The organism is Bradyrhizobium ivorense, from assembly GCF_900696085.1.
GTDB classification, from domain to species: Bacteria; Pseudomonadota; Alphaproteobacteria; order Rhizobiales; family Xanthobacteraceae; genus Bradyrhizobium; species Bradyrhizobium ivorense.
Genome location: NZ_CAADFC020000024.1, coordinates 1 through 55210 on the forward strand (window position 1 = coordinate 1; position 55210 = coordinate 55210).

The following is a 55210-nucleotide window of genomic DNA, read 5'->3' on the forward strand; positions in this document are numbered from 1 at the left end:
CGACACCCTGGCTCGTGGCAAACAACCACAACGCCAGTTGCAGGCGTGGGCTGACCGGCGCTTGACCCGGACCATGGGCACGCGCCCGAACGGTCCCTTCAAGCGCGCTCAGATCGAGCCTCTCGACATAGGCCCAGATCACGCGTGCCGGATGCTCAGCCGGCAGCAACGCCTCAAGATCGACCGCCCGCAGCTCAACTTGATCGCGGACAGGCTCGCGAAGCCGGGCGCTTCCCGGCCAGTCCCGCGCAACCGCCTCTGCTTCAGGTAGATCACCAAACAGTGTTTCGCGTGACATCCGTGCCTCCATCGACCTTGAAAGCAGGGAATCATCCGACTCACGCTTACGCAAACAGAAACCCGCCAAATCACATAGATTCACAGCCTCTGAGGTGCGAGCTCTTGCGAGCCTCGAAGGATGCACGGCCCGGCTGGTGGGCCGTCGACCCTTCGAGGGCCGCTGAAGAAGCGGCCACCTCAGGGTGACGGGTTGAATAGCGGTGCGACCTCTCGATGTCGTCCCGGCCGTCGCTAGGACGACATTGAATATTCAGTGCCGCTCGTGAGTCCCGCGACGCGCACTCCACCACATCGTTCGCTCGCCATCGTCGCGCATCGTGCAACCGATGCTAGAAGCTCGGCGCACCTAATCGTCTTCGCGCAACTTTTGTCGATTGCACAAGACTGACACGGACCTGTCATTCGCTGCGGCTAATGATCCGAGTGCTAATGTGTCGCAGGTCAAAGTCATAAATCTGTAAAGAACAGGGGCGCTACGGTGAAAACCAAGTTTCTCTCAACGGTCGGAATCTGTCTGGTTGCTGGCGCGGTCGCGTGCAGCACATGGGTGTTTGCCGCCCAGGATAATCAAGGCAATCAGGGTAACAGTGGCCAGGGTAACGGTCATCATCCGCACGAGCTGCACACGGCGACGCCGATCAAGCATCTCGTGGTCATCTTCAACGAGAACCGCTCGTTCGATCATTATTTTGCGACTTACCCCAATGCGGCGAACCCGTCGGGCTCGATCGCCTTCGTTGCCAGGCCGCATACGCCGAAGGTCAACAACCTCGCCAACGCCGACCTGTTGACCAATAACCCGAACCTCAATCCGGCCAACGGCACCGGCGCGACCAATCCGTTCCGCCTCGACCGCACCCAGGCCAACACCAAATCGCAGAACCATGCCTATACGCCCGAACAGCAGGCGGTCGACAACGGCAAGGAAGATCTGTTTCCGAAATTCACCGGTCGCGGCACCGCCGGCGGCGTCGGCGCCTTCGGCACCAACGGGCAGGTGATGGGCTATTTCGACGGCAACACCGTCACCGCGTTCTGGAACTACGCCCAGAACTTCGCGATGAGCGACAATCACTGGACCGACACCTTCGGTCCGTCGACGCAAGGCGCGCTCGCGGTGATCTCCGGCCAGACCAATGGCGCGCAGAACATCGTCGGTACCTCGTCCTCGATCGCCGACGGTCAGGGCGGCCTGACCCTGATCGGCGACACCGATCCCGGCTTCGACCAGTGCTCGAGCAAGACGAGCACGGTGCTGATGACCGGCAAGAACATCGGTGACCTGCTCAACGACGAGCGCATCAGCTGGGGCAGCTTCATGGGCGGCTTCGATCTCACGCTCAAGAACGCCAACGGCACCACCGGCTGCGCGCGCAGCACCTTCTCCAGCAACGTCGCCAGCACCGTCACGGACTACATCCCGCACCACGCCTGGTTCCAGTACTACACGTCGACCGCCAACCCGACCCATGCGCGGCCGAGCTCGGTGCAGGCGGTCGGCCACACCTATGCGGCTGACGGCAAGACGGTCGATCCGGCCAATCACGGCTACGATCTCGAGGATTTCTACGCCGTGGTGAAGGCCGGCAATTTGCCGGCCGTCTCCTACATCAAGATGCCGGCCTATCAGGACGGTCATCCCGGCAACTCCGATCCGCTCGACGAGCAGGCCGGCAATGTCGAGCTGATCAACTTCCTGCAGAAGCAGAAGGAGTGGGGCGAGACCGCTGTCATCATCACCTATGACGACTCCGACGGCTGGTACGACCACCAGTACCTTGCGCCGATCAGCGCCTCGTATGATCCGGCCGCCGATCAGGTCAACGGTCCCGGCCAGTGCGGCCGCGGCGTCAACAAGCAGAAGCAGCCGAACGGTCTCAACGGCCAGCCGGTCAACGGCCGCTGCGGTCCGGGCACCCGCGTGCCGTTCATCGTGATCTCGCCCTTCGCCAAGCGGAATTTCGTCAGCCACGTCAGGATCTCGCAGGCGTCGGTGGTGCGCTTCATCGAGGACAACTGGCTGCACGGCAAGCGCATTGGCGGCGGCTCGTTCGACGACGACGTCGGATCGATCAACGACCTGTTCGACTTCGATCGCGGCCACGGCCAGGATCACGAGTACCGGCAGGATACGCTGTTCCTCGATCCGACCGCCGGCACGGTCATCGTCAGCCCGCCTGACGATCACCACCATCACTAAAGTGTTGCCCGTCCGATGAACGGCCGCACTTCGTGGCTCCTTGGCGCCGGCCTGCTCTGCATGGCCGGCGCCGTCGCAGCCGTCGAGACGCAAACGCTGCCGGGGACCAACCCGAACCCGGTGCAGCTCAGGCGGGCGCCGGTCGCCCCGCTGTCCGCGATGGCGCAGCTTGGCCAAAAGATCTTCTTCGACGCTTCGCTGTCCTCGTCGGGCGCGCGCTCATGCGCGTCCTGTCACAGCCCCGACCACGCCTACGGCCCGCCCAATGACGGGCCGGTCATGCTCGGCGGGCCGGCGCTGAACCGGCAAGGCGCGCGCGCCGTGCCGGGACTGACCTATCTTGACCGCCTGCCGAGCTTCAGCATCGGCCCCGAGAAGGACGACGACGACAATGTCGTCAGCCTTGCGCAGATGGCCACGATCGGCCAGCAGGCCGCGCGCGCCAAGAAGGTCGCCACCGCGACCTCGGCGTCGGCGGTCAACATCGTGCCGCAGGGCGGGCTGTTCTGGGACGGCCGCGCCGATACGCTGCAGGACCAGGCGATCTTCCCGCTGCTCGATCCCAACGAGATGGACGGCGGCAGCATCGATGTGGTGGCGGAGAAGCTGCAGCGGGCGTCCTACGCGCAGCGCTTCGCCGAGCTGTTCGGTGCCGGCATCTTCCAGAACCGGGGGCTGCTGGTCGCGGAGGCGATGTTCGCCGTCGCGCGCTACCAAATCGAGGAGCCGAGCTTCCATCCCTACACCAGCAAGTACGACTACTGGCTGGAGGGCAAGGCGCGGCTGAGCGAGGCCGAACTGCGCGGCCTGCAATTGTTCAACGATCCGGAAAAGGCCAATTGCGGCGGCTGCCATACCTCGGCGCCGACGCGGGACAATCTGCCGCCGCTGTTCACCGACCATCAGTATGAGGCGCTCGGCGCGCCACGCAACGCCGCGCTCGAACGCAACCGCGATCGCGATTATTTCGATCTCGGGGTCTGCGGCCCGCATCGCGCCGATATCGCCGAGCAGACGCAATATTGCGGCATGTTCGCGACGCCGACCTTGCGCAACACCGCGACCCGCCACGCGTTCTTCCACAACGGCGTGTTTCACAGCCTCGAGCAGGTGCTGGATTTCTACAATTTCCGCGACACCAATCCGGAGAAGGTTTTTCCGCGCGGCGCTGACGGCAAGGTCCGGAAATACGACGACCTGCCGGAGAAGTATCACGCCAATGTCGATGTCAGCGATCCGCCGTTCGAGCGCCACCTCGGCGACATCCCCGCGATGACGTCGCAGGACGAGGCCGACATCATCGCCTTCCTGAAGACGCTGACCGACGGCTACCAGGTGGAACCCTGAGGCGGGCAGGCGAACCCACATCCGCGTGAGTTGGCAGGTGCAATTCATGCGCGCATAATGGGCGCATGAACCTCGTCGAAGGCAACGGCGCCAGAATCCCCGCGATCGGGCTCGGCACCTGGGAATTGCGCGGGCGGACCTGTGCGCGGATCGTCGAGCAGGCGCTGCGGCTCGGCTATCGCCACCTCGACACCGCCCAGATCTACGACAATGAGCGCGAGGTGGGCGAGGGGCTGCGCGCCTCCGGCGTCAAGCGCGATGACGTCTTCATCACGACCAAGGTCTGGACCACGCATTTCTGGCCGAACGATCTCGAGCGCTCGGCCAAGGAGAGCCTGGTGAAGCTGCGGCTGACCGAGGTCGACCTGCTGCTGCTGCACTGGCCCAATCCGCAGGTGCCGCTCGCCGAGACGCTGGGCGCGCTGGCCAAGGTCAAGCAGGCCGGGCTGGCGCGCCATATCGGCGTCTCCAACTTTGGCGTGGCGCTGATCGAGGAGGCGGTGGCGGCCTGTCCCGAACCGCTCGCCTGCGACCAGGTCGAGTACCATCCCTATCGCGACCAAAGCAGCGTGATCGAGGCCTGCGCCCGCCAGGAGATGGTGTTCGTCGCCTACAGCCCGATTGCCAAGGGCCGCGTCAAGAACGACCGTGCGCTGGCGCGGATCGGCGACCGCTATCGCAAGACCGCCGCCCAGGTCTGTCTGCGCTGGCTGGTGCAGCAAAATGTCTCGGCGATCCCGCGCACCTCGAAGCTCGAGCGGCTGCAGGAGAATATCAACATCTTTGATTTCGAGCTCTCCGACGAGGATATGCAGGAGATTTTCGCGATGGGTGGCGCCAGGGAGCATTGATTCGCAGCGTTGATTTCCGGCGATGACCCGCCGCCGGCCGCTCCGTCTTCGCTCCACAGCTTTCCGGATCGTGCTAATGGCCGCCTGACCGGTTTCGGGTTTGGGCCGAAACGGGATTGAGGCAGGCACGCCCCGACCGCTATTGTAGCCGGCGGGGAGACATCACGACGTGATCGAGTGGGATGAAGTTTCGGCCAAACGCGGACATGATGGCGTCGGTGCTCGTGCACCTGCTGCTGCTCGCGCTGATATTCCTCTATTCGGAAGTCCATCAGTTCGACCCGGTCGCCGCTGACACGGTGCCGGTCGAGGTGGTGACGCCGCAGGAGGTCGCCGAGATCAAGCCCGATCCGACGCCGAGCCCGTCGCCGACCCCGGAATTCCAGCTGCCGTCGCTCGACAAGCAGGCCGAGGCCGCCAAGCCGGAGCCGGCCGCGCAGCCGACTGCGCCGCAACCCCAGCAGCCCGAGCAGAAGCAGGCGACGCCGCCTCCGGCACCAAAGCCCAGCCCGACGCCGCAGCGGTCAGCCGCGGCCGAGCCGCCTCCCGCGCCGCCGCAACCCCAGATGCCGCAAGCAGCCCAGCCTCAGCAACCGCCGCCGCCGTCACCACCAGCCTACAAGCCGCCGGAGCCGGACCTCTCGGTCAAATACCATGTCATGCTCGGCCTGCCGCCCGATCTCTCGGTGCCGAAGCCATCAGCCGCGGCGCCGTCGAACAATGACGGCGGCAAGGATAGTTTCGATGCGCCGGCCACCGAGAAGGCCGATATCGGCTCCAGCGTGGTCGCCGAATTCCGCCGCCATCTGAAGAGCTGCATGAAGCTGCCGCCGCAGCTCACGACCGGCGACGACGTCAGGGTCAAGCTCAGGGTGTTCATGAAGCCGGACGGCAAGCTCGCCGCCGCGCCCCAACTGATCGAGGCCTCGGCGTCGGCCAAGGGCCCGCTGCTGCTGCAGAGTGCAACCAACGCGCTGCAGGCGTGCCAGCCCTATGCCATGCTGCCGAAGGATCGCTACGGCGAATGGAAAGTGCTCGACCTCGATTTCGCCCCGCGCGATTTCGCGTCGTAAGCAGAAGGCTCGGCTTCGCCTCTCCCCGCCTGCGGGGAGAGGCATAGGCCGCCCCTGGCGGCCGTCCTCTGAGAACGCCGAGGCGAAGCCTCGGCTATGTCGCATCGAAGATGCGATTCGGGTGAGGGGAGTCTCCGCGCCACGGACATCTGAGACTTAGACAAATTAGACAGTTGAGCTTTTCTGCGAGCGTTCCTGCCCGGAACAAAAGATAGTGCTCGCATTCGGTCAAATCCGGGCGCACATCCCGGCATCACCGAGCGGCCCGTGGCGATCATCGGTGACCGAGAGACCAATTGCGCTCCCGCCAATGCGACAGGGAGAGCATCATGATCCACCAGCCCTACCTCGAGCCCTATTCGGTCCCGGCGCGCATCTGTCTTGGCGTCGCCGTCCTCAGTGCGGCGGTCCTCGTCGCGGCGGTGAGCGCCTGCGTCTTGGCCTAAGCCCGCGTGAGGCCCCCCATCATGGCAGAACTGCTCTATCGGGCCAGTCTCGTGGCGCTCTGTCTGTCGCCTGTCGCAATCGCCGTCATTGTTTTTTTCATGTAGCTGGAGACGCCCCTCAACTGCCCATCGCCTGCCAGGCATTCGAGGCAAACTGCCGCCGCCAGATCACGATCACGACCGCGGCTGTCGTGACGAACAGCACCCAGGGGCTGATGAACCAGCCGAGATAGCCGAGCGCGAAGAAGAACGCGCGCTGGCCGCGGTTGAAGTGCTGGCCGGCGCTCTCGAACAGCCGGCTGGTGCGGATCACATGCGCCTCCGCCGCCGCCGTGTCGCGCTCGGTCGCCGGCGGCATCGCGCCGAACAGGATTGCGACATAGTTGAACAGACGGTAGGCCCAGGCGAACTTGAAGAAGGTGTAGATGAAGATCAGCACCAGCCCGAGGCACTTGATCTCCCACAGCGCCGGCGAGGGGTTGAGGCTGATCGGCAGCGTGCCGAGCACCGCGATCGCGTCGTTGGTGGCGCGCAGCAACGTCAGCGCGCCGCCGATCGCGAGCAGGCTGGTGGAGGCGAAGAACGCGGTGCCGTTCTGCAGGCTCGCCATGATCTGCATGTCGACCATCCGTGCGTCACGGTTGAGCAGGTTGCGCACCCAGATCTCGCGATAGACATGCATGCGCGCCGACAGGCTGTCGCGTCCGTAGGCGGTGTGCTCCAGCGTGATGGCATAGACCAGCCATTCCAGCGCGAAGAAGCCGACTGCGGCGATATCGACCCAATAGCCAGTCATGGTGCTGAACCTCTCACGCGTGCTGCCGCGCCGTTTCGCGCCATGTACAAATTGGACGCGTGCGGTGCACTATGGCAAGCTGCAACTCACAACAGGATTCTTTCGGCATGCTCAAGCTCGTCATCGGCAACAAGAACTATTCGTCGTGGTCGATGCGGCCCTGGCTCGCGCTGCGCGCCAACGACATCCCGTTCTCGGAGATATTCATTCCGCTCTACACCAACGACCAGGCCGACAAGGACCGCATCCTGAGCGTCAGCGCTTCGGGCAAGGTGCCGGCGCTGATCGACGGCGACGTCACGGTGTGGGATTCGCTGGCGATCATCGAATATCTCGCCGAGAAGTTTCCGGAAACCAAGCTCTGGCCGGCCGACCGCGCTGCGCGCGCCCATGCCCGCGCGATTTCGGCCGAGATGCATTCCGGCTTCGTGCCGCTGCGCATCGAGTGCGGCATGAACCTGCACCGGCCGATCCGTGCCGTGGCGCTGTCCGACGATGCCAAGGCCAATGTCGCGCGCATCCAGGAGATCTGGGCCGATTGCCACGCGCGTTACGGCAAGCAGGGGCCGTTTTTGTTCGGCGCCTTCTCCGGCGCCGATGCGATGTACGCGCCGGTGGTGCACCGCTTCCGCACCTATGCGATCCCGGTCGAGGGTGATGCACGGCACTATTACGATGCGATGCAGGCCCATCCGGCATTTCAGGAGTGGACCCGCGACGGGCTCGCCGAGACGCTGCTGATCGATAAGTTCGAGGACGCCTGAGACGGCGCGCTCATTCAGGATTGTGAACGGTGGCCGCGACAATCGCGGCTTGACGCCGTCACGGCAACGGGTCTGAATCCAGAACCAGTCCTTGCAATCAGCGCGAAAGGTTTTGAGCATGGGCATTCTGGATTCCTTGGAGAACTCGCCGGAGCTGAAGGGGATGCTTGGCCAGCTTGGCGCGGCGGTGATCCCCGCGGTGCTGGGCGAGGTGCTCGGCAATGGCGGGCAGGGCGGGCTGTCGGCGATCGTCGCCAAGCTCGAGCAGGCCGGCCTCGGCGAGCAGGTCAAATCCTGGATCGGCACCGGCCAGAACCTGCCGATCACCGCCGACCAGCTGCAGCAGGTGCTCGGCAGCGACACCGCCAAGCAGCTGGCGGCCAAGTTCGGCATCCCGATCGACCAGCTCTCCCAGGTGCTGGCCCAGCAGCTTCCCGCCGCCGTCGATCACGCGAGCCCGGACGGCAAACTGCCGCGCAGCGCCTGATTGGCGATGGAACCCGGCCCGGGCGACGCGCACCGGGCCGATTCCCGTCTGGCACGCAAATTGCTGCCTATCGCCCTGAAAAACCTGCAAAAACTGCACAATCGCCATGTTCCGATCTTGCTGGATTTTGGGCGTCGCGATGTGCTAGTTTGGCGCGGGGTTCTCAAGAAGCTGGCTTCCAGCCACCGGGACTGTGCGCTCGGCCAGCGATCTCTAAAAAAATGGAGAGGGCGTTGAAGCATAAGTACTCGATTGGCGAGACTGTCTATTTCACTGCCAGCAACGTGGCGCGCCCCGCCGCGAGCGGGACCTACCAGGTGATCCGCCTGTTGCCGACCGACGGCGATGACTGCCAGTATCGCATCAAGAGCTCGACCGAAGCTTTCGAACGGGTGGCCAAGGAGAGTCAGCTCGCGCTGTCCTGACGGACCTTTGCGCAAGCCTGCGGCTGGGGCTAATCCGCCCCGCCGCCGTGAAAAGGCCCTGTTCGCAGACATTCTGCTGAGGGTTGAGCGCCGGGGTGGCGGCGTTCGCCGTCACCGTTTGTGCTCACGCTGCGTTGAGGGACACCGCGCATGAATTGGTCTTGGGCTTCCTCGCTGGATCAGATCTGGCGCTCGCCGACCTTCCCGATGTGGCTGACGCTGGCCGCTGCAGGGTTTTTCGGAATTGTCGTTCTGGTCACGCTGTTGCGCGCGGAAAAGTCCGTCGCCAACGGCGCGCTGACCGTGATCACGCTGCTGTCGATCGCGGTCGCGGTCGCAGCCACGATCCGCGGCTTCGCGCCGGGCGGACCGGCGGCGCAGACCGAGGCGCGCAGCGGGCCGGCGACCGGTCAGACAGTGGCGGCGCTGGCCTGCGTCGACGACCTTGCCGGCGACGCCGTTCTCAATGCCTGCGAGAAGGTGCTGTTCGGCTCGGCTGATAACGCCGCGGCGGCGGTCAGCTATGCCGCCGCCCAGCTCTCGCGCCTGACCTCGTTCGGCGACCTCGCCGCGGCCGAGCGCAATGCGAATACCGAGGTGCAGGCGCTGCGCCGCGCGATCGAGCACGACCGCTACGGCCTGATGGCCTACGTGCTGATGACGCGCGACCGCTGCACGCCGACCGCGTGCCCCGCGTTCCGTTCGCTCGGCGACAACCACCAGGTCATCGCCAACATGAACGAGCGGACCTACGAAAACCTGATCACCCGCTACACCGCATCATGGAACGCGCCGCCCGCCCAGGCCGCCGCCGCGGGCCTCGTCGCGGCGCTGCCGCCGTCAATGCCGACCGGCAGGCCGACCAATGCCGAGTTTCCGAGCGCGGCCTCGACGCCGCCGGTCAGCATCATGTCGCCTGAGCCGGGCAGCAAGCCGCCGGCCGCGGCGCCGCCACCGGCCGCGCGCGCTCCGGCCCCGCCCGCGCCGGTCGCCGCCGCGAAGCGGCCACCAGCGCCGAAGCGCCCGGTCCAGATCACGCCGCAGCAGGCTGCGCCAGCACCAGCCGCGCCGGCAGCCGCCGCACCGGCCGCTGCGAGCGAGGAATAGCCGCGACGCCGGTCTGATCGCCTCGCCGCGCGATTTCGCGCACAAGTCCCGATATCCACTGTTGTGGATTGCGCTCCCTTTTCAAAGCCGGCGCCGGTCGCTAAATCCGGCGCATGCCGCTTCATCTCATCAAGCTCGCCGTCGGTTGCGACTCGGTCAAGGAACTCAAGGGCTGGGTCGCCGAACGGATGGCGACCGCGAAGAAAAAGGGCCTGCCGCTCCGTCACGTCCACGTCACCCGCATGACGCCGAAGCGCGACGAGGAGCTCCTCGCCGGCGGCTCGCTCTATTGGGTGATCCGCGGCGAGATCGCCGCGCGCGAAAAGATCATCGCGATCGAGCCGTTCCGCGACAAGGACGGCATCGGACGCTGCCGCATCGTCATGCAGCCCAAGGTGATCGCGGTCTCGCCGCGGCCGATGCGGCCGTTCCAGGGCTGGCGCTATCTGACCGCAGACTCCGCGCCGGCCGATCTCACCAAGTCGAGCGCCGCCAGCGTCGCCTCGATGCCCGAGCCGATGCGCCGCGAACTGCGCGATCTCGGATTGCTCTAGCTAGCGATCGATCACAGCGAGATGTCGGTGATGATCCGGAATCGAAGCCACTGGGACGACGGGATTCGGATCCATTGCCCCGAATTTCCCCCAAGGTCGAGCAACTGGGGATCGACACCCATGTCGCTCAGATACTTGTGATGTTTCTCGCTGAAGATGGTCCCCAGGCTCTTGCGCTGTTCCTCGGAGACGTTGGGCGCGAAGCGGTTGTAGATCCGCAGGCTGCCGTTCACGGCAACCTTGGTCTCGGGCGGCAGATTGCGATGAACGCCGCCGGCGAGGATGAAGATGCAGGCAAGATCGCACGTCGCGCGCGACGTTACGATCTTGGCTTCGAGTGACTCGCCCTTGCGCTTGAGGTCGAGACATTCTTCCCTGGATTTGCCATTGCAGGCTGCTGCTTCAGTCGGTCCTGCCGTCGTGTCGATGCCACGGTCGCGCAGAATTCGCCCAAGGCTGGCCGCGACGTTGACGTCGGCGAAACCCCAGGCGTTGATGACGAGCGGCAGCTTGCGGCGGCCCTGGCGGTCGAGGATCGCGATCAGCCGCTTGTAGGTATCCCATTGCACGCTGCCTTCGGCGGCAATCCATTCCGCGCAGGTTGGGCCGCACGCGCCCGTCGGACCGTGCGCGACATAAAAGATCATCGGGGTGGGGGGCGCGCTGGTGCCGTCTGCCGATTCCGCCTCACCCGGCGAACCGGGCCCACCACCAACCGGCGGACGTTGCGGCGACTGCGCGTGTGCCAGACCCGCCATCGCCAAGATCAGATTGCCGAGAACAATTGCTCGCTTGAAACGCCCGCTCATCGCATCAACTCCACCCCCGCGACGATTAATCACGGGCGGGTGGGACGATGCAACCGCAACCGCAGGCTTCACTTCTACACCGCGATATTGTCGATCAGGCGCGTCGAGCCGAGCCTGGCCGCCACCAGCATCCGCATCGGGCCGTCCTTGAGCGAGCCGATCGGCGCCAGCGTGGCGGCGTGGCGGACCTCGAGATAGTCGAGCACGAAACCGGCCTCGGTGATCGACGCGGCGCCGGCGGCCATCGCGGCGGCGGTACCTTCGCCGGCGCGCAGCCGCGCCGCGGTGTCCTTCATCACCCGGTGCAGCGTGGGCGCCGCCTGCCGCTGCTCGGGCGAGAGGTAAACGTTGCGCGAGGACATCGCGAGCCCATCCCGCTCGCGCACCGTCTTCGACCCGATTACCTTGACGCCGAGGTCGAGATCGGCGGCCATCTGGGTCACGACGCGGAGCTGCTGAAAGTCCTTCTCGCCGAAGATCGCAACATCGGGCCGGCATTGCGTGAACAGCTTGCCGACCACGGTGGCGACGCCGCCGAAGAAATGCGGCCGGAAGCGATCCTCCAGCCCGGCGGTGGCCGGACCTTCCGGCACGATCCGGGTCGCAAAGCCGTCCGGGTACATCGCCTTCACCTCGGGGTGCCAGATCAGGTCGACGTCCTCGGCGGCGAGCTTGGCGACGTCTTCCTTCCAGGTGCGTGGATACGAACCGAAGTCCTCGGTGGGCGCAAACTGCGTCGGGTTCACGAAGATCGAGACGATGACGCGCTTTGCGCGGCGCTTCGCCAGCCGCACCAGCGACACATGGCCGTCATGGAGGGCCCCCATGGTTGGCACAAGCGCGATGGTCGCCTTCCTGGCGCGCAAGGCGTCGACAGCGCGACGAAGGGCAGGGACGGTGCGGACGACGGTGGGGTTTCTCGGCATCGGATCTCGACTCGCGGGGCAAGGCTGGGTGGGGAGACTTGGTGAGGGACTTCTTGAGGCGCTTGGCGTTCGGCACGCCGGCGGAGTTTACCAAGACTGAAGCGCTGCCGGCAAACCGCCTTCGTCGCGACAGCAATACCCGATGTCGGAGCTGCAGGGATCGCCGCGTGATGCCGCCGATCGACGCACTGGCTTGCGCGATTCATGATTAAGCGCGACGGCGATTGATTTCGTGCTGCCGTGATGCATTTCACTTGACCGTAGCCGTGCGCGATTTGAAGATATTGCCGGGGATTGAATCATGTTAGTGCAGGCCAGTCAGGGTCGGTCCGGCTCCGCACATGTCGTCGTGCTGGGCAACGAGAAGGGTGGTTCAGGCAAGTCGACCACCGCCCTGCATATCGCTGTCGCACTGATGAAGGCCGGGCAGCGCGTCGCCAGCATCGATCTCGACTGCCGCCAGCAAAGCTTTACCCGCTACATCGACAACCGCCGGGCATGGGCGCGGCGGACCGGGCTCGATCTCGAGCTTCCGGTCCACACCTGCATCAAATACGGCGAGACGATGCAGATCGAGGAGAACGAGAGCGCCGAGTTCCAGCAATTCATGGAAGCCGTGAGCGCGGTGGAGCGCGCCTTCGATTTCATCGTCATCGATACGCCGGGCTCCGACAGCTACCTGATGCGGCTCGCGCATTCGATGGCCGACACGCTGGTGACGCCGATCAACGACAGCTTTCTCGATTTCGACGTGCTCGGCACCCTCGATCCCGCCACCTATGCGGTGACCGGCGAGAGCCACTATGCGGAGATGGTGCGCGACGTCAGGCGCAAGCGCCGCCAGCTCGACGGTTCGAGCACCGACTGGATCGTGGTCCGCAACCGCCTGTCGATGCTCGGCTCGCGCAACAAGCAGCTGGTCGCCGATGGACTGAAGCAGCTGTCGCTGCGGCTCGGGTTCCGCTCCGTCGATGGCTTTGCTGAGCGCGTGGTTTATCGCGAGTTCTTTCCGCGCGGGCTGACCGCGCTCGACGACATCGACGAATTGACGCTCGGCACCCGCCCGAGCATGGGCCACGTCACCGCGCGCGAGGAGGTGATGAACCTGCTGCGCCAGCTCAAGCTGCCGCTCGACGAGCGCGGCCGCCGCCGCGCCGCCAACCGGGCTGAATGGTTCAGCCAGGTCGACAAGCCGCTCGATGTGCACGACATCTTCGGCAGCTAGGGCAGTGCAGCCTTTGTTGCGAGCGACGTAACCGCGGGCGCGCGCCCCACAAAAAAAGGCGGCCACTCGGGCCGCCTTTCCTCGCCTTGTCAGAGGAGACTACTGGCAGGGATGTTGCGCGCCGTCCGGACCCTTGAAAGTCGTGCCGGGCGTGCAGGCAAGGTTGTTGCGCTTGGCATAGGTCTGCCAGTCGCGGCCGCCATGGCCGTAGCCATAGTAGTTGTTATAGCTGTTGTCGGCCGCCTGGAACGGGGCAGTTGCGATCGCCCCGGCGGTGGCGACGGCACCGCCCACGACAGCGCCCGCCACCTCGCCGGGCCCCGCAGGCCTGCGATACATGGGCTCCCTCGGCAGTGCCGCGTTGGCACCGCGGATCCGTTGGCTGCGGTAGCTCGCGTGACGCTGGCCTTTGGCGAGCGTTTGGGCCTGAGTGTGCTTCGCACCCTTAGCCATTGTACCCTTGACCATTGTTTCCTTGGCCATTGTTCCCTTGGCCTTTGCACCCTCGGCCATCGCCGGGCTCGCGAGCACGGAGCCGACGATGGCTGCGGTGCCGAGGACGGCAAGACTTACGGTCTTCAGTCTCATCATTGAACGCTCCCTTTTTCGTGATTTGTGAGCAAGGGCAAGCATGGAAGACCGGCGGATGTTCCTCGCCGCTTCTCAAACCGATGTGATCGGGCGTTCGAGTTTCGCGTTCAAGTTCCTTGGGCCTGAGAAAATCCGCAACAACCGTTGCAACATCGGCGCGTGCACTTGCTGAGCCAGCGCCTTAGAGTCGCCAACGTCGCCGCCACGGCAGACCCCATCGTCGTTGTGGAAATGCCCCGCTCAGCAGCCGGATGATCAGGAGGAGCACAACGGCGCCGATCATGGCGACAATGATGGTGTTGACGAAGCCACTGCCGATGTGAATGCCCAAGCGGAGGAGCAGCCAACTGCCGATGAAGGCACCGACGATGCCGACGGCAATGTCACCGATCAAACCAAAGCCTCCGCCCGCAACGATCTTTCCCGCCAACCAACCCGCGATGAGGCCAGCCAGCAGGATCACGACGAGACTTTCACCTGAAATGTACATCTTGGCCTCCTTCGGTCGAAAAGGGTCGGCCGACTGATGTGCAAAAACAAACCGCAAGAAGTCTTCGAGTTCCTGGCGCCCGCCTTTCGTCAGCGCTGCCCAATTCCGTTTGGACGCACGGCGACAAGCCGTGCCCGCGTTCCGGGACTTGCTGGCTCGGCTTCCGGTAACGGCCCGAGTTTGGGAACTCACCGTGGGAGCCACATGCGATAGCCGTCGCAGGCGCGCACCGCCAAAATGCCGAAAAACAACCCCATGCAAAGTAGCCATCCGCAGCGGCGAACTCGGGCCGGAGGGTGTTATTTCACCTCCAAGCGCGGGCTGGCTGAGCTTCGCAGGTACGAGCTACCGATCCGGGAAACACACCATTTCCCCGGAAAACGCTTGAAAGTCCGTGGTTTTGCGGTGATTTTGGCCACAGGGCGGTCGAAAAGCCGGAACAAAGCTGCCGATATCCGGTTTCCCTAGACTTCGATCCAAGGCTCGAACGGAACCTTTGGAACTGGCGTCTGATAAAGGAGAAGCACGAGCCGTCGTAGGTTGTCTTGTGCATGTGCACAAATTATAGGTGCGCCGCACAACGTTAGGGCTGCCAAGCCACAACTTTTAGACTTCCTGTCACGGCACTGTGACATATATTCTAAGAAGGAGGCCGAAGAGTCTCCGGTCAAAATCTGCCCCTGAAAAGGCGGGCGCGTCGAGGACGTCATGAAACGTGGAATTGCCGTTCTGCTTTCGCTCACCGTGGTGGTCACGGCGGCCTATTTCTCTGCGAGCAAGTGGGCCATCCGTCATGAAACCATCATGTTCAAGGATCCGACGCGCGACGACCGTCCAGTCGCGGTTGACGTTGCGGTGCGCTTCGACCGGGAGATGCAGGCCAATGCCGGCATGGTGAAGCTGCCGGTGGCGATCCTCAATCACGGCAACACCGTCAAGTTCACCGAATACTCGTTCCTCGCGAACGCGTTTGCGGCGCGCGGCTACCTCACGGTCAGCATTCAGAACGACCTGCCGTCGGACGGGCCGATGGTGACCAAGGTCGGCGAGCTCTATGTCGGCCGGCTGCCGCAGTATCAGCGCGGCATCACCAACATCAAATTCGCCATCGAGCAGATGAAGAAGCTGCACCCGAACGCGGACTACAGCAAGCTGACCATGGTCGGCCATTCCAACGGCGGCGACATCGCGATGTATTTCGCCAAGCAGTATCCCGACGAGATCAAGAAGGTCGTGACGCTTGACAATCTGCGCGTGCCGTTCCTCACCGACGGCAAGTTCAAGATCCTCTCGTTCCGTTCGCATGACTCGCAGTTCAAGCCCGACCCCGGCGTCGTGCCGGACGCGGATGAGTGCGAGAAGGCCGGCATCACGGTCGTGAACACCAACTTCCAGCACAACGACATGCGCGACACCGGTCCGGATGCCGCGAAGAACTCGATCCAGGCGATGCTCGATAAATTCCTGGCCGACAACGACAGCGCCGTCGCGCCGGTCGACACCCGGAGCGCGCCGCCGAAGATCCTGGAGCCGGGACCGGTCTCGATGTACGTGCCGGTCGAAAAGCAGAGCCTGGCCGACAAGTTCAGGAAGGCCCTAACCCTGACCAGGACCGAGAAGAAGGATCCGTCGGTCGCCAATTGATAGCCGGCGGCCCGGCGCGAGATCCGGGCGGGCAGGCGCCTCACATTGACGTGGCAGACGTCGCCGCCCACATCATGCTGGCTGCAAGAGGCAAGCGTTGATGGCCGGCGAGCCCACCAAACCACCATCTGGACAGGACACACGTCCGGCGACTTCGCCTGACGCGCGCAAGTCCGGTTCCGTGCCCGATGCCCGGACATCGACCTCGGACGACATTGCGGCGTTCGTGGCGCAGGCGCGGGCGATGTCGCCGCATCGTGCCGGCGCGCCCGGCCGCCTGGTGTTCGCGCTCGACGCCACCATGAGCCGGCAACCGACCTGGGACATGGCGTGCGCGCTGCAGGCCGACATGTTCCGCGAGACGGCGGCGCTCGGCAGCCTCGATATCCGCCTGGTCTACTACCGCGGCTTCAATGAATGCCGCGCCACGGGCTGGATCTCCGACAGTGCGCAGCTGGCGCGGCTGATGAGCAAGATCGATTGCCGCGGCGGCGATACCCAGATCGGCCGGGTGCTGGCGGAGACGCGGCGCGAAGCGGTTGCCTCCGGGGTGCGCGCGCTGGTGTTCGTCGGCGATGCGATGGAGGAGCGGATCGACGCGCTCTGTGCGACGGCGGGTGAGCTCGGCCTGCTCAAGGTGCCCGCCTTCATGTTCCAGGAAGGCGAGGATGCCACGGCGGAGAAGGCGTTTCGCGAGATCGCGCGGCTGACCGGCGGCGCCTGGTGCCGGTTCGATCCGGGCGCGGCGGCCCAGCTCCGCGAGCTGCTGCGCGCCGCCGCGGCCTACGCCGCCGGCGGCCGCGATGCGCTGCTGCAGCTGGCCAAGACCACGAGCGGTGCGGCGAGGCTGATCGGCCAGATGAAATGAGCGTCACCCCGTGGCCGACGTCACCGCCTTGGCGATCGCGCCCAGCGCCGCCGTGAGGTTGGCGGACACCGTCCTGGTCTGCTCCGCAACGCCGTGCCGCTCCGCAAGCCACGCCGGATCGTTGTAGGACAGCCAGGTGTCGCCGGCGGCGTCCTGCCAGACCAGCGCCTTCAGCGGCAGGTCGATGCCAACCGTCTGCGCCGCCTGCATCAGCGGCGTACCGCCTTTGGCATGGCCGAAGATCAGCACGGCGGTGGGGCGGAGCGCGAGGCCGACATCTGCCGCGCCCGCCGCGTGATCGATCGCTGCGAACAGGGTCAGCCCGCGTGCCTGCAGTTCGGCCTTGAGCCGTTCCACGGTTTGCTCGGGTCCAAAATTGCTGCGAAAACTGACCAGTCCATCAACCGCCATCATGCTGCTCCGGCTGCAATCCAGGAAGATCGCCGAAGCGGCCGCGCTGCAACGTCCCGGGTGAGGCGAAGCTTCGCATGCTTTTTGTCGGCGGGCCGCCTATATTCCGCGCATGCCTACTTTGATCGCCGGCATTATCGCCGTTGTCGTGCTCTATTCCGCGCTGCAGATGTTTCGCGCGGCCAATCCAGCTGTGCTTGCGCGCGCGATCAAGATCGGGGGCGGCGTGCTGGCGCTCGCGGTGGCGGCGTTCACCGGCGTCAGGGGCGAACTGGCGGTCGCGATTCCGCTCGGCATCTTCGGCGCCGGACTGCTCGGCTGGTCGCCGTTCGGCAACACCGGGTTTCCCGGTTTCGGCGGCAGGTTCGGCGGCGGCCAGACCGCGGGGCAAAGCTCGCGGGTGCGATCGCAATATCTCGACATGACGCTCGACCATAACAGCGGCGTGCTGAAGGGCCGGATCGTCGAGGGGCCGCATGCCGGCCGCATGCTCGACGAGTTCGAGCTGTCGGAGCTGCTGGCGATGGTGCCGAGCTTCGACGCCGAGAGCGTCGCGCTACTTGAAAGCTATCTGGACCGCCGGTTTCCCGCCTGGCGTCAGGACGCTCAGGGCCACCGGGCAGGGGGGCACGGCCGCACGGCGGCGACCGGCAAAATGACCGAGGAGGAGGCCTACCAGATCCTTGGCCTGCAGCCGGGCGCGACGCGCGACGACATCAGCCGGGCCCACCGCACCCTGATGAAGAAACTGCATCCCGACCAGGGGGGCTCGACGTATCTCGCTGCCCGTGTCAACGAGGCCAAGGATACTCTGCTTCGCACGCATCTCTAACTCCGGCAACGCAACTGACGCCACAAGCCGAGTGCTGCTTCCGTCGATCTGATTGATGCCCCGTGCCGCTTTGCGCGACCGTTCCTTCTTTGGTGAAAACTTAACCGTAAATTCTTGACGAGAAGTTTTCGCGAGAATTTTCCCGAGCCGCCGGCGCGATCAGCCGTCTCGACTGTGCGCCAAAAGCAACAAGGCCGGCGCTTGCGGCGCCGGCCTTGTGAGTGTCCTTGCGAACTTCAGACGATGTGATCGATCAGTTGCGAACGGTGATGCAGGAGATATCGGCGCGCTTCAGCGTCCGGCACACCGCTTCGGCCTGGTCGCGCTCGAGGCCGGCGAAGCGGGCCCGATAGAGCTTGCGATTGTCCTTGGCGACCACCTCGGTGAACGGATCGGCCTTGCTGAGCATGCCGCGGGCCGAATTGCGGGCGAGGTCGATGCGCTGCTTGGCTTCGCTCTCGGACTCCAGCGCGCCGACCTGGATGATCCAGCCGGTATGCGCGACGGCCGCAACAGGCTTGACCGCGCTGTTCTGCGGGGCGGGCTGGCTGCGGGCGGGTTCGATCGCGGCCATGGTCTGCGGCGCGGCCGGTGCAGGCGCCTGCACGTGCGAGGCCGGCAGCACGCCGAGGATGCCGTTGCCGGTGCCGAAATTCGCCGGCTGCGGCGGCATCTCGGGCCGTGAGGTCTCGGCGGCCCGCGCCATCACCGCGGTCGAGGTTTCAGCGACTTCGGCGCGCGCCTGAACCGTGCTGGTGACCGGCGGCGCCGACTGTGCCGGGCCGGCGGCGGCGAGCTTGATCTGGCCGGCCTTGACCTGCACCGTCTTCACCTTCACCGGCTTCATCGGTTCGGCCGAACCCGGGATCGCGGCAATCGGCTGGGTCTGGATCACGCCTGAGGTCAGCGGCGCCGGCTCGGGCTTGGCTTCGGACTTGGCTTCGAACTTGGCTTCGAATTTGGCCTGCGGCTCGGGCTTGGCAGGGAGCGGCGGCAGGGCTGCGGCCGCGGCGGCCATCAGCGACGGCTTGGCCGGGCGCTGCGGTTGCACCGCGGCGGCCGCTGCAGGCTCGGAAGCCGCGGTCACGCTCTCGGCCGCGCGCGGGGTATCGTCATCGGCGACCTCGATCTTGGCGTCGGCCGGATTGCGCTCGGTGATCGCGGCGACGGTGCGGGTGGTCGCGCCCTTGCCGACGTTCTCGGCGAGCAGGTTGCGCATGATGGCGTCGCGGGAGCCGCCGCTGCGGCCGCCCAGCACCACGCCGACCAGGAAGCGATTGCCCCGGTGCATCGAGGTCACGAGGTTGAAGCCGGAGGCGCGGGTGTAGCCGGTCTTGATGCCGTCGACGCCCTCGACGCTGCCGAGCAGGCGATTGTGACCGGTGATGGTGCGGCCGCGGAAATTGAACGCCGTGGTCGAGAAGTAGCGATAATAGCGCGGGAAGCGATCTTGGATCGCGCGGCCGAGCACCGACTGGTCGCGCGCCGTCGTGATCTGCTCGTCGTTCGGCAGGCCGGAGGCGTTGCGATAGACCGTCCGGCTCATGCCGAGCGCGCGCGCCTTGCGGGTCATCATGCGGGCGAAGTCGTCCTCGCTGCCGCCGATCGCCTCGGCGATCACGACCGCGGCGTCGTTGGCCGAGCGGGTGACGAGGCCCTTGATGGCGTCCTCGACTCGGATGGTCTGGCCGGGCCGCAGGCCGAGCTTGGTCGGATCCTGATCGGAGGCGTGCTCGGACACCGGCATCTCGGTGTCGAGCTTCATCTTGCCGGAGTCGAGACGCTCGAACAGCAGATAGAGCGTCATGATCTTGGTCAGGGAGGCGGGGTGGCGCAGGCCGTCCGGGCTTGTCGCCGTCAGCACCGAGCCGGAATTGCCGTCGACGATGATCGAGGCGAACCGCGGGTTCTCGGTTTCGCGCGCGACCTGGGTGTGATGGTGCCGGGCATAGTGGCGGTGCCGGCGGCGCGCCTCGGCGCTGTCGCTGGTGATCAGGATCGCCGTCGTGATGGTCACGAGCCCCAGAACGCCAACTCGCAGCGCCCGCGAGGAAGCCAAGGTTGTACGAAGCATCTACTTCCCCGTCCCAATTTCTATCTAGATCACCGGTCCGTGAGGCGAAATTGTGCCCGGCGGCCGCCGATCCTTGCCTGCGCAACAATCCACTCTTGGGCAGAACCTTTGGCCCCGGTGGCAGCGCAGGTCGCTGTTCTAGCTAAGGTGTTGTTCACAAACAGCTTTTCATGGCTGCCCGTCGGAAGGCGAACAAAGTCCGGGAATCAGGTTAGGCGGGCCGAGTTTCCAAAAGATTAAGCAACCGTTGCGTAGTCCTCCGGGGTTTATCGCAAACGCGAAGGATTCGGCCAACAGATTGTGCGTCGCACAATATTTCTTGACCTCATTGTGCGATGCGATATCTTAATCGTGTTTGGGGGGCCGGGAGCTTCCCGGCAATGGGAGTTGCATTTTCGAGTCTGGGAACAAGGAACCCCTAAACATGGTCAAGATCGAAGACATTCAGAACTACGGCAAAGAGCATCTGGAATCGGTTGCGGCGTCTACCAGCAACCTGCAGAGCGGCGTTCAGGCGATTGCCGCCGCCTATGGCGACTACGCCAAGAAGTCCTACGAGGACACCAAGTCGTTCGTCGAGAAGCTGTCGGGCGTGAAGTCGCTGGACAAGGCGGTCGAGGCGCAGACCGAGTACCTGCGCACCGCCTACGAGACCTTCGTTGCGGAATCGCAGAAGATCGCCGGCCTCTACAGCGACTGCGCCAAGCAGACCTTCAAGCCCTATGAGGGCCTGGTCGCCAAGATCGTGCCGGCGACGACCTCGCACTAAATATCATCGACGCCACGCGCGCCGATCGCAAAACAAAAGCCCGGCCTGACGGCCGGGCTTTTTCGTGCGCCGCGGGGCTTATTTCGAAACGCGTAGCTGGGTCAGCTGGGTGCCGATGGTGGTGAACACCGAGGCCACCTGGTTGGACGCCGTGACCAGGAAGAACTTGTCGGACGAACTCGCGCAGTATTGCAGCACTTCCGAGGTCGGGTCGCCCGGCGAGCCGGTATTCACCTGGATGGTGTAGATCGTATAGGCCGACTTGCCGGTCCTGGGGTCGATCACCGCCTTGATGTTGTCGCACAACAGCTTCTGCCGCGCATCGATCTGGCCGAGGAACTGGTTCTGGCCATCGCCATAGGCCGGCCAGCGGTCCTGGGTGTTGAGGCCGTCGGACAGCAGGATAATGGCCCTCGTATAGGTGTAGTTGGAGTCCTCGGCCGGCGCGTTCAGCGGCGCGCCGGTCTGCAGCGACTGCCAGGCCCAGGCGAGTCCGATCGGCTGGTTGGTGCCGCCGGTGGGCTGCATCGCATTGATCATGGTCTTGATCGACGTCCAGTCATTGCTCAGCGACTTGATCGGCTGCAGGAACGGGCTGTTGCCCGGTTTGCAGTAGTATTCGCTGTTCGAATAGTACTCTTCGGCCGGGAACAGCGTCGCGACGTTGGTCGCCACCGGCGTCGTGCTCTGGGCGTCGTAGGGCTGGGTACGGTCGGTGACGCAACCGGTCCATTTCGAATGGTCGGGCGTCCAGGTCTTGCCGTTGCTTTCGCAGCGGCTCTTTTTCGTATAGCTGGAATCGCTGCAGGTGCCGTAGGTGTTGCCCGGGCTGCTGTTCTCCCAGTCGGTCCAGTCGATCCAGCTCTGACTGTAGTTGCTGGCGCCGACGTTGACGTCCTTGGCGAAGGGGACGACCGAGATGTAGACGTCGCCGGAGTTCTTGTTGAGCGCGCTGAGCTGATCGACCAGGTTCGAGGCCGCGGTCCGCAGCGCGGCGATCTTGCCGTCGGAAGCCATCGATCCGGTGTTGTCGAGCGCCATCGCGACCCGCATCTTGTTGATGCCCCAGGTCGAGGTCGAACTGGTGCCGAAATTGACGCTCGGGTAGCCCGCGAGCTTCAGGAAATCGGTGTTGACGGCGCCGGAACCGTTGACCTTGATCGTCGCCGCGTTGGGGCCGGTGGCGGCGGTATAGACCGCGTTGACGCTGACCGATTTGGCGTCGGTGTTGGTGTAGAGCGCGTTGAAATAGGCCTGCGCCTTGGTGTTGATGTCCGCGACGGCGATGACACCGCTGCTGAGGTCCTTGGCGACCATCAGCGCGGTGGAATCCAGCGCCGCCTGCATCGAGGAGCGGGCGCTGTTGGCGCGGGAATAGTCGATCGCGACGCCGATGAAGCTGATCAGCGGCACGGCGGTCAGCGCGAAAATCACCGCGACATTTCCGTTACGTGCAGCGGAAAACCGGCGGGCGGCCCGGCGTGTCCGACTGAAAATGGCTGAACCAAGCATTGGTGTGCTCTCATCAAATTTTTCGCTGGTGCGCCATATCGGCGCGAGCGGCTAAACAGATGATGAATCCGGTCGGGGAAACCCCGTCCGCGGCGCCCGGCATGTGTCGGAAAGCGTGCAAATGTCGGCATTATCCTCAACGCGGGTTAAACCCGGCGCCCGGACTCCTTTGTCAAACCGGCCAGAAATGATTAACCTTAGGCCGATTGCCGCGACGGAATCGGCGGGCCGGAAGCCGGGGCGAGGGGTGCTTTCCCCGCTTGCGACGGGCCGCCGTCGCCTCCATATTGAGGAAGCCGACCCAGCCGCTGGGTCGGGACCGGGAGCGGCAATCTGGAAAGCGTTGCTGGAAGTTCCGTGATGGCCGGCTGACGGCAAATCGCGAAGCCGCCCGATACGCTATCCGGTTTCCCACTGGAATTCGAACGCTTGAGCCATGTTGCGATCCACGTCCATAGTCCCTTCGTCGTCGGCGCCGCCCGCGGCGTCCGCCGCCAGAATGAGCAATGACGAACCCCGCAATGGCGGGACCGGCGGTCCCTCGACCTCCGTCATTACCAAGGTCAAGCCGAAGACCAAGCGCCCGAACCTGTATCGCGTCCTGATCCTGAACGACGACTACACGCCGATGGAGTTCGTCGTTCACGTGCTGGAGAAATTCTTCAACAAGGACGCCGAGGCGGCGACCAAGATCATGCTCCATGTCCACCACCACGGGATCGGTGAGTGCGGGGTCTTCACCTACGAGATCGCCGAGACCAAGGTGACCCAGGTGATGGATTTCGCGCGCAAGCACCAGCATCCGCTGCAATGCGTGATGGAAAAGAAATAGTTCGCAGGTAGCTTTCATGGGTTACCTTGACGCGGGTAACCGTCGATCCGCCGCCCAGGGAGGCGGAACGGGTCTTGCATCGTGATTTGTGACATCGCGAGCGGCGTTCCGTATCAGCACGGAGTGTGGTTGCACGACACCGTGGCGCCGGAATTTTAGAGGAAAACCAACGCGTCGGGACCGGGCTTTTGCCACGATCCATCGTAACTATATCACAGGGGATCACGAACGTTGCTGTTGCCTGACCCGGCAATGGCGATCATGATGGCCGGGGGCCATAGAGGACGCGAATGCCTACTTTTTCCCAAAGCCTGGAACAATCCCTGCATCGCGCATTGGCGATCGCAAACGAGCGTCATCATCAATACGCGACGCTCGAGCATCTTCTGCTCTCGCTGATCGATGACTCGGATGCGGCGGCGGTGATGCGGGCCTGCAGCGTCGATCTCGACAAGCTGAGAACCAGCCTCGTCAACTATCTCGAGACCGAATTCGAAAACCTGGTGACCGACGGCGCCGACGACGCCAAGCCGACCGCCGGGTTCCAGCGCGTGATCCAGCGCGCGGTAATCCATGTCCAGTCGTCCGGTCGCGAGGAAGTGACCGGCGCCAACGTGCTGATCGCGATCTTCGCCGAGCGCGAGAGCCATGCCGCGTATTTCCTGCAGGAGCAGGACATGACGCGCTACGACGCGGTCAACTACATCAGCCATGGCATCGCCAAGCGGCCCGGCGTCTCCGAGGCGCGGCCGGTGCGCGGCGTCGACGAGGAGACCGAGACCAAGGGCAACGAGGACGCCAAGAAGAAGGGCGAGGCGCTCGAGACCTATTGCGTCAACCTCAACAAGAAGGCGCGCGACGGCAAGATCGACCCGGTGATCGGCCGCAACGCCGAGATCAACCGCGCGATCCAGGTGCTGTGCCGCCGCCAGAAGAACAACCCGCTGTTCGTCGGCGAAGCCGGCGTCGGCAAGACCGCGATCGCCGAAGGCCTCGCCAAGCGCATCGTCGACAGCGACGTGCCGGAAGTGCTGGCGGCCGCCACCGTGTTCTCGCTCGACATGGGCACGCTGCTGGCGGGCACCCGCTACCGCGGCGATTTCGAGGAGCGGTTGAAGCAGGTGCTGAAGGAGCTGGAGGCGCATCCGAACGCCATCCTGTTCATCGACGAGATCCACACCGTGATCGGGGCCGGGGCCACCTCCGGCGGTGCGATGGACGCGTCCAATTTGCTGAAGCCGGCGCTGGCTTCGGGCACGATCCGCTGCATGGGCTCGACCACCTACAAGGAATACCGTCAGCACTTCGAGAAGGACCGCGCGCTGGTGCGGCGCTTCCAGAAGATCGACGTCAACGAGCCGACGGTGGAAGATGCTATCGCGATCCTCAAGGGCCTCAAGCCGTATTTCGAGGATTATCATCGGCTGAAATACACCAATGAGGCGATCGAGGCTGCGGTGCAGCTGTCCTCGCGCTACATCCACGACCGCAAGCTGCCCGACAAGGCGATCGACGTGATCGACGAATCCGGTGCGGCGCAGATGCTGGTCGCCGAGAACAAGCGCAAGAAGACGATCGGCATCAAGGAGATCGAAACCACGATCGCGACCATGGCGCGGATCCCGCCGAAGAGCGTGTCGAAGGACGACGCCGAGGTGCTCAAGCATCTCGAGCAGACGCTGAAGCGCACGGTGTTCGGTCAGGACAAGGCAATCGAGGCGCTGGCTGCGTCGATCAAGTTGTCGCGGGCCGGCCTGCGCGAGCCGGAAAAGCCGATCGGCTCGTATCTGTTCTCGGGCCCCACCGGCGTCGGCAAGACCGAGGTCGCAAAGCAGCTGGCAGCCTCGCTTGGCGTCGAGCTGTTGCGCTTCGACATGTCCGAATACATGGAGCGGCACACCGTGTCGCGTCTGATCGGCGCGCCTCCCGGCTATGTCGGCTTCGACCAGGGCGGCCTGCTCACCGATGGCGTGGACCAGCATCCGCATTGCGTGGTGCTGCTCGACGAAATCGAGAAGGCGCATCCGGATCTCTACAACGTGCTGCTGCAGATCATGGATCATGGACGGCTCACCGACCACAATGGCAAGCAGGTCAACTTCCGCAACGTGATCCTGATCATGACCACGAATGCGGGCGCCGCCGACCTCGCGCGGCAGGCCTTCGGCTTCACCCGCGCGAAGCGGGAAGGCGACGATCACGAGGCGATCAACCGGCAGTTCGCGCCGGAATTCCGCAACCGTCTGGACGCGATCGTCTCATTCGCGCACCTCAATGCCGACGTCATCGGCATGGTCGTCGAGAAGTTCGTGCTGCAGCTCGAGGCGCAACTCGCCGATCGCGACGTCACGATCGAGCTGTCCGAGCCCGCCAAGGCCTGGCTGATCGAGCACGGCTATGACGAGCAGATGGGCGCGCGTCCGATGGCGCGCATCATCCAGGAGCACATCAAGAAGCCGCTGGCGGACGAGGTGCTGTTCGGCCAGCTCAAGGGTGGCGGCCACGTCCGCGTCATCCTGGTCAAGGACGAGGCCACCGCGAAGGACAAGATCGGCTTTGAGTTCGTCGAGGGGCCGGTCACGCCGAAGCAGGAAAGCCTGCCGCCGCGCAAGCGCAAGCCGCCCAAGTCGGGCGGAGGCGGTGGCGGCGGCACCAAGGCGCCGCCGTCGCGCGGGCCGCTGGTCAAGGTCTGAGGCGTTTAGCGAACCATCAAGTGAAAAGGCCGGCTCAACAGCCGGCCTTTTTGTTTGTGGCAGGAGGCCCGTGCGATGCGGATCGAGGTCTCACTCGCCCTTCAGCCGCTGGCTCTCATGAACCCGGACCTGCTCGGCGCCGCGGCTGCCCGCCGATGACAGCCGCAGCATGCTGAGCATGGCGCCGATGAGCGCAAAGCCGACGCCGACCATCAGCGAGATCCTTGTTCCGTCCGCCGGATAGCGGGCCAGCAGCAGGGCCACCAGCGCCGCGCCGAGGGTCTGTCCGAGCAAGCGGGCGGTGCCCAGCATGCCGCTGGCGCCGCCCGAGCGCTCGCGCGGGGCGGCGGCGATCATGGTGCGGTTGTTGGGGGTCTGGAACAGGCCGAAGCCGGCGCCGGCGAGCGCCATGCGCCAGATCACGTCGATCGGCGTGGCGTCGGCCGGCATCAACGCCAATGTCCCCAATCCCATTGCGAACAGCAGCAGGCCGATGCCGCCGAGCAGGCCGGCCGGATAGCGCTCGACCAGCCAGCCCGCCAGCGGCGCCGCGCACGCCACCGCGATCGGCCAAGGCGTGATCAGGAGGCCGATCTGCACCGCCGAATAGCCAAAGTGGTTTTCGAGGTAGAACGGCATCGCGACAAAGGCCAGCATCTGGCCGCAGAACGAGGCGATCGAGGTGCCGATCGACAGCGCGAAGATCGGAATCGAGAGCAGGTCGACCGGCAGCAGCGGCGATGGCAAATGCCGCTGCCGGCGGTACAGCAGATGCGATGCGACCGCGGCCACGGCAAACTCGAACGCGCACAGATACAGCGCCTCGCCATGGCCGGCGCTGTCGATCGCGCTTATGCCGAAACCGAATGCGATGGCGCTCAGGCCGGCGCTGCGCCAGTCGAAGGCGTGAACGGCGGGCCTGGTGTGCGGCAGATAGCGCCAGCCCAGCGCCAGCGTCACGATGCCGAGCGGGACATTGATGGCGAACAGATACGGCCAGGTCCCGACCGCCAGGATGAACGAGGCGACGGTGGGACCGACCGCGGCCGAGATCGCGACCACCAGCGCGTTGATGCCAATGCCGCGGCCGAGCTGGGCACCCGGATAGATGAAGCGGATCAGCGCGGTGTTGACGCTCAAGATTCCGGCGGCGCCAAATCCCTGCAGCACGCGCGCCACCGTCAGCAGCGGCAGCGTATGCGCCAGCGCGCAGAACAGCGAGGCCAGCGTGAACAGCAGCAGCCCCGCCAGATAGACCCGGCGATAGCCGATGATCTCGCCGAGCGAGGCCAGCGGCAGCAGCGAGACGGTGATCGCCAGCTGATAGCCATTGACGATCCAGATCGAAAACGCCGGACTGGCGTCGAGGCTGCGGGCAATCGTCGGCAGCGCGACGTTGGCGATCGAGCCGTCGATGACGGCCATCACGAGGCCTAGCGCAATGGTCAGAATGGCCCAGTTGCGTTGCGGCTGCGGCAGGCCGTCGGCGTGCTCGATCGGTGGCGGGGACATGATGAAGGCGAGGGTGATTGGAGCCGTGATTGGTCCCCGGCTTAGGAAATTGCAGGAACGACCGCAAGCCGGGTGATGTGGATGATGTCGGGGGCGGGCGAGGACCGGAGAATAGGCGTGCGCATTCTGCCTTGGGCACGGACGCGCGGCTGTCAGTCCCGTCATCCTGAGGTGCGAGCCTTGCAGCGCGATTGCGCTGCTGGGCGAGCCTCGAAGGATGCACGGCCACCAGCCGGGCCGATTCATCCTTCGAGGCTCGCCGAAGAGGCTCGCGCCTCAGAATGACGGGGATGGAGCGGGCAGGAACGTCGTTCGATGCGAGCGGGCAGCCGTCAGCCCTGGCCGAGCAGCTCCCGGATTCGCCGCTGTAGCTGGCGCTTTTTGATCTCGCTGCGGCGCAGCCGCTCGTCGAGGTCGCTGACCGGGGTGTCGGAGGTCATGATGCGGAAGGCGAGCCCGACCTTGTTGGCCTGGCGCCAGATCAGCCGCGCGAGATACGACCGGCCCTTGCGTGCGACCGTGAGCTTCATCTCCTCAGGCACGCGCTCCGCCGCGCCGAATTCCACGCAGGCGCCGTGCTCGTTGATGTTGCGCACCACGCAATCCATCGTCGAGCCGCGTTCGTTAATCTCGGCGACGCCGCCATAGAGCACCTTGTCGCGCACGCCCTGGCGCCGGTCCTGCATCTCAAATCCTCCAAATGAACGACCGGACTGTAACCTCCTACCGCACGAAAAGAAGGTCGGCGGCGCAATCTGTTGCAGTTAACGTAAATTGTTCGCGGCCGCGATGGTCCGGATTCCGCGGCAGTTTTTGCGCTGCAAAGGCGCTAGGAAGATCAGTTCGGCAGCCGGCTGTGCCGCCAGTCGCGCGGCGACAGGCCGTAATGTTCGCGGAACACGCGGCCGAAATGCGAGAGATCGTTAAAGCCCCAGGCGAAGGCGATCTCGCTGATATGGCGGTGGGCATGGGCCGGCGAGGCGAGGTCGCGGTTGCAGCGCTCCAGCCGCTGCGCCAGCACGAAGCGCTGGAACGAGGTGCCTTCGTCGGCGAACAGGCTGCTGGCGTAGCGCGGCGAGATGCCGAGCGCGGCGGCGGTCTCGGTGAGGCCGAGATCGGGGTTTTGCAGATGCGCCAGCACATGCGCCTTCAGCCGGTAGAGCAGCGCCGAGCGGTGGGTCGAGGCCGGCAGCGCGGCGCTGCCGAGCCGCTCGCTCATCGCCATCGCCAGCAGGTCGGCCGCCTGGTCGGACAGCCGGATCGCATCGTCTGGATCGAGCCTGTCGGCGACCTCGGCAAGCCCGCTGATGAACTGGTAGGCGAGCCGCTGCACCGGGCTGTCTGACGTGAACACGGTCGCGGTGAGGCCCTGCGTACCGGCAAAGCGCCGGTGCAGCATCTCGCGGGGCACCTGGAAGATGGTCTGGGTGAAGTCGGCGTTGAAGCGCAGCTCATAGGGCCGGGTGGTGTCGTAGAACGCGAATTCGCCGGGGTGGATCACGGTCTCGCGGCCGTCCTGCAGCACGGCACCTGAGCCGTGCCGGCCGAGCGCGAACAGGACAAAATCCTCGCTGGCGCGCGCGATCCGCGACGGCGTGCGCAGCACGCGCTGCTGGCCTGAGGACACCGTCGAACATTTCGCCGGGCCGAGCTGCGATGAGGTGATCGCGCCGTGAAAGGCGCTGCCGAGGTCGGACTTGCAGTCGAGCTGCACGAAGACATCGCAGACGATGTCCTGCCAGAGCGCGAGGCGCCGGTGGGTGGGCGCGTCTTGCGTGGTGAACAGGGCCGGCATGATTTCCTCCCTTCCTTCACGGGGTCAGCGCTGGCCACACCAACAAAGCAAGCTCCGTACCGTGGATCATCGCCGCCGCAGTCGACTTTTCCTTCCGTCCTGGTCGAGCGGCGATCCCGGTTCCGGGGCAGCATGATGTCAGAGGCCGGCAGGGCCGATCAAGTGCGAACCGGCAGGAATGCCGCGGCGGGAGGACGTCATGGGCATCGAACATCCGAAATATCGCGTTGCGGTGGTGCAGGCGGCGCCGGCCTTTCTCGACCTCGACGCCTCGATCGGCAAATGCATCGCCCTGATCGAGGAGGCCGCCGCCAAGGGCGCAAAACTGATCGCATTCCCGGAGGCCTTCATCCCCGGCTATCCCTGGTATATCTGGCTGGACTCGCCGGCCTGGGCGATCGGGCGCGGTTTTGTGCAGCGCTATTTCGACAATTCGCTGGCCTATGACAGCCCGGAGGCGGAGCGGCTGCGGCTGGCGGTGAAGAAGGCCGGCATGACCGCCGTGCTCGGCCTGTCCGAGCGCGACGGCGGCAGCCTCTACCTCGCGCAATGGCTGATCGGGCCCGACGGCGAGACCATTGCGAAACGGCGCAAGCTGCGGCCGACCCATGCCGAGCGCACCGTCTATGGCGAGGGCGACGGCAGCGACCTTGCGGTGCACGACCGCCCCGGCATCGGCCGGCTCGGCGCGCTGTGCTGCTGGGAGCACCTGCAGCCGTTGTCGAAATACGCGATGTACGCCCAGAACGAACAGGTGCATGTCGCGGCCTGGCCGAGCTTTTCGCTGTACGATCCGTTCGCGCCGGCGCTCGGCTGGGAGGTCAACAATGCGGCCTCGCGGGTCTACGCAGTGGAAGGCTCGTGTTTCGTGCTGGCGCCCTGCGCCACGGTCTCGCAGGCGATGGTCGATGAGCTCTGCGACCGCGACGACAAGCACGCGCTGCTGCATGTCGGCGGCGGCCATGCCGCGATCTACGGGCCGGACGGCAGCGCGATCGCCGAGAAGCTGCCGCCGGAGCAGGAGGGCCTGCTGCTCGCCGATATCGATCTCGGCGCAATCGGCGTTGCCAAGAACGCGGCCGATCCGGCCGGGCATTATTCGCGGCCCGACGTCACGCGGCTGCTGTTGAACAAGAAGCCGTCGAAGCGGGTCGAGCATTTTGCGCTGCCGCTCGACAATCTGCCGGGCGAAGAGATTCAGGCGGCTGCAAGCTGAGGGAGGCGTCTCATGGAATCCGCCATTCCCTCACATCTGCAGACGGCACGGTCCCGGCACCGGCGCGTGCCCGACGATTACGCGCCGCCATATCCATCCTTCGTGGCGCGGCACAAGCCCGCGGTGACGCGCGTGATCATGGCCTATTTCGGTGTGCAGTATCACGGCGAGCCGACGGCCGCTGTCGCCGAGGCGCTGGCGCAGATCGCCGCGCGCTTTGCCGGCGACAACGGCCCCTCGCATTGGGACCGCGCGCACTATGTCGATCAGGCCGGATTCACCAACGTGGTGTCGGTTTCCTATTGGGACGATGCCGCGCGGTTCGATGCCTGGTTCGACGGGGCGCGCGAGACGTGGACCGGCGGCACTCCGGCTGATGGCATCGGCCGCTTCATCGAGGTACTGCGGCCAGACGTTGCGCGCTACGAGACGCTGTTCTCGTCGCCCGACCGCGCCGAGGGCGTCGCGGTTCTCGCCGATGCCATGAGCGGCGAGGTGCAGGAGCACGCCTATTGGGGCGGCATGCGCGACCGCATCCCGCTGTCGCAGACCGATGCGATGGCACCTCGCGGCGAGCCGCGCGCGGTCAGGGACGGCGCACGCATCCGCGTCGTCGCGCATGACAATCTCTGCCTGATCCGCTCCGGCCAGGACTGGAGCGACACCGAGGCCGCGGAACGCAAGATGTATCTCGACGACGTCGAGCCGGTGTTGCGCGAAGGCATGGACTTTCTGCGCGACGACGGCGTCGCGATCGGCTGCTACGCCAACCGCTACATGCAGGTCGTCGACGGCGCGGGACGGCCGACCGAAAAGTCCTACGGGCAGAGCTGGTGGAAGAGCCTCGCGGCACTGGAACGCTGGGCGGAATCGCATCCGACCCATGTCAAAATCTTCGGCGCGGCGATGAAGTATCTGATGACGCTGGGGCCGAGTGCGAAGCTGCGACTCTATCACGAGGTCACGGTCGCCGCCGCGGACGAGCAGTTCTTCGAGTATCTCGGCTGCCATGACCGGACCGGGATGCTCGGCGCGGTCCCGCTCACCGTGGACAGTGCGTAGGGTGGGTTAGCGAAGCGTAACCCACCATTGCCATTGTCGTGATATGAGGCCGGCGGGTTACGCCTTCGGCTAACTCGCCCTACGATTCTGGCACTCTTGCCCCGCTTGTCGTCCCCCGGCTTGACCGGGGCGACCCAGTACGCCGCGGCTTCTCCGTCACTCACTGGTGTCTCTGGAATACTGGATCGCCCGGTCCATGTGCGCAATTGCGCACAGGCCGGGCGATGACACCGTGAGTTGGGCGACCGATGCTGTCTAACGCTCAGCTTTACGTCACGCGACGCGCAGACCCTTGGCGATTTCCTTCTGCGCGTCGAACTCGCGGCGCAGCCGCGCCAGCTCGTCGGCGCTGAGCGCGTCGGCATTACTGTAGTCGCGCTTCCAGGCATGGTCCGCGCTCCAGCGCAGCGGCGACTGCACGGTGGTTTGCGGGCCGGGCGCCGTCTCCAGCACGCGCAGCGCCAGCTCCAGCGTGAGCGCCTGCGAGGCCGTGTCATGCGGCCTGCCCGCGGAGTTGCCGAGCGGGAAATCCGAGAACAGGAAGCGCGGCACCGCGGCGTGTTCGACGATGTCCTTGGCGCAGCCCATCACCACGGTCGGGATGCCGTTTGCCTCGAGATGCCGCGCCACCAGGCTGACGGTCTGGTGGCAGACCGGGCAGTTCGGCACCAGCACCGCGGCATCGACCGCGTCAGTGCGGCAGCGATTGAGGATTTCGGGCGCGTCGGTGTCGATGGTGACGCGGTGGCTGCGGTTGGTCGGCGCGCCGAAGAAGCGCGGCGCGACCTCGCCGATCTTGCCCTCGTCGGCGAGCCGCTTGAGCTGTGCCAGCGGGAACCAGGTGCCGCTGTCGGTGGCCGAGGTGTGGGTGCGGTCATAAGCGATATGGGAAATCCGCAAATCATGCGGCTGCGAGGTGTCGCTGTCATAGACCGCGTAGAATTTGGCGCCGCCGTTGTATTTCGCGCCGGGGCCCTGATCGCCCTTGGCCGGATCGAACGGGGCCGCCGTCGTGATGATGGCGATGCGGGACTGGCTCAGCGGCTTGTTGAGGGGCTGGAACGGCGCGGACGCGTAATGCGCCCAGCGGTAGGGCGTGGTGTAGCCGATCGCCGCGTAATAATCGCGGGTCCGCTTCATATAGCCAATGGGAGCGTCATCGTCGGGGGCAAAGCCGAGGTGATCGTCCGAGGCTGCAGCCATGTTGCGCTCCCTTTTGCGCGCCATCTTTGTCAGCCATAGCTAGACCAGGAGCGGGCGGTGTCAAGCCGCGCCCGGTGGGAACAGATTTGCGATGCGAACGGGTCTTTGCGCCGCACTCGGGATGTTTCTGATGCTGTCGGCACTGGCCCGTGCCGAGGAGGCGACGCCTGCTGCGCCCCCGTCGCCAGCCCCCGAGCAGCCCGTAGCGCCTCCCGCGGACAAGGCCGCTCCGCCGGCCGAGCAGCCTGCAGCACCGCCGGCCGAACAGCTCGCGCCATCCGCCGAGAAGTCTGCGGCGCCTCCGGAGGGGACACCTGCCGACAAGCCCGCCGCCGCTGAGAAGCCCGACGACAGCGCGCGCGAGAGCGACACTCGCGAGGCGATGTGCCTGATGATCGAGTCGGCGGCGCGCTCCAACGATTTGCCGCTGGAATTTTTCGCCCGCGTGATCTGGCAGGAGAGCCGTTTCCAGGCCGACGCGGTCGGCCCCATTACCCGCAACGGCCAGCGCGCGCAGGGCATCGCGCAGTTCATGCCGGGCACCGCCAGCGAGCGCGGACTGCTCGACCCGTTCAATCCGGTGCAGGCGCTGCCGAAGTCGGCCGAGTTCTTGAGCGAGCTGCGCAGCCAGTTCGGCAATCTCGGGCTCGCGGCCGCTGCCTACAATGCCGGACCGCGCCGGATCCAGGAGTGGCTTGCCGGCACCGGCTACATGCCGCAGGAAACCCGCGCCTATGTCTACGCTATCACCGGCTCCAGCGTCGACGATTGGGCGGCCGCGGGACGCACCGGCAAGATGCCCGAGCGCAAGGCGACCTCGAGCTGCCGCGAGCTGATGGCGCTCTTGAAGCGCGCGCCGAATCCGTTCGTGGCCGGGCTCGAGCAGCACGTCACGCTGTCGGCGGCGAAGGTCTGGGGCGTGCAGCTCGCCGCCGGCTTCAGCCGCGACAAGGCGCTGGCGATGTATGCCCGCGCCATGAAGCGGCTGTCCAACGTGATCGGCGACCAGGATCCGAGCCTGCTCTCCTCGCGGCTGCGCACGCGCGGCAGCGCCACCTTCTACCAGGTGCGCATCGGCGCCGACACGCGGCCCGAGGCCGACGGCCTCTGCAACCGCATCCGCAAGGCCGGCGGGGCGTGCTTCGTGCTCAAGAACCGCGCGTGAACACGTAGCCCGGATGCAGCGAAGCGAAATCCGGGGGCCGCTGCGTCCGCGGAGAGTGCAATCCCGGATTACGCTTCGCTCCATCCGGGCTACGCAGGAATTCTCCACGTCATTTGCGAGCCAACGGGTCGCGCGTACGCGCGCCGATAATCGGCTCAGCGAAGCAATCCATCGGTCCGCATACGCTGCGGCATGGATTGCTTCGCTGCGCTCGCAATGACGGTTGGGGTGACGGTGTCGCATACCGGCCCTGTGCCGCCGCTTGCTTGACCCTGCACCCCGCGCGCCCTAAGCCGCCGCCATTGCAACACCATCCGGTTCACCGTGGCGCTTCCTCCGCTCGATTCTCCGCAATGGCAGACCTCGTTCCGCGCCTTTCTGTGGGGCGCGCGGTCGATCGGCGCGACGGTGCTGACCCTGGTGCTGTTTGCGACCTATCTCGGCATCGGCGCGCTGGCCCATGATTCCGGCTTCTCTCTGGGCTGGACCCTGGCGAGCACGGCGTTCGTCTGGGCGGGGCCGGCGCAGATCATCGTGATCACGACGCTCGGCTCCGGCGCCACCGTGCTGCAGTCGGCGATCGCGGTCACCGTCAGCGCGATCCGGCTGTTTCCGATGGTGGTGTCGGTGCTGCCGATGATGCGCACCGAGAAGACAAAACGCTGGCATTTGATCCTGGTGGCGCATCTCACCGCGGTGACGTTGTGGGTCGAATGCTTCCGCTTCCTGCCGCAGGTGCCGCGCAACCGGCGCATCGCCTTCGTGCACGGGCTCGGCTGCGGGCTGGTCTCAGTCTGTCTGATCGCGAACACGATCGGCTACACGCTCGCCGCCAATCTCTCGCCGCTGCTTGCGGCCGGCATCTTGATGCTGACGCCGCTGGCGTTCCTGTTCTCGACCGCGCGCAACTGTCGCGAAGTCGCCGACGTCGTGGCGCTGCTGCTTGGGCTGCTGCTGTTCCCGGTGGCGGCGATGCTCAACAGCGGCGTCGACATTCTGGTCAGCGGCGTCGTCGCCGGAACTGTCGCCTATGGCGTGCACCGCGTCAGGGCGGGGATGGTGAGGGCGCGCGCATGACGGGCTTCATCGGCGACTGGCATGCGCTGGCGATCCTGTTCGTTGCCGGCGTTATCCCCAACCAGATATGGCGCATGCTGGGCCTGTGGTTCGGCGGCGGCATCGACGAGAGTTCCGAGCTGCTGGTCTGGGTGCGGGCGGTTGCGACCGCGATCCTTGCCGGCATCATTGCGCAGATCGTGGTGCAGCCGCCGGGCGCGCTGGCCAGCGTGCCGGACTGGCTGCGCTACGGCGCGGTCGCCGCCGGTTTTGCCGTTTTCATGCTGACGAAACGCTCGATCTTCGCCGGCGTGATCGCGGGCGAAATCGTCATGCTCGCGGGCAAAACCTGGCTCGGCTGATTGCGGCGAGCGCATTATCGGCTAGTCTCGCGCCCCAACAAACAACAATTGGGGAAACGGCATGAGATGGCGGGCAGCAGCAATCATTGTCGGTCTGATCGCAGCGCTTGCGGCGCCGCCGTCCCGCGCCGCAGACTATCCGGCGCGCCCGATCAAGCTGGTCGTGCCCTATGCCGCGGGCGGGCCGACCGACGTGCTCGGCCGCCTGGTCGGCGAATATCTCGGGCGTGACCTCAAGCAGGTCGTTGTGGTCGAGAACAAGGCCGGCGCGCAGGGCGCGATCGGCGCCGAGGCCGTGGCGCGCTCAGATCCCGACGGCTATACGCTGTTCGTGACGGCGGCCTCGATCTTCGTGCTCAACCCGCTGCTCTACAAGAAGCTGCCCTACGATCCGACGCGGGATTTCCGGCTGCTGGCCGTGATCACCGATGCGCCGATGATCATGGAGGTGCATCCGTCTGTGCCAGCGAAGACGATCGCGGAGTTCGTCGCTTATGCCAAGAAGAACCCCGGAAAGCTCAATTTTGGTTCGGCCGGCACCGGCGGCACGGTGCATCTTGCCGGTGAGATGTTCAAGCAGATGGCCGGCGTCGAGATGACCCATGTGCCCTATAAGGGCGCAGGTCCCGCGCTGACCGATTTGCTGTCCGGCAACATCCAGCTGATGTTCGACACGCTCGGCACCGCGTTGCCGCCGGTCAAGTCGGGCATGCTGCGGCCGCTCGGCGTCAGCTCGACGCAGCGTATTGCCGATCTGCCTGATCTGCCGACCATTGCCGAGAGCGGCTATCCCGATTATGCGGTCAGCGTCTGGTATGGTATCGCAGCGCCGTCGAAAGTGCCGGACGAGATCGCCGGCAAGATCAAGGCGAGCCTCGATCGGGCCTTGAACGACGAGGCGTTTCGCGCTTCGCTGCTCAAGATCGGCTTCCCGCCGCTGCAGCCGAAGAGCCAGGCCGAGATCGACAAATTCGTGGACACCGATCGCGCGCGGTGGGCAGGCGTGGTCAAGGCGCTGAACATATCGTTGGACTGACAGATGGTACGTGAAATGGAATTGCGCCAGGGCGAGGTCGCCGTCGACATGCCGTCGGCGCGCGATGCCGGCCTCGTCTTCATCGGCCGCATCCGCACGCCCTGGACCTCGCGGCTCGAGACGCCGCGGCAGGGGCGGCATGACGGCCCGGTGTGCCAGCTCGAAATCTTCGAGCCATGGGTCGCTGCGATCAAGGGCGTCGATTTCTACAGCAATCTCGAAGTACTGTACTGGCTGCATCAATCGCGCCGCGACATCGTGCTGCAGAGCCCGAAGAATAACGGCAACACCCGCGGCACCTTCTCGCTGCGCTCGCCGGTGCGGCCCAATCCGATCGGGACGGCGATCGTGAAGCTGGTCGGCGTCGAGGGCAACGTGATCCTGGTGCGTGGCCTCGACTGCCTCGACGAGACGCCGCTGATCGACGTCAAGCCGGACCGCTGCGAGTTCACCCCGCTCGCGCCGCCGCAGCCGGGCGATTTCGAGACGGAGTGAGCCCCGTAGCCCGGATGCAGCGAAGCGAAATCCGGGGCCGGTGTCGCCGCGAGGTGGGAATCCCGGATTACGCTTCGCTGCATCCGGGCTACGAAGCGGTGCGGACGGCGAGCCTACTTCAACGCCGCGATCAGCTTCGCCGCCGTTGCCTCGAGTACCTTGGCCTCTTCCTTGCGGCTGGCGGGCGGCAGCAGCGGCTCGCCGTCCCTGCGCGGCATCACATGCATATGCAGGTGGAACACGACCTGGCCGCCGGCGGGCTCGTTGAACTGCTGCACGGTGATGCCGTCGGCCTCGAATGCCTTCATCGCGGCGGCGGCGATCTTGTGGGCGCCGCGCGCGACATGGGCGTAGTCATCGGGCTTGACGTCGAGGATGTTGCGGGCAGGGGCCTTCGGGACCACCAGGGTGTGCCCCGGCGAGCGCGGCATGATGTCGAGGAAGGCGAAGACGTGCTCGTCCTCATAGACCTTGTAGCAGGGCAGCTCGCCGCGCAGGATTTTTGCGAAGATGTTGTTGGTGTCGTAGGCGGCAGGCATCTTGATCGCTCCCTCAATTCTCTTTGCGTAATGTCGCGCCCTCGGCAACGACGTCAAGCGTCGTCGTCGGCCGTCTTGCGGAACGGACCGGCCTCGGTGAGTTCGCGGCCGACCTCTTCGACATAGGCGCGCTCGCGCTTGAGGTAATCGGCGATCGCGCGGCGCAGCGAGGGGTCGGCGATGAAATGCGCCGAATAGGTCGTCTGCGGCAGGTAGCCGCGCGCCAGCTTGTGCTCGCCCTGCGCGCCGGCTTCGACCACCTGGAGCCCGCGCTGGATCGCGAAATCGATCGCCTGGTAGTAGCAGACCTCGAAATGCAGGAACGGGTGGTGCTCGATCGCGCCCCAGTTGCGGCCGAACAGCGTGTCCGAGCCGATGAAGTTGATCGCGCCGGCGATCCAGCGCCCGTTGCGCTTGGCCATGACAAGCAGCACGTCGCGGCTCATGCTCTCGCCGATCAGCGAGAAGAATTTCCGGGTCAGATACGGCCGGCCCCATTTGCGCGAGCCGGTCTCCATGTAGAACTCGAAGAACGCGTCCCAGGCGTCTTCGGTGATATCTGGGCCGGTCAGATGGTGGATGGTGATCCCGGCTGCGACCGCTTCGCGGCGTTCGCGCTTGATCGCCTTGCGGTGGCGGGAATTCAGCGAGCCGAGAAAGTCGTCAAAGGTCTTATAGCCGTCATTGTGCCAGTGGAACTGCTGGTCGGTCCGCTGCAGGAACCCGTGCTCGCCGAGCAGCTTGGCTTCCTCCTCGCGAGCAAAGGTCACGTGCACGGAGGAAGCCTCGGTGGCGTTGCACAGCGCCCGCAGGCCGCGCGCCAGCGCTGCGCCGATCAACTCGCGGTCGACGCCGTCGCGGATCAACAGCCGTGGCCCGGTCGCCGGCGTGAAGGGAACGGAGACCTGCAGCTTCGGATAGTAGCTGCCGCCGGCGCGGTGATAGGCCTCGGCCCAGCCGCGGTCGAACACGTATTCGCCCTGCGAATGCGATTTCAGATAGCAGGGCACCACGCCGACGATTTGGCCGTCGAGCTTTGCGATCAGATGCCGCGGGCCCCAGCCGGTGCGCGGGCAGGCCGAATTCGAGGCTTCCGCGGCGGCGAAAAAAGCGTGCGAAACGAACGGGTTATAGCCGGGCTTTGAAATCGTCCGGCAACTGCCTGCAACGTCGGGCGAGGCCAGCGTATCGAGGTTTTCCAGGCTGTCCGGATCGCCTTTGGGATTGGCGCAGGCATCCCACTCCGCGGCGGGAACGCCGCTGATCTCTGGAACCGCTTCGAGGGTGATTTCGGAAGACGCCATCGAGAATGAAAACCGGTGCCTCTTTTGCGCATGATCCCTTGCACGGTCCCTTGCACGGTTCCTTGGGAAAACCGACTTCCGCTTGTCCGGATCATGCCCTGCAATCAGCCGCCGCAGCTGGCGACCAACCCTTGCAAAGATCGTGCATCGCAGCGACGACTTCAAGGCTGCAAGGGACATGTCAGGTTCCCGGGACAAACCCCTCAAAAATCATCTGGTCGGCGTAGCGCGCCGCGCGCTCGCGTTGGTCCGCGGTGCGCACGGTCCAGGCCAGCAGCGGGCAGCCGAAGATGTTGCGGGCGATCCAGGGCGCCGGCGCGGGCAGCTGGTTGACCCAGAAGGCGACGAAATGCGGCTCGGTGCTGAAGCCATGGCGCAGATACAGCATGCTGTCGCGCTGCGCCTGCGTCAGCTTGGTCCAGGAGCTGTCGTCATAGGTCCGCTGGGCGGTGATGCCGCGCGGCAGGTTCGGCATGATCTCGCGCAGCGCCAGCACCTGGTCGGGATCGAACGACATGCCCACGACGGGCCCGGAATAGGACGACAGCACCTCGGCCATCCGCCGCACCAGCTTGCGGTCGCCGTCGAAATGGCTCTTCACCTCGACGACCAGCGGAACACGGCCGGCGACCAGCGTGCAGAGATCGCCGAGCGTCATGATCTGCTCGGCGGTGTCCTTGAACTTCACCGCCTTCAGTTCCGCCGCGGTCTTGGTCAGCAACGGGCCGGAGCCCGCGGTGAGACGCCCGAGCTTGTCGTCGTGATGCACCATCGCCTCGCCGTCGGCGGTGAGCTGGATATCGCACTCGATGGCGAAGTTGCCTGCGACCGCGGCATGGGCCGCGGCCGGCATGTTCTCGATGATGCCGCGTGCGGCATCGTGCAGGCCGCGATGGGCGACCGGCCGCCTGGTCAGCCAATCCGGCGCGCGCATCGATCAGGAGACTTCGAAAATGCCTTCGACTTCAACCGCCGCATCGGCGGGCAGCGAGGCGACGCCGACGGTGGTGCGGGCATGACGGCCCTTGTCGCCGAATGCCGCGACCATCAGGTCGGAGGCGCCGTTCAGCACCTTCGGTCCGTCGACGAAGTCGGGCGCGGAGTTGATGAAGCCGCCGAGCCGCACCACGCGCACCACCTTGTCGAGATCGCCGAGCGCGGCCTTGATCTGCGCCAGCAGGTTGATGGCGCAGCCGCGCGCCGCCGCCGCGCCCTGCTCGAGGGTGACGCCGGCGCCCAGCTTGCCCTTGGCGATCAGCTTGCCCTCGGCGTTGAAGCAGACCTGGCCGGACACGAACAGCAGGTTTCCGCTGCGGACGAACGGCACATAGTTGGCGACCGGGGAGGTGGGCTCGGGCAGCGTGATGTCCTGTTCCGCCAGCTTTTGTTCGACTGTACCCGCCATCTTGTTGGACCCCCGGTTGGTTTTTGCACGAAAGCCTGAACGCGGTCAGGCCGGGATTGTTTCGCGCATCGCGCCGCCGGTTGCAAGCGAGCGACAAGGCACGACCGGCCCCGCGATCGCTGTGGGACGCGGCGCGGACGGGCCGCCGAAAAAGCCGGCATTGCCTTCTGCGGCCATTGCTTTTTTGTGAAACTTGCCCCAGTTGCGGCGTAATACAACCGTCACTATTGTGGCGACTCGCTGGCTCTTTGAGGAGAAATCATGATCCTGCCGTTCCGGACTGCGTCGCGTGCCCTGGTGCTGTCGATCGCCGTGGCCGCCGGATCCGGTCTGGCCCACACGCCGGCCGCGGCCGCCGCCGGCGGGCCGTTTCTGGCGCATCAGGCGCTGTACGATCTCAGCCTTTTGAAGTCGCGCGGCAGCAATGCGATCAACGACGCGCGCGGGCGCATCCTCTACAATTTCTCCGGCAACTCCTGCGAAGGCTACACCTCGGAATTCCGCCAGGTGTCCGAGCTCGACAGCGGCGAGGGCAAGGTGACGCTGTCGGACCTCCGCTCGTCGTCCTGGGAGGACGGCGCCGGCAAGAGCTACCGCTTCAAGATCGCCACCCGGATGAACGACAGCGAATCGTCGCCGGTGGATGGCATCGCCGAGCGGGTCGGCGATCATATCACCGTGAAGCTGACCCAGCCGGTCAAGAAGACCTTCAATCTCGAGGGCAAGGTCGTGTTCCCGACCGAGCAGATCCACCACATCATCGATGCGGCACGCGAGGGCAAGTCGGTGCTCGAGCTGACCGTCTACGACGGCTCCGACAATGGCGAGAAGGTCTACAACACGCTAACCGTGATCGGCCGTCCGATCACCGGCGACCGCACGCCGGCGTCGCCCGATCCTTCGACGGCGAACGACGTCATGAAAACCATGACGCGCTGGCCGGTGACGGTGAGCTATTACGATCGCGACGCCCGCGCCAAGGATGGCGAGCAGTCGCCGGTCTACGCGATGTCGTTCGAGCTCTACGAGAACGGCGTCTCTCGCGCGCTGGTGCTGGATTACAACGATTTCGTGATCTCGGGCGCGCTGGACAAGTTCGACGTCCGGGATTCCAAGCCCTGCAAGTGACGGGCTGATTTTCTCCCCACACTCAACCGTCATCCCGGCCTTCGCCGGGACGACGGTGGAGCGAGGTCGCTCTGCTTCGCTCTGGTCGAACCCGCCGGACCCGGATACGCTTTCCCCAACAACGCGTGTCAGGGAGGCACCATCATGGCGAAGCTCGAACATCATCGTCCCAGCGGCCTGCATCACAATCCGGCCTATTCCCACGTCGTGGTCGCCTCGGGCGCGCGCACGATCTACATTTCAGGACAGGTGTCGGTGGACGAAGAGGGGCGGGTGGTCGGTCCCGGTGACCTCGCCGCGCAAACGACGCAGGTGATGACGAACCTCGGGTCGGCGCTGAAGGCCGCCGGCGCGACCTATTCCAACATCGTCAAGATCACCACCTTCGTGGTCGGCTACAAGCCGGAGCTGCGTCCGATCATCGGCAAGGCGCGCGGCAAGTTCTTCGAGGGCATGGAGCCGCCGGCCTCGACGCTGGTCGGCGTCACCGCGCTGGCGGCGCCGGAATGGCTGATCGAGATCGAGGCGGTGGCGGTCGTGGATTGAGGCTCCTTCCGCGTCATTGCGAGGCGCGCAGCGACGAAGCAATCCATCTGTCCGCGCACGCTGAAGCATGGATTGCTTCGCTTTGCTCGCAATGACGGAACCCTGTGGAAGCCGGGGCGGCTACTCCTCCGCCGTCTTCTCCGGTCCCTCATAGGCGATGCCCCGGATCACCGCGGCGTTGCCGAATTTCTTGCGCAGATTGTCCATCGCGCGCTCGGCGTGGGCGGAGCGGCGGTCGAGCATGTCGGAATCGCCGGCCTGCGCGCCCGGGCGCAGCGCGCTGACGCCGGCGCCCATCAGGCGGAAGGCGGTGCCGTCGATCTCCTTGGCCAGCATCTCGCGCGACACCGCAAAGATCTTGGCCGCGAGCTGGGTCGGCGACTGGATCGACTGCGAGCGGGTGCGCTGACGGAAGTCCGCGGTCTTCAGCTTCAGCGTGATGGTGCAACCGGAGAGCTCGCTGGTCTTCAGCCGCGCCGAGACCTTCTCCGACAGTCTCCAGAGCAGCCTTTCCAGCGTCGCGAAGTCGCGGATGTCGGTCTCGAACGTGGTCTCGGCCGAGATCGTCTTGGCGCCGCGATCGGCCACCACGCGGCGGTCGTCGATGCCGCGCGCGAGCCGCCAGAGACGGCGGCCTTCGCTGGCGAACTGCTTCATCAAATCGTTCTCGTCGGCGCGCTGCAGGTCGGCGATGGTGCGAAAGCCGCGCTGCACCAGCTTCTCCTGCGTCGCCGGGCCGACGCCGTAGATGAAGCCGACCGGCTTGTCGGCCAGCATCACGTGGGCCTCGTCCTGATCGAGCGCGGCAAAGCCGCGCGGCTTGTCGAGGTCGGAGGCGATCTTGGCGAGGAATTTGTTGCAGGACAGGCCGACCGACACCGTGATGCCGACCTCGCGCTCGACGTCATGGGCGAATTTGGCCAGCACCTTGGCCGGGATCATGCCGTGGACGCGCTGCGTGCCGGAGAGATCGAGAAAGGCCTCGTCGATCGACAGCGGCTCGACCAGCGGCGTCAGCGCCTGCATGGCGCGGCGTACCTCGCGCCCGACCCGGACATATTTCGCCATGTCAGGCGGGATCACGGTGGCCTCCGGGCAGAGTTCCAGCGCTTTGAACATCGGCATCGCCGAGCGCACGCCATAGGTGCGGGCGATGTAGCAGGCGGCCGAGACCACGCCGCGCTTGCCGCCGCCGATGATGACGGGCCGGTCGGCGATCTCAGGATTGTCGCGCTTCTCGACCGTTGCGTAGAACGCGTCGCAATCGATATGCGCCAGCGCCAGCGTCGGCAGGGTGCGGTGACGCACCAGCCGCGGCGAGCCGCAATGGCTGCATCGCTTCGCCTTGATGTCGAGATCGCCGAGACAGTCTCGGCAGAAACTGAGGGGGCCGTCGAAAGCTGCGGCTGCCGTCGTCACGGCACGTCGCGCTCCCATTGCGGGTCGCCCAGCACCTGACGGGCGGCAGCGATGTTGGTCGGGTGCAGTTCCGAGGCCTTCGCGAAGGCCTGCACGGTGGCATCGTCGCGCATCACGAAATCGAGCACGCTCGCAAGAAATTGCGGGTCGGACGCCGCGTTCCGCAGCGTCTCCGGACCGATTCCGGTCTCGGCCAGGAACAGGCCTAGCCGTTCAGGATCGCCGGCAATGAAGCCCAGCGCCTGAATCGCAACGATTTCAGCGACTTCCCGGGGGTTGTGAACAGGCTTTTTCAACGCGCCGGTTTGCCTTTCCGTTAACTTATGGTCTCTAATGAGAGGCCCATCATGCCCGAGTCTTCCGCGCATGTTCAAGCAACGGAAACCACACTGCGGAAGTTGGACTTCGGGTTAACGGGTTGGAGCGATTCAGGCGCTAGTTTGAATTCACATTTTCGACGCGCCCCGAGCGCGGTGCGTGAGGTGCCGCAGCCGGGCCCGTTTCTTGAGGTTTGGGAGGGACGGGATGGCCAAAACCGTCCTGATCGTGGAGGACAACGAGCTCAACATGAAGCTCTTTCGCGATCTGTTGGAAGCGCATGGCTATCAGACCTCAGGCACCAGCAATGGCTTTGAGGCGCTTGATCTCGTCCGCAAGCTGCGCCCTGATCTCATCTTGATGGATATCCAGCTGCCTCAGGTCTCCGGCCTCGAGGTCACGCGCTGGATCAAGGACGACCCCGACCTGCGCACGATACCGGTGGTCGCTGTTACAGCCTTCGCCATGAAGGGCGACGAAGAGCGCATCCGCGAGGGCGGCTGCGAAGCCTATTTGTCCAAGCCGATCTCGGTCGGGAAATTCATTGAGACTGTCCGACGCTTTATCGGATAGGGGAGTACCAGTTCATGTCCGCGCGTATCCTCGTCGTCGATGACGTTCCGGCGAACGTCAAGCTGTTGGAAGCCCGCCTGTCAGCCGAATATTTCGATGTGCTGACTGCATCCAACGGAACCGAGGCGCTGGAAATCTGCGCGCGCGCCGAATGCGACATCATCCTGCTCGATGTCATGATGCCTGACATGGACGGCTTCGAGGTTTGCCGCCGGCTGAAGTCCAATCCCGCCACGCATTTCATTCCGGTGGTGATCGTCACCGCGCTCGACAGCCCGGCCGACCGCGTGCGCGGGCTCGAGGCCGGCGCCGATGATTTCCTGACCAAGCCGGTGTCCGACGTCGTGCTGATCGCGCGCGTGCGCTCGCTGACGCGGCTGAAGATGATGACCGATGAGCTGCGCATGCGCGCCATCACCTCGCTCGAGATCGGCATGCAGGCGCCGGAGCGCAGCGCGATTGCCGACAAGGGCATGGGCGGCCGCATCCTGCTGGTCGACGACCGCCCGTCGTCCTACGAGAAGCTGGCGCCGATCCTGTCCAGCGAGCACACCGTCGATGTCGAGACCAATCCGGCGGAAGCGCTGTTCCACGCCGCCGAGGGCAATTACGACTTGCTGATCGTCTCGCTCAGCCTCGACAATTACGACGGGCTGCGGCTGTGCAGCCAGGCCCGCTCGCTGGAGCGCACGCGCCAGGTTCCGATCCTCGCGATCTCCGATGCCGACAACAACACGCGGCTGATGCGCGGGCTCGAGATCGGCGTCAACGACTATCTGCTGCGCCCGGTCGACAAGAACGAGCTGATGGCGCGGGCGCGCACCCAGATCCGCCGCCGCCGCTACACCGATCATTTGCGCGACAATGTGCAGAACTCGATCGAGATGGCGATCACCGACGCGCTGACTGGCTTGCACAATCGCCGCTACATGGAGAGCCATCTCGCAACGCTGGCCGAGCAGGCCTCGATGCGCGGCAAGCCGCTGGCGCTGATGATCCTCGACATCGACTACTTCAAGGCGATCAACGACACCTACGGCCACGATGCCGGCGACGACGTGCTGCGCGAATTCGCGGTGCGGATCCGCAAGTCGATCCGCGGCATCGATCTCGCCTGCCGCTACGGCGGCGAGGAGTTCGTGATCGTGATGCCGGAAACCGACCTCCACGTCGCCGGCATGGTCGCCGAGCGGCTGCGCCGCTCGATCGCAGGCGAGCCGTTCGCGGTCGACAAGGGCGGCACGCGGATCGCGGTGACGATCTCGATCGGCCTCACCACGCTGGAGCGCAAGGGCGAGCCGGTCGGCGATGTGCTGAAGCGCGCCGACACCGCGCTCTATCGTGCCAAGCACGACGGCCGTAACCGGGTGGTTTCGGCCGCGGCGTAAAATTATCTCGTAGCCCGGATGCAGCGCAGCGCAATCCGGGGCCCTTGTGTCCGCGGATGCAGCGTCCCCGGATTGCGCTGCGCTGCATCCGGGCTACGAAGCTATCTCACCGCCCGCGTCTCACCGCCTCATAGGCCATCCGCTTGAACTCGAACGCAAACGGATGGACGAACGCCATCTGGCGCTGCGCCATCATCACGCCTGCAACGCCCGTCTTCGGCGAGATCCACCACTGCGTGCCGGCGACGCCGCCCCAGTAGAGTTCACCGGCCGCATCGGGATGATCGATCGGCGAGGTCGGGTTGAGGATCAGCCCGCCGGCGAGGCCAAAGGCCTTGCCGGGCTGCTCGCCCATCATCGCAAAGCGGATCCATTGGCCCGGGACCAGCTGATTGGTCATTGCCTGCGCGATCGTCTCGGGCTTGAGCAGCGTCGGACCGCCGGGCAGCAGGCTGCGGATCAGCGCGACCATGTCGTGCATCGTCGAGACAAGGCCGCCGCCGCCGTTGAAGCGCGGTACTGGCCGCAGGTAAGCGCCGGGATAGGGCGAGTTGTCGGTCCGCGTCAGTCCCGGCTTCATCGGATCCATCAGATCGGCGCCGGCGTAATAGGCGACGAGCCGGTTATGGTCCTGCTCCGGCACGAAGAAGCCGGTGTCGACCATGCCGAGCGGATCGAGAATCCGTGCCTTGATGAACGCGTCGAACGGCTGGCCGCTGATGACCTCGACAAGCCGCGCCACCACGTCGATGGCAACCGAATATTCCCATGACGTACCGGGATGGAAGACCAGCGGCAGATCGGAAAGGCCGTCGACCATGTCGGCGAGCGTCGACAGCGGATTGAGGATTCTGCGCTCGTTGTAGGCCTTGAAGATCGGCGTGCCCGGATCGAACAGGCCGTAGCTGAGGCCGGCGCTGTGGCTGAGCAAGTGACGAATGGTGATCGACGATCGCGCCGGCTCGGTGTCGTCGATCGACGTCGCGCCCGGCCGCAGCACCTTGCGCTTGCCGAGCTGCGGGATGAATTTCTCGATCGGGTCGTCGAGCTTGAAGCGGCCTTCCTCGACCAGCAGCAGCGCGGCGCAGGAGGTGATCAGCTTGGTGTTGGAGAAGATGCGGAAGATGTGGTCGGTGCGCAGCGGCGTCTGCGCTTCCTTGTCGGCCCATCCGACGCAGCCGACGTCAACGATGTCGCGTCCGGTCAGAACCGTCCAGGAGATGCCGGACAACAGATCGTTGTCGATGTAGCGCTGCATGGCCGCTCGCGCCGGCGCGAAATCGTAGCCGGCGGCGGTCACCTTCAGATCTTCCATGGTCGCTCCCCTGTTGCGCCGCAGGCCGTTAGCGCTGCTATCGGCAATCTCGCCTGACGGAATATCCAGCGAGAGATGCCGTCACGCGTGGACGCTAACAACCAAACGCGACGCGGGGACGCAACCGTATTCAGCCGGCGCGCGGCTTCGCCGCGCCTGATGTGCCGAGCTTCACGCCGGCATTGGCCAGCAGCACCTTTGCGGCTTCCCTGGCCGCGCGCGCCATCGCGGGATCGTCGCGCACCAGGTCCTGTGCGATCGAGCCGTCGACCAGCAGCACGAGCTGGGTCGCAAGCCCTTCCGCATCGGCGACGCCGAGCTGCTGCAGCAGATCGCGAAACCAGACGCGGCGGCTTTCCTTGAAGGCGACGGCGATGTTCCTGACGGTGCGGTGCTCGTCCTCCGGACCGAGCTCGGCCACCGCATTGACGAACGGACAGCCGCGAAAATCCTCCGCCGCGAAGCGCCGCTCCAGCGAATCGAAGGTGGCGAGAATCTGCTCGGCCGGCGGCTTGTCGGAGGGGCGGGGATCGACAAAGCGGCGCCGCAGATAGGCCTCGATCAGCGCGTCCTTCGACGGGAAGTGATTGTAAAGCGTGCGCTTGCTGATGCCGATCTCGGCCGCGATGGTGTCGACGCCGATGGCGCGAATGCCCTGCAGGTAGAAGAGTTTGTCGGCGGTCTCGAGGATCCGCTCTTTCATGGTCTGTTTGGAAGGCAGGGAAGCCATGCGTGGGCCGGGATCGTCTTCGCTTGACAGCACCACCCCTGTATAGCCTAATTACACAGGTCTGTGTAACTAAAACAGATGGGAATCGCAGGACGCGGCTGTCGTGCCGCGCCTGAACGGGAGAATAAGAACAATGCCCCTGTTACAGGTCCTGCGTCCCACGCTTCCGATTCTGATCGGCGCCTCCATCATGCTCACGCTGAGCATGGGGCTGCGGCAGAGCCTCGGCATCTTCCTGCAGCCGCTGACCCAGGACATCCACATCTCGGTGTCCGATTTCACGCTGGCGCTGGCCGTGCAGAACCTCGCCTGGGGTTTTCTGCAGCCTTTGGCCGGGGCGATGACAGTGCGTTACGGCTTTCGCCCGATCATGCTGGTCGGCGCGCTGCTCTACATCGCCGGCCTTGCGCTGATGACGGCCGCGCATGGGCTGGTCAGCGTCATGATCGGCGGCGGCGTTTTGATCGGCACCTCGCTCGCCTGCACCGCGGCGGCGATCGCGATGTCGGTCGCGGCGCGCGCGGTGCCGGAGACGGTGCGCTCGACGGTACTCGGCATCGTGTCCGCCGCGGGCTCGCTCGGCGCGCTGCTGTCGGCGCCGATCGGCCAGATGCTCAATGAGGGCTTTGGCTGGCGCGTCGGGCTCGCCGGCTTCGTCATCCTGTCGATCTTCATGATTCCGGCAGCATGGTACGCCGGCCGCGTCGACAAGGTCCCGCTGCCGAAGCCCGCTGGCGACGACATTGGCAACGCCACCGCCGCGATGGCCACCAAAACCGCGTTCGGCAACGCGTCGTTCATGGTGATGACCTGCGCCTACATGGTCTGCGGCATGCAGCTCGTCTTCCTTACCACGCACCTGCCGTCGTATCTCGCGATCTGCGGCCTCGATCCGATGCTGAGCGCGCAGACGCTTGGCATGATCGGCGGCTTCAACGTGCTGGGCTCGCTGTTCTTCGGCTGGGCCGGCCAGCGCTGGAACAAGCTGGCGCTGCTCGGCGGCATCTACATCTTCCGCTCGCTGGCGCTCGCCTGGTACTTCATGCTGCCGGCGACGCCGGCATCCACGCTGCTGTTCGGCGCCATCATGGGCTTCCTGTGGATGGGCGTTGGTCCCTTGGTCGCTGGCGCGGTCGCCGAGATGTTCGGCCTGCGCTGGCAGGCGATGATCCAGGGCCTCGCCTTCATGAGCCACCAGATCGGCAGCTTCCTCGGCGCCTATGGCGGCGGGGTGCTGTACGACGCGCTGGGCTCCTACACCATGGCCTGGCGCATCGGCGTCGCGCTGGGGCTTGCCGGCGGCATCATCCAGGTGGCGTTCGCGCTGATCCGGCCGTCGCAACCGCCTGTGCTCAAGACCGCTTAACTTTCAGATCCATGCGTGGTCGGTGACTGCTCCTTGTGAGAGCAGTCACCGCTTGCTGCCTATTTTTCGATCAATCGCCTGCCGCTAGAGCGTGCAGTGGAGCGCGATTCCGTTCTAGCCGCGGATCGAAGTGGCAGCACTTTCAAAGCGTTACGCGGCGCGCATCGGTGGCACGAATCTTGTTTCGATTTGGCTAGAAATCGTGCCGGAAGCCCTCGCCAAGGTTTCCGGCCTGGGGACTCATGGGAAGGGCTGGCCGCGATGAGGCTAGTCGCCGTCACTCTCCAGCCATCTGCGCACGACGGCCTTGGCAGCGCCGCCGAGCAGGCCCTTGTGCCTTGCGTCCGGCCAGATGTCGCCACGCGTTCGGTACTTCGCGCCACCCGCATCACGGCACGTCGAGACATTCCGAAAACCCAGCGCGCAGGTGTGCCTTTCGGCGCTCACGCCTCGGACGCGCCGCGCCCTTTCCGAACACCAACACGTCTTGTGATGGGAGGAAGATGATGGAGTATGCGACATACACGCGCCGGAAGCTCGCGAGAATCGTCGTTGCCCTGCTGGGAGTGGCGTTTCTTTGCCTGCTGTTCAGCGACCCGGCGCTAGCCGAGGACGCTGCGCCGCCGGCCTGCGGCGGCAAGATTCTCGAGAAGTGCACGCCGAATTCCGGCGACACCGCCTGGATGCTCACGTCAGTCGCGCTCGTCCTGATGATGACGGTCCCGGGGCTCGGCTTGTTCTATGGCGGCATGGTGCGCAAGAAGAATGTCGGCGATACCGTGATGACCAGCTTCGCCGTCACTTGCCTAGTCACGATCCTGTTTGCCGTCCTCACCTACAGTCTGGCGTTTCGTGCCGGCACGCCGTTTATCGGCGGCCTCGATCGCCTGTTCCTCAAGGACATCCTGAGCGACATCGGCAAGGGCGGCATCGGCAATCCCAATCCACTCGCCGCGACCATCCCTGAGTCCGTTTACATCTGCTTCCAGATGACGTTCGCCATCATCACACCGGCGCTGATCGCGGGCGCGTTTGCCGAGCGGATGAAGTTCTCCGCGATGCTCTGGTTCATCGGGCTGTGGGCGATCTTCGTCTATGCGCCGATCGCACACTGGGTCTGGGGGCCCGACGGCATATTCGCGGCCGGCAACGACGCTGCGTGGGTGAAAGTGCTCGATTTCGCCGGCGGCACCGTGGTGCACATCAACGCGGGCGTCGCGGGCCTGATGTGTGCCATCATGCTCGGAAAGCGCAGTGACACCGGACCGGCACACAACATGGTGCTGACATTCATCGGCGCTTCGCTGCTGTGGGTCGGCTGGTTCGGCTTCAATGCCGGCTCCGCCGTCACGGCCGGAATGCAAGCGGGCATGGCAATGCTGGTGACCCAGATTGCAACGGCGATGGCAGGCTTCACCTGGATGCTGGTGGAATGGGCGTTGAAGGGAAAGCCGACCGTCGTCGGCATCTGCTCCGGCGCCGTCGCCGGCCTCGTCGCGATCACGCCGGCCTCCGGCTTCGTCGGCCCGGTCGGCGCGTTTGCCATCGGCATCGCTGCCGGCGTCTGCTGCTACTGGGGATGCACCGGCTTGAAGCGCATGTTCAGCTATGATGACGCGCTGGATTGCTTCGGCGTCCATGCCCTCGGCGGCATCGTCGGAGCGCTGCTGACGGGCGTGTTCGCGGTCGAGCAATATGGTGGTACCGCGGGCGTTCTGGAGGGAAATGCCGGACAGTTCGTCAATCAGTGCATCGGCGTCGCGACGGTCTTCGTGTATGATGCCGTGGTGAGTCTGATCATCCTGTTCGTGATCAATCTCTTCGTCGGGCTTCGTGTGACGCGGGATATCGAGCGCGAGGGATTGGATCTGGCACTGCACGGCGAGGTCGTGCAGTAGGCTTGGCGGCATTCCGCAAGGCCGGCGAAGTCAGCCGGCCGGCGCGGGATAAAGCTGTTCGAGGTGATCCCATGAACTGGTTCTATTGGAACACAGCGTGGTCGCTGTTCTTCAGCCTCGTTTGGTTCATGACCATCACACACAATCCAGATGCGCAGATCGCAGATGCGCATCTGCGCGATGAGGCGTTCAAGGGTTAGCTCCGGTAGTAACGCCACATCCTGAGGAACGTCCGGTGGATCTCATCGGGCGCCCGATCGAATGGCTCGAGATTGACGCGCACCACGCCACGATGGTCCATGCGCCACGGCAAGCGCATCAGGCGCCGATAGGTCGGCCGCTTGCGCCAATCGGCCACCAGCGCACTGCCGAGCGGTGCGTTGAGCGCGATCTGCAACTCGTGAACGGTCATCGCGCGCTCGGCGATCTCGACGAGGTCGATGCGCGCGATGGCGCGCCAGCGGATCAGTCCGAAGGCCTGGATGAAGATACCGTACTGGTTGGCGCCGATGGTCGGACGACCGGCCTCCAGCAGGGGGATGTTGTAGTAGGTGAAGCCGGCGGCCGCCGCCGCCGGCGCCAGCCAATAGATTGCGCCCGTGATCCAGGTCGCGGTCAGGAAGATCGCGGCCAGCGCGGCCGTGACATAGACCGGAAAGTAGATGTCCTCGCGGCCGTAGGCGACCGAGTAGCCGCCGACGTTTCCCTCGTCTAGGCTTGCGATCATGTGAGCCCCGCACCCGGGACTTGTCCGGAAAAGATGAGGGACGACACCAGGCCATAAAGCAAAAACGGGGCCGCGAGGGCCCCGTTCGAAACGTCGGAAGCAGACCGGCTTACTTGATCTTGGCTTCCTTGAACTCGACGTGCTTGCGCGCGACCGGGTCGTACTTCTTCTTGACCAGCTTGTCGGTCATGGTGCGCGAATTCTTCTTGGCGACGTAATAGAAGCCGGTGTCCGCCGTCGACACGAGCTTGACCTTGATGGTGACCGCCTTGGCCATGTGCAAAACCTCGAAAATAGGGAGATATCGGGAGCCGGCCAAATCGGCCCGCGTTTGGCCGGGAAACTAGCCACAAACCGCCAGAAGTCAAGGATTTCCCGGCCGAACCAGTGCCGATTCCGGCCAATTAGCCCTCGAAGAAGCGGTTTTTCGGCCGCGGCAGGCCCAAATTCTCGCGCAGCGTCCGCCCTTCATACTCGTTGCGGAAGATCCCGCGCCGCTGCAGTTCCGGGACCACCTTGTCGACGAAGTCGAACAGGCCCTGCGGCAGATAGGGGAACATGATGTTGAAGCCGTCGCTGCCGTGCCCCGTCAGCCATTCCTCCATCTGGTCGGCGATGGTCGAGGGCGTGCCGACGAAGGCGAGCCCGCCATAGCCGCCGACGCGCTGGGCAAGCTGGCGCACTGTGAGCTTGTCACGCGCGGCGACCTCGACGAGGCGCTGCCGTCCGCTCTTGCTGGCATTGGTCTCCGGGATCGGCGGCAGCTGCCCGTCCGGATCGAAGCCGGAGGCATCGGTGCCGAGGATCACCGACAGCGAGGCGATCGCACTGTCGTAATGCACGCGGCTGTCGAGCAGCGCGCGTTTCTCCTTGGCCTCCTCGACGCTGTCGCCGACCACGACGAACGCGCCGGGCAGGATCTTCAGATGTTCGGGATCGCGGCCGATCTTTTCCATGCGGCCCTTGATGTCGGCATAGAGCTTTTGTCCGTCGGCGAGACTGCCGCCGCCGGTGAACACGGCTTCCGCGGTCTCGGCCGCGAGCTGCCTGCCGTCATCGGACGCGCCGGCCTGCACGATCACCGGCCAGCCCTGCACCGGGCGGGCGATGTTCAGCGGGCCGCGCACCGAGAGATATTTGCCCTTGTGATTGAGCGTGTGCATCTTCGCGGGATCGAAGAACAGCCCGGACTCGACGTCGCGCACGAAGGCGTCGTCGGCGAAGGAATCCCACAGCCCTGTGACGACGTCATAGAACTCGCGGGCGCGCTTGTAGCGCTCGGCATGCTCCATATGGTCGTCGAGGCCGAAATTCAGCGCAGCGTCCGGATTGGACGTGGTGACGATATTCCACCCCGCGCGGCCGCCCGAGAGATGGTCGAGCGAGGCGAAGCGGCGGGCGACGTGATAGGGCTCGTCGAAGGTGGTCGAGCCGGTCGCGATCAGGCCGATGTTCTCGGTAACCGCCGACAGTGCCGAGAGCAGCGTGAATGGCTCGAACGAGGTCACGGTGTGGCTGCGCTTCAGCGCATTGATCGGCATGTTGAGCACGGCCAGATGGTCGGCCATGAAGAAGGCGTCGAACTTGCCGGCCTCCAGCTTGCGGATCAGCTGCTTGATCTGGTCGAAGTTGAAATTGGCGTCGGGCCAGGCCCCGGGATAGCGCCAGGCGCCGGTGTGGATGCTGATCGGCCGCATGAACGCGCCGAGCTTGAGTTGACGCTTCGCCATTGCCCCGTTCCGTTGTTGAGGTCGTTAGCGGAACAGATAGGGAGGCGGTCCACGGCGCGCCATCCCGGCGGCGGCAGAAGATTTTTGCAATTTGAACGGCCGCTGGAGGATAAGTCCGCAACCGCCGGCCACATCGTCATCGCGAGCGAAGCGAAGCAATCCATCGTCCCGCTTGTTGAAGCATGGATTGCTTCGTCGCTTCAGCGCAAATTGCTTTGCAATTTTGTCGCGAGCTCCTCGCAATGGCGGTTGGGTGTGCATCACGCCCCCAGCACATCCTTGTGCATCTTGCCGCCGTAGAAATGGAAGAACGGCACCGCGGCATCATGGCGGAGCGGGCCGGTGGCGAGGCGGCGGTCGAGCTCGGCGAGCACGTTCTTGGTCATGGCGTGCGCATCCGCCAGCGGCTCGGAGCCGATCTCGACCCACACCAAATCGACCAGCTCGGCGTCGGCATGCACCACGCCATCGACGCGGTGCGCGATGGTCGAGGCATCGGCGGTGAAAAAGCGGGTGTCGAAACGGCGGACGCGGCCGGGCGGGGTGATCGCGCGCGCGATCAAAAACAGGCCGGACGGATCGGGCAGCAGGCCTGCGTCGGCGAATGGCTTCCAGGGACCATCGAGCTTGATGGTCTTCTCGACCTTGCGGCCGAGGCAGAGGCCGGTCTCCTCGCAGGCTTCGCGGATCGCGGCGTTGGCCAGCGCACGCGCGCGGCCGGGCGTGATCTTCGGGCTGCCTTTCAGAAGATTGGCCTCGAGCTCCGGCGTGATCTGTGCCGCGACCGGCACGCGGTTATCAGCCTTGTCGACGCGGCCACCGGGGAAGACGTATTTGCCCGGCATGAACACCACCTTGTCGTGGCGCTTGCCGACCAGCACCTTTGGTTTGGGACCGGAGCGGTCGATCAGGATCAGCGTCGCCGCATCCTTGGGCCGGAAATAGGGGTGATGATCGGCTTCTTTTTCCCCTTGGTGGACAGCGGCAGCTTCAGTCATTTCATCCCTTTCGGCTCTTGTTGGGTCCGGTTTAGCTAGACCGGCGGGATGTCGCTAGGGGGATTCTCGTCAAAGCCATGCATGCGCAGGGCCCATTGCAATCCGATCACGGCTCCTTTCACCGGCTGCAGCAGCGCCAGCGACGCAAACAGCGTGAGCGGCAGATAGATCGCAAGCTGCAGCCAGACCGGCGGTGAATAGTCGGTTTCGATCCACAGCACGGTCGGTACCACGATATGGCCGACGATGACGATGACGAGATAGGCCGGCAGATCGTCGGCGCGGTGCGGCGAGAAATCGAGATCGCAGACCGGGCAATGGCCGTCGCATTTGAGAAACTTGCGGAACAGCCTGCCTTTGCCGCAGCGCGGGCAGCGGCTGCAAAACCCGCGCATCATCGCGGTCCAGACGTCGCGCTTCTCGGGATTGGTCGTGTCGCGGGTCCAGACGACCGTCTCCGGGGTCACCCCTTCCATGACTTGCCTCGCTTCGACTTGCCGGACTTCTTCGGCCTGGCCGGCTTGCGCTCCTTCTTGCTGCGCGCCTTGCGCTCCTTGTGCGCGCCGGCGCGACGCTCCGCTCGTGCGCCGTCGCGTTTTCTGCCGCGCGGAAGTGCCTGTCCCGCCGATAGCAGCTCGAAGCGCAACGCGCCGGCGATCGGCGCGGCCTCGACCAGCCGCACATCGACGACGTCGCCGAGCCGGTACATGGCGCCGCTGCGCGAGCCGATCAGCGCGTGGCGGGTTTCGTCGTAGTTGAAATATTCGCTGCCGATGGTGCGGATCGGGATCAGCCCGTCGGCGCCGGTGTCGTCGAGCTTCACGAACAGGCCCGAGCGCGTCACGCCCGAGATGCGGCCCTGGAACGAGGCGCCGACCTTATCGGCGAGGAAATGCGC

The 55210-nt window shown here is 65.2% G+C and carries 56 protein-coding genes and 1 pseudogene (1 of these 57 cut by a window edge); 30 read left to right on the plus strand and 27 right to left on the minus strand.

The annotated features are described in order from the left end of the window. Nucleotides 1-298: pseudogene (locus CI41S_RS29705) on the minus strand (IS5/IS1182 family transposase); the annotation flags it as partial. Between the two features lie 480 nt (nucleotides 299-778). On the opposite strand from CI41S_RS29705, the gene CI41S_RS29710 reads away from it, so the two are divergent. The 4 genes from CI41S_RS29710 (at nucleotide 779) to CI41S_RS29725 (ending at nucleotide 5771) form a co-directional block, all read left to right on the plus strand. Beyond that, on the plus strand, nucleotides 779-2500 hold the full coding sequence (locus CI41S_RS29710; RefSeq protein WP_139862767.1) for a phospholipase C: 1722 nt from the start codon (nucleotides 779-781) through the stop codon (nucleotides 2498-2500). Nucleotides 2501-2515: 15 nt separating this feature from the next. Further along, nucleotides 2516-3847: a cytochrome-c peroxidase gene (locus CI41S_RS29715; protein WP_139862768.1), complete on the plus strand. Its 1332-nt coding sequence runs from the start codon at nucleotides 2516-2518 to the stop codon at nucleotides 3845-3847. 65 nt (nucleotides 3848-3912) lie between these two features. Further along, nucleotides 3913-4698 (plus strand): aldo/keto reductase, encoded by a 786-nt coding sequence (locus CI41S_RS29720; protein WP_139484162.1) that lies wholly within the window; start codon nucleotides 3913-3915, stop codon nucleotides 4696-4698. A 182-nt stretch (nucleotides 4699-4880) separates the two neighbouring features. Continuing rightward, nucleotides 4881-5771: a hypothetical protein gene (locus tag CI41S_RS29725; RefSeq protein WP_139862769.1), complete on the plus strand. Its 891-nt coding sequence runs from the start codon at nucleotides 4881-4883 to the stop codon at nucleotides 5769-5771. Between the two features lie 564 nt (nucleotides 5772-6335). Here the strand turns inward: CI41S_RS29725 and CI41S_RS29730 are convergent. Next, on the minus strand, nucleotides 6336-7013 hold the full coding sequence (locus CI41S_RS29730; RefSeq protein ID WP_139484164.1) for a DUF599 domain-containing protein: 678 nt from the start codon (nucleotides 7011-7013) through the stop codon (nucleotides 6336-6338). A 107-nt stretch (nucleotides 7014-7120) separates the two neighbouring features. Between CI41S_RS29730 and CI41S_RS29735 the strand changes: the two genes are divergently transcribed. The 5 genes from CI41S_RS29735 (at nucleotide 7121) to CI41S_RS29755 (ending at nucleotide 10350) form a co-directional block, all read left to right on the plus strand. Next, the gene (locus tag CI41S_RS29735; RefSeq protein ID WP_139862770.1) at nucleotides 7121-7777 is read left to right on the plus strand and encodes a glutathione S-transferase family protein; all 657 of its coding nucleotides are present in this window, start codon (nucleotides 7121-7123) and stop codon (nucleotides 7775-7777) included. 118 nt (nucleotides 7778-7895) lie between these two features. After that, nucleotides 7896-8264: a YidB family protein gene (locus CI41S_RS29740; protein WP_139484166.1), complete on the plus strand. Its 369-nt coding sequence runs from the start codon at nucleotides 7896-7898 to the stop codon at nucleotides 8262-8264. A 221-nt stretch (nucleotides 8265-8485) separates the two neighbouring features. Next, the gene (locus tag CI41S_RS29745; RefSeq protein ID WP_018272021.1) at nucleotides 8486-8689 is read left to right on the plus strand and encodes a hypothetical protein; all 204 of its coding nucleotides are present in this window, start codon (nucleotides 8486-8488) and stop codon (nucleotides 8687-8689) included. Between the two features lie 150 nt (nucleotides 8690-8839). Next, the gene (locus CI41S_RS29750) at nucleotides 8840-9796 is read left to right on the plus strand and encodes a hypothetical protein (protein WP_139484167.1); all 957 of its coding nucleotides are present in this window, start codon (nucleotides 8840-8842) and stop codon (nucleotides 9794-9796) included. Between the two features lie 113 nt (nucleotides 9797-9909). Beyond that, complete coding sequence (locus tag CI41S_RS29755; protein WP_139484168.1) at nucleotides 9910-10350, plus strand: DUF1489 family protein; 441 nt, start codon at nucleotides 9910-9912, stop codon at nucleotides 10348-10350. A gap of 11 nt (nucleotides 10351-10361) precedes the next feature. Here the strand turns inward: CI41S_RS29755 and CI41S_RS29760 are convergent, their stop codons facing one another. Then, entirely contained in the window at nucleotides 10362-11159 is a 798-nt protein-coding gene (locus CI41S_RS29760) for a hypothetical protein (RefSeq protein ID WP_139862771.1), read from the minus strand. Nucleotides 11160-11233: 74 nt separating this feature from the next. Further along, on the minus strand, nucleotides 11234-12085 hold the full coding sequence (gene panC / locus CI41S_RS29765; protein ID WP_139862772.1) for a pantoate--beta-alanine ligase: 852 nt from the start codon (nucleotides 12083-12085) through the stop codon (nucleotides 11234-11236). A gap of 301 nt (nucleotides 12086-12386) precedes the next feature. On the opposite strand from panC, the gene CI41S_RS29770 reads away from it, so the two are divergent. Continuing rightward, a complete protein-coding gene (locus CI41S_RS29770; protein WP_139862773.1) occupies nucleotides 12387-13310 on the plus strand; it encodes a division plane positioning ATPase MipZ in 924 nt (307 codons plus the stop codon). Between the two features lie 99 nt (nucleotides 13311-13409). On the opposite strand, the gene CI41S_RS29775 is transcribed toward CI41S_RS29770, so the two are convergent. Next, nucleotides 13410-13898, minus strand: a complete 489-nt coding sequence (locus CI41S_RS29775) for a hypothetical protein (RefSeq protein ID WP_139862774.1) — start codon at nucleotides 13896-13898, stop codon at nucleotides 13410-13412. A gap of 184 nt (nucleotides 13899-14082) precedes the next feature. After that, nucleotides 14083-14391: a GlsB/YeaQ/YmgE family stress response membrane protein gene (locus CI41S_RS29780; RefSeq protein WP_139862775.1), complete on the minus strand. Its 309-nt coding sequence runs from the start codon at nucleotides 14389-14391 to the stop codon at nucleotides 14083-14085. Between the two features lie 708 nt (nucleotides 14392-15099). Between CI41S_RS29780 and CI41S_RS29785 the strand changes: the two genes are divergently transcribed. Next, nucleotides 15100-16035 carry an alpha/beta hydrolase family protein gene (locus tag CI41S_RS29785; RefSeq protein ID WP_139862776.1) on the plus strand — a complete coding sequence of 312 codons (936 nt, stop codon included), beginning with the start codon at nucleotides 15100-15102 and terminating at the stop codon, nucleotides 16033-16035. Nucleotides 16036-16135: 100 nt separating this feature from the next. After that, complete coding sequence (locus CI41S_RS29790; RefSeq protein WP_139862777.1) at nucleotides 16136-16903, plus strand: vWA domain-containing protein; 768 nt, start codon at nucleotides 16136-16138, stop codon at nucleotides 16901-16903. Between the two features lie 3 nt (nucleotides 16904-16906). Here the strand turns inward: CI41S_RS29790 and CI41S_RS29795 are convergent, their stop codons facing one another. After that, a complete protein-coding gene (locus tag CI41S_RS29795; RefSeq protein WP_139862778.1) occupies nucleotides 16907-17314 on the minus strand; it encodes a DUF302 domain-containing protein in 408 nt (135 codons plus the stop codon). Nucleotides 17315-17426: 112 nt separating this feature from the next. Here CI41S_RS29795 and CI41S_RS29800 point away from each other — a divergent pair, with 112 nt between their 5' ends. Beyond that, nucleotides 17427-18146, plus strand: a complete 720-nt coding sequence (locus tag CI41S_RS29800) for a DnaJ domain-containing protein (RefSeq protein ID WP_139862779.1) — start codon at nucleotides 17427-17429, stop codon at nucleotides 18144-18146. 253 nt (nucleotides 18147-18399) lie between these two features. On the opposite strand, the gene CI41S_RS29805 is transcribed toward CI41S_RS29800, so the two are convergent. After that, nucleotides 18400-20220, minus strand: coding sequence for a serine hydrolase (locus CI41S_RS29805; protein WP_139862780.1), 1821 nt, complete (start codon nucleotides 20218-20220; stop codon nucleotides 18400-18402). Between the two features lie 424 nt (nucleotides 20221-20644). Here CI41S_RS29805 and CI41S_RS29810 point away from each other — a divergent pair, with 424 nt between their 5' ends. Beyond that, entirely contained in the window at nucleotides 20645-20989 is a 345-nt protein-coding gene (locus tag CI41S_RS29810) for a phasin family protein (protein WP_139862781.1), read from the plus strand. 78 nt (nucleotides 20990-21067) lie between these two features. Here the strand turns inward: CI41S_RS29810 and CI41S_RS29815 are convergent, their stop codons facing one another. Continuing rightward, nucleotides 21068-22423: a TadE/TadG family type IV pilus assembly protein gene (locus tag CI41S_RS29815; protein ID WP_347339275.1), complete on the minus strand. Its 1356-nt coding sequence runs from the start codon at nucleotides 22421-22423 to the stop codon at nucleotides 21068-21070. A gap of 577 nt (nucleotides 22424-23000) precedes the next feature. Between CI41S_RS29815 and clpS the strand changes: the two genes are divergently transcribed. Both clpS and clpA read left to right on the plus strand, forming a co-directional pair. After that, nucleotides 23001-23333: an ATP-dependent Clp protease adapter ClpS gene (gene clpS / locus CI41S_RS29820; protein WP_172626966.1), complete on the plus strand. Its 333-nt coding sequence runs from the start codon at nucleotides 23001-23003 to the stop codon at nucleotides 23331-23333. A 290-nt stretch (nucleotides 23334-23623) separates the two neighbouring features. Further along, complete coding sequence (gene clpA / locus CI41S_RS29825; RefSeq protein ID WP_139862783.1) at nucleotides 23624-26026, plus strand: ATP-dependent Clp protease ATP-binding subunit ClpA; 2403 nt, start codon at nucleotides 23624-23626, stop codon at nucleotides 26024-26026. A 90-nt stretch (nucleotides 26027-26116) separates the two neighbouring features. Here the strand turns inward: clpA and CI41S_RS29830 are convergent, their stop codons facing one another. The 3 genes from CI41S_RS29830 to CI41S_RS29840 all read right to left on the minus strand — a co-directional run bounded on the left by CI41S_RS29830 (nucleotide 26117) and on the right by CI41S_RS29840 (nucleotide 29333). Beyond that, entirely contained in the window at nucleotides 26117-27538 is a 1422-nt protein-coding gene (locus tag CI41S_RS29830) for an MFS transporter (protein ID WP_139862784.1), read from the minus strand. A 332-nt stretch (nucleotides 27539-27870) separates the two neighbouring features. Continuing rightward, nucleotides 27871-28224 carry a PilZ domain-containing protein gene (locus CI41S_RS29835; protein ID WP_139484184.1) on the minus strand — a complete coding sequence of 118 codons (354 nt, stop codon included), beginning with the start codon at nucleotides 28222-28224 and terminating at the stop codon, nucleotides 27871-27873. Between the two features lie 152 nt (nucleotides 28225-28376). Further along, nucleotides 28377-29333 carry an AraC-like ligand-binding domain-containing protein gene (locus CI41S_RS29840; protein WP_139862785.1) on the minus strand — a complete coding sequence of 319 codons (957 nt, stop codon included), beginning with the start codon at nucleotides 29331-29333 and terminating at the stop codon, nucleotides 28377-28379. A 199-nt stretch (nucleotides 29334-29532) separates the two neighbouring features. Here CI41S_RS29840 and CI41S_RS29845 point away from each other — a divergent pair, with 199 nt between their 5' ends. Together CI41S_RS29845 and CI41S_RS29850 are read left to right on the plus strand one after the other, a co-directional pair. Continuing rightward, nucleotides 29533-30549, plus strand: coding sequence for a carbon-nitrogen hydrolase family protein (locus CI41S_RS29845; protein ID WP_139862786.1), 1017 nt, complete (start codon nucleotides 29533-29535; stop codon nucleotides 30547-30549). 12 nt (nucleotides 30550-30561) lie between these two features. Beyond that, nucleotides 30562-31611: a phenylacetaldoxime dehydratase family protein gene (locus tag CI41S_RS29850; RefSeq protein WP_139862787.1), complete on the plus strand. Its 1050-nt coding sequence runs from the start codon at nucleotides 30562-30564 to the stop codon at nucleotides 31609-31611. Between the two features lie 273 nt (nucleotides 31612-31884). Here the strand turns inward: CI41S_RS29850 and CI41S_RS29855 are convergent, their stop codons facing one another. Next, complete coding sequence (locus tag CI41S_RS29855; RefSeq protein ID WP_139862788.1) at nucleotides 31885-32814, minus strand: glycine/sarcosine/betaine reductase selenoprotein B family protein; 930 nt, start codon at nucleotides 32812-32814, stop codon at nucleotides 31885-31887. Nucleotides 32815-32944: 130 nt separating this feature from the next. Between CI41S_RS29855 and CI41S_RS29860 the strand changes: the two genes are divergently transcribed. From CI41S_RS29860 to tsaA, 5 genes are all read left to right on the plus strand, one after another. Next, nucleotides 32945-33979 carry a lytic transglycosylase domain-containing protein gene (locus CI41S_RS29860; protein ID WP_430650051.1) on the plus strand — a complete coding sequence of 345 codons (1035 nt, stop codon included), beginning with the start codon at nucleotides 32945-32947 and terminating at the stop codon, nucleotides 33977-33979. A gap of 324 nt (nucleotides 33980-34303) precedes the next feature. Next, a complete protein-coding gene (locus tag CI41S_RS29865; RefSeq protein WP_139862789.1) occupies nucleotides 34304-35056 on the plus strand; it encodes an AzlC family ABC transporter permease in 753 nt (250 codons plus the stop codon). Continuing rightward, nucleotides 35053-35397: an AzlD domain-containing protein gene (locus CI41S_RS29870; protein ID WP_139484191.1), complete on the plus strand. Its 345-nt coding sequence runs from the start codon at nucleotides 35053-35055 to the stop codon at nucleotides 35395-35397. Before CI41S_RS29865 ends, CI41S_RS29870 begins: the two co-directional genes overlap by 4 nt. A gap of 61 nt (nucleotides 35398-35458) precedes the next feature. Beyond that, the gene (locus tag CI41S_RS29875) at nucleotides 35459-36433 is read left to right on the plus strand and encodes a Bug family tripartite tricarboxylate transporter substrate binding protein (RefSeq protein WP_139862790.1); all 975 of its coding nucleotides are present in this window, start codon (nucleotides 35459-35461) and stop codon (nucleotides 36431-36433) included. 3 nt (nucleotides 36434-36436) lie between these two features. Then, the gene (gene tsaA, locus CI41S_RS29880) at nucleotides 36437-36928 is read left to right on the plus strand and encodes a tRNA (N6-threonylcarbamoyladenosine(37)-N6)-methyltransferase TrmO (RefSeq protein ID WP_139862791.1); all 492 of its coding nucleotides are present in this window, start codon (nucleotides 36437-36439) and stop codon (nucleotides 36926-36928) included. Nucleotides 36929-37041: 113 nt separating this feature from the next. On the opposite strand, the gene CI41S_RS29885 is transcribed toward tsaA, so the two are convergent. From CI41S_RS29885 to CI41S_RS29900, 4 genes are all read right to left on the minus strand, one after another. Beyond that, nucleotides 37042-37467 (minus strand): HIT family protein, encoded by a 426-nt coding sequence (locus tag CI41S_RS29885; RefSeq protein ID WP_139862792.1) that lies wholly within the window; start codon nucleotides 37465-37467, stop codon nucleotides 37042-37044. A 53-nt stretch (nucleotides 37468-37520) separates the two neighbouring features. After that, on the minus strand, nucleotides 37521-38771 hold the full coding sequence (locus tag CI41S_RS29890) for a GNAT family N-acetyltransferase (RefSeq protein WP_139862793.1): 1251 nt from the start codon (nucleotides 38769-38771) through the stop codon (nucleotides 37521-37523). 181 nt (nucleotides 38772-38952) lie between these two features. Further along, the gene (locus tag CI41S_RS29895; RefSeq protein ID WP_139862794.1) at nucleotides 38953-39705 is read right to left on the minus strand and encodes a glycerophosphodiester phosphodiesterase; all 753 of its coding nucleotides are present in this window, start codon (nucleotides 39703-39705) and stop codon (nucleotides 38953-38955) included. Between the two features lie 3 nt (nucleotides 39706-39708). Further along, entirely contained in the window at nucleotides 39709-40176 is a 468-nt protein-coding gene (locus CI41S_RS29900) for a RidA family protein (protein ID WP_139862795.1), read from the minus strand. Nucleotides 40177-40437: 261 nt separating this feature from the next. Between CI41S_RS29900 and CI41S_RS29905 the strand changes: the two genes are divergently transcribed. Further along, entirely contained in the window at nucleotides 40438-41304 is an 867-nt protein-coding gene (locus CI41S_RS29905; protein WP_139484198.1) for a cell envelope integrity EipB family protein, read from the plus strand. Between the two features lie 144 nt (nucleotides 41305-41448). After that, complete coding sequence (locus CI41S_RS29910; RefSeq protein ID WP_139862796.1) at nucleotides 41449-41850, plus strand: RidA family protein; 402 nt, start codon at nucleotides 41449-41451, stop codon at nucleotides 41848-41850. A 120-nt stretch (nucleotides 41851-41970) separates the two neighbouring features. On the opposite strand, the gene CI41S_RS29915 is transcribed toward CI41S_RS29910, so the two are convergent. Together CI41S_RS29915 and CI41S_RS29920 are read right to left on the minus strand one after the other, a co-directional pair. Further along, the gene (locus tag CI41S_RS29915; RefSeq protein ID WP_139862797.1) at nucleotides 41971-43287 is read right to left on the minus strand and encodes a DNA polymerase IV; all 1317 of its coding nucleotides are present in this window, start codon (nucleotides 43285-43287) and stop codon (nucleotides 41971-41973) included. Then, a complete protein-coding gene (locus CI41S_RS29920) occupies nucleotides 43266-43565 on the minus strand; it encodes a DUF3572 domain-containing protein (RefSeq protein WP_139862839.1) in 300 nt (99 codons plus the stop codon). Before CI41S_RS29920 ends, CI41S_RS29915 begins: the two co-directional genes overlap by 22 nt. Nucleotides 43566-43794: 229 nt before the next feature. Between CI41S_RS29920 and CI41S_RS29925 the strand changes: the two genes are divergently transcribed. After that, a complete protein-coding gene (locus CI41S_RS29925) occupies nucleotides 43795-44160 on the plus strand; it encodes a response regulator (RefSeq protein ID WP_016845968.1) in 366 nt (121 codons plus the stop codon). Between the two features lie 14 nt (nucleotides 44161-44174). Continuing rightward, complete coding sequence (locus CI41S_RS29930; protein WP_139862798.1) at nucleotides 44175-45548, plus strand: PleD family two-component system response regulator; 1374 nt, start codon at nucleotides 44175-44177, stop codon at nucleotides 45546-45548. 106 nt (nucleotides 45549-45654) lie between these two features. On the opposite strand, the gene CI41S_RS29935 is transcribed toward CI41S_RS29930, so the two are convergent. Further along, nucleotides 45655-46863: a serine hydrolase domain-containing protein gene (locus CI41S_RS29935; RefSeq protein ID WP_244626731.1), complete on the minus strand. Its 1209-nt coding sequence runs from the start codon at nucleotides 46861-46863 to the stop codon at nucleotides 45655-45657. A gap of 130 nt (nucleotides 46864-46993) precedes the next feature. After that, complete coding sequence (locus CI41S_RS29940) at nucleotides 46994-47593, minus strand: TetR/AcrR family transcriptional regulator (RefSeq protein WP_139862800.1); 600 nt, start codon at nucleotides 47591-47593, stop codon at nucleotides 46994-46996. Between the two features lie 133 nt (nucleotides 47594-47726). Here CI41S_RS29940 and CI41S_RS29945 point away from each other — a divergent pair, with 133 nt between their 5' ends. From CI41S_RS29945 to CI41S_RS45060, 3 genes are all read left to right on the plus strand, one after another. Next, complete coding sequence (locus CI41S_RS29945) at nucleotides 47727-48959, plus strand: MFS transporter (protein WP_139862801.1); 1233 nt, start codon at nucleotides 47727-47729, stop codon at nucleotides 48957-48959. Nucleotides 48960-49462: 503 nt separating this feature from the next. Then, nucleotides 49463-50857, plus strand: a complete 1395-nt coding sequence (locus CI41S_RS29950; protein WP_139862802.1) for an ammonium transporter — start codon at nucleotides 49463-49465, stop codon at nucleotides 50855-50857. A gap of 71 nt (nucleotides 50858-50928) precedes the next feature. Further along, entirely contained in the window at nucleotides 50929-51057 is a 129-nt protein-coding gene (locus CI41S_RS45060; RefSeq protein WP_256438757.1) for a hypothetical protein, read from the plus strand. Here CI41S_RS45060 and CI41S_RS29960 read toward each other — a convergent pair. From CI41S_RS29960 to rnr, 6 genes are all read right to left on the minus strand, one after another. After that, entirely contained in the window at nucleotides 51054-51584 is a 531-nt protein-coding gene (locus tag CI41S_RS29960) for a hypothetical protein (protein ID WP_139862804.1), read from the minus strand. The genes CI41S_RS45060 and CI41S_RS29960 overlap by 4 nt on opposite strands. A 109-nt stretch (nucleotides 51585-51693) precedes the next feature. Beyond that, a complete protein-coding gene (gene rpmG / locus CI41S_RS29965) occupies nucleotides 51694-51861 on the minus strand; it encodes a 50S ribosomal protein L33 (protein ID WP_018271988.1) in 168 nt (55 codons plus the stop codon). 127 nt (nucleotides 51862-51988) lie between these two features. Further along, on the minus strand, nucleotides 51989-53314 hold the full coding sequence (locus CI41S_RS29970; protein ID WP_139862805.1) for an LLM class flavin-dependent oxidoreductase: 1326 nt from the start codon (nucleotides 53312-53314) through the stop codon (nucleotides 51989-51991). 260 nt (nucleotides 53315-53574) lie between these two features. Then, entirely contained in the window at nucleotides 53575-54312 is a 738-nt protein-coding gene (locus CI41S_RS29980) for an NUDIX hydrolase (RefSeq protein ID WP_139862807.1), read from the minus strand. A 35-nt stretch (nucleotides 54313-54347) separates the two neighbouring features. Continuing rightward, entirely contained in the window at nucleotides 54348-54788 is a 441-nt protein-coding gene (locus CI41S_RS29985) for a DUF983 domain-containing protein (RefSeq protein ID WP_139862808.1), read from the minus strand. Beyond that, nucleotides 54776-55210 carry the 3' portion of a ribonuclease R gene (rnr, locus tag CI41S_RS29990; RefSeq protein WP_139862809.1) on the minus strand. The gene runs 1896 nt beyond the window's last position, so the window shows 435 of its 2331 coding nt (coding positions 1897-2331); its start codon lies beyond the right edge, outside the window; its stop codon occupies nucleotides 54776-54778. The genes CI41S_RS29985 and rnr overlap by 13 nt, the downstream gene beginning before the upstream one ends.

Excerpts from the sequence above, each read along its gene's own strand:
- CI41S_RS29715 (WP_139862768.1), top strand. The coding sequence starts at position 2,516 with ATGAACGGCCGCACTTCGTGGCTCCTTGGCGCCGGCCTGCTCTGCATG.
- CI41S_RS29720 (WP_139484162.1), top strand. The coding sequence starts at position 3,913 with ATGAACCTCGTCGAAGGCAACGGCGCCAGAATCCCCGCGATCGGGCTC.
- CI41S_RS29725 (WP_139862769.1), top strand. The coding sequence starts at position 4,881 with ATGAAGTTTCGGCCAAACGCGGACATGATGGCGTCGGTGCTCGTGCAC.
- CI41S_RS29730 (WP_139484164.1), bottom strand. The coding sequence starts at position 7,013 with ATGACTGGCTATTGGGTCGATATCGCCGCAGTCGGCTTCTTCGCGCTG.
- CI41S_RS29735 (WP_139862770.1), top strand. The coding sequence starts at position 7,121 with ATGCTCAAGCTCGTCATCGGCAACAAGAACTATTCGTCGTGGTCGATG.
- CI41S_RS29740 (WP_139484166.1), top strand. The coding sequence starts at position 7,896 with ATGGGCATTCTGGATTCCTTGGAGAACTCGCCGGAGCTGAAGGGGATG.
- CI41S_RS29745 (WP_018272021.1), top strand. The coding sequence starts at position 8,486 with ATGGAGAGGGCGTTGAAGCATAAGTACTCGATTGGCGAGACTGTCTAT.
- CI41S_RS29750 (WP_139484167.1), top strand. The coding sequence starts at position 8,840 with ATGAATTGGTCTTGGGCTTCCTCGCTGGATCAGATCTGGCGCTCGCCG.
- CI41S_RS29755 (WP_139484168.1), top strand. The coding sequence starts at position 9,910 with ATGCCGCTTCATCTCATCAAGCTCGCCGTCGGTTGCGACTCGGTCAAG.
- CI41S_RS29760 (WP_139862771.1), bottom strand. The coding sequence starts at position 11,159 with ATGAGCGGGCGTTTCAAGCGAGCAATTGTTCTCGGCAATCTGATCTTG.
- panC (WP_139862772.1), bottom strand. The coding sequence starts at position 12,085 with ATGCCGAGAAACCCCACCGTCGTCCGCACCGTCCCTGCCCTTCGTCGC.
- CI41S_RS29770 (WP_139862773.1), top strand. The coding sequence starts at position 12,387 with ATGTTAGTGCAGGCCAGTCAGGGTCGGTCCGGCTCCGCACATGTCGTC.
- CI41S_RS29775 (WP_139862774.1), bottom strand. The coding sequence starts at position 13,898 with ATGAGACTGAAGACCGTAAGTCTTGCCGTCCTCGGCACCGCAGCCATC.
- CI41S_RS29780 (WP_139862775.1), bottom strand. The coding sequence starts at position 14,391 with ATGTACATTTCAGGTGAAAGTCTCGTCGTGATCCTGCTGGCTGGCCTC.
- CI41S_RS29785 (WP_139862776.1), top strand. The coding sequence starts at position 15,100 with ATGAAACGTGGAATTGCCGTTCTGCTTTCGCTCACCGTGGTGGTCACG.
- CI41S_RS29790 (WP_139862777.1), top strand. The coding sequence starts at position 16,136 with ATGGCCGGCGAGCCCACCAAACCACCATCTGGACAGGACACACGTCCG.
- CI41S_RS29795 (WP_139862778.1), bottom strand. The coding sequence starts at position 17,314 with ATGGCGGTTGATGGACTGGTCAGTTTTCGCAGCAATTTTGGACCCGAG.
- CI41S_RS29800 (WP_139862779.1), top strand. The coding sequence starts at position 17,427 with ATGCCTACTTTGATCGCCGGCATTATCGCCGTTGTCGTGCTCTATTCC.
- CI41S_RS29805 (WP_139862780.1), bottom strand. The coding sequence starts at position 20,220 with ATGCTTCGTACAACCTTGGCTTCCTCGCGGGCGCTGCGAGTTGGCGTT.
- CI41S_RS29810 (WP_139862781.1), top strand. The coding sequence starts at position 20,645 with ATGGTCAAGATCGAAGACATTCAGAACTACGGCAAAGAGCATCTGGAA.
- clpS (WP_172626966.1), top strand. The coding sequence starts at position 23,001 with ATGAGCAATGACGAACCCCGCAATGGCGGGACCGGCGGTCCCTCGACC.
- clpA (WP_139862783.1), top strand. The coding sequence starts at position 23,624 with ATGCCTACTTTTTCCCAAAGCCTGGAACAATCCCTGCATCGCGCATTG.
- CI41S_RS29830 (WP_139862784.1), bottom strand. The coding sequence starts at position 27,538 with ATGTCCCCGCCACCGATCGAGCACGCCGACGGCCTGCCGCAGCCGCAA.
- CI41S_RS29835 (WP_139484184.1), bottom strand. The coding sequence starts at position 28,224 with ATGCAGGACCGGCGCCAGGGCGTGCGCGACAAGGTGCTCTATGGCGGC.
- CI41S_RS29840 (WP_139862785.1), bottom strand. The coding sequence starts at position 29,333 with ATGCCGGCCCTGTTCACCACGCAAGACGCGCCCACCCACCGGCGCCTC.
- CI41S_RS29845 (WP_139862786.1), top strand. The coding sequence starts at position 29,533 with ATGGGCATCGAACATCCGAAATATCGCGTTGCGGTGGTGCAGGCGGCG.
- CI41S_RS29850 (WP_139862787.1), top strand. The coding sequence starts at position 30,562 with ATGGAATCCGCCATTCCCTCACATCTGCAGACGGCACGGTCCCGGCAC.
- CI41S_RS29855 (WP_139862788.1), bottom strand. The coding sequence starts at position 32,814 with ATGGCTGCAGCCTCGGACGATCACCTCGGCTTTGCCCCCGACGATGAC.
- CI41S_RS29860 (WP_430650051.1), top strand. The coding sequence starts at position 32,945 with ATGCTGTCGGCACTGGCCCGTGCCGAGGAGGCGACGCCTGCTGCGCCC.
- CI41S_RS29870 (WP_139484191.1), top strand. The coding sequence starts at position 35,053 with ATGACGGGCTTCATCGGCGACTGGCATGCGCTGGCGATCCTGTTCGTT.
- CI41S_RS29875 (WP_139862790.1), top strand. The coding sequence starts at position 35,459 with ATGAGATGGCGGGCAGCAGCAATCATTGTCGGTCTGATCGCAGCGCTT.
- tsaA (WP_139862791.1), top strand. The coding sequence starts at position 36,437 with ATGGTACGTGAAATGGAATTGCGCCAGGGCGAGGTCGCCGTCGACATG.
- CI41S_RS29885 (WP_139862792.1), bottom strand. The coding sequence starts at position 37,467 with ATGCCTGCCGCCTACGACACCAACAACATCTTCGCAAAAATCCTGCGC.
- CI41S_RS29890 (WP_139862793.1), bottom strand. The coding sequence starts at position 38,771 with ATGGCGTCTTCCGAAATCACCCTCGAAGCGGTTCCAGAGATCAGCGGC.
- CI41S_RS29895 (WP_139862794.1), bottom strand. The coding sequence starts at position 39,705 with ATGCGCGCGCCGGATTGGCTGACCAGGCGGCCGGTCGCCCATCGCGGC.
- CI41S_RS29900 (WP_139862795.1), bottom strand. The coding sequence starts at position 40,176 with ATGGCGGGTACAGTCGAACAAAAGCTGGCGGAACAGGACATCACGCTG.
- CI41S_RS29905 (WP_139484198.1), top strand. The coding sequence starts at position 40,438 with ATGATCCTGCCGTTCCGGACTGCGTCGCGTGCCCTGGTGCTGTCGATC.
- CI41S_RS29910 (WP_139862796.1), top strand. The coding sequence starts at position 41,449 with ATGGCGAAGCTCGAACATCATCGTCCCAGCGGCCTGCATCACAATCCG.
- CI41S_RS29915 (WP_139862797.1), bottom strand. The coding sequence starts at position 43,287 with ATGGGAGCGCGACGTGCCGTGACGACGGCAGCCGCAGCTTTCGACGGC.
- CI41S_RS29925 (WP_016845968.1), top strand. The coding sequence starts at position 43,795 with ATGGCCAAAACCGTCCTGATCGTGGAGGACAACGAGCTCAACATGAAG.
- CI41S_RS29930 (WP_139862798.1), top strand. The coding sequence starts at position 44,175 with ATGTCCGCGCGTATCCTCGTCGTCGATGACGTTCCGGCGAACGTCAAG.
- CI41S_RS29935 (WP_244626731.1), bottom strand. The coding sequence starts at position 46,863 with ATGGAAGATCTGAAGGTGACCGCCGCCGGCTACGATTTCGCGCCGGCG.
- CI41S_RS29940 (WP_139862800.1), bottom strand. The coding sequence starts at position 47,593 with ATGGCTTCCCTGCCTTCCAAACAGACCATGAAAGAGCGGATCCTCGAG.
- CI41S_RS29945 (WP_139862801.1), top strand. The coding sequence starts at position 47,727 with ATGCCCCTGTTACAGGTCCTGCGTCCCACGCTTCCGATTCTGATCGGC.
- CI41S_RS29950 (WP_139862802.1), top strand. The coding sequence starts at position 49,463 with ATGATGGAGTATGCGACATACACGCGCCGGAAGCTCGCGAGAATCGTC.
- CI41S_RS45060 (WP_256438757.1), top strand. The coding sequence starts at position 50,929 with ATGAACTGGTTCTATTGGAACACAGCGTGGTCGCTGTTCTTCAGCCTC.
- CI41S_RS29960 (WP_139862804.1), bottom strand. The coding sequence starts at position 51,584 with ATGATCGCAAGCCTAGACGAGGGAAACGTCGGCGGCTACTCGGTCGCC.
- rpmG (WP_018271988.1), bottom strand. The coding sequence starts at position 51,861 with ATGGCCAAGGCGGTCACCATCAAGGTCAAGCTCGTGTCGACGGCGGAC.
- CI41S_RS29970 (WP_139862805.1), bottom strand. The coding sequence starts at position 53,314 with ATGGCGAAGCGTCAACTCAAGCTCGGCGCGTTCATGCGGCCGATCAGC.
- CI41S_RS29980 (WP_139862807.1), bottom strand. The coding sequence starts at position 54,312 with ATGACTGAAGCTGCCGCTGTCCACCAAGGGGAAAAAGAAGCCGATCAT.
- CI41S_RS29985 (WP_139862808.1), bottom strand. The coding sequence starts at position 54,788 with ATGGAAGGGGTGACCCCGGAGACGGTCGTCTGGACCCGCGACACGACC.